This is a genomic window from Micromonospora sp. NPDC049107 (assembly GCF_040648595.1).
Lineage (GTDB): Bacteria > Actinomycetota > Actinomycetes > Mycobacteriales > Micromonosporaceae > Micromonospora.
Genome location: NZ_JBEZEC010000006.1, coordinates 57,672 through 115,342, shown reverse-complemented (window position 1 = coordinate 115,342; position 57,671 = coordinate 57,672). Strand labels below are relative to the sequence as shown.

Genomic DNA, 57,671 nt, shown 5'->3' with positions numbered 1-57,671 from the left:
GATCGGCGCGCTCAACGCAGCCCACGCGGCGAGCCGGAACGCGACCAGCCGCCGCGGATGGCCCCGCAAGGCGGCCGCGATCACCAGCGGCCGGACCACCATCACCAGCAGGTACGCGACCGCGAACGGGAACGCCCGCTCCTCCATCGCCCGGGGCAGCGTGACCGCCATGACCAGGCCGGCGAACATGGTGCCGACCACGACGGCCTGGATGATCGCGATCTCCGGCTCGTAGCGGCTGGTGATCCAGGTGGTGTGCGACCAGACCAGCCAGAGCGCCAGGAACAGCAGCAGGGTACGAACGAGCCCGTTGACGAGCTCCCACCCCGCGTCGCCGTCCAGCTCGACGAAGCGCTGCGAGACCCGCGTGAGCGCCACCACGAAGGCGAGGTCGAAGAAGAGCTCCAGGAACGTGGCGCGGCCAGCGCTGTCCGGAGGACGCAGGAGGTCCGCACCCCGTTTCCCCGACATCGTCCCCCTCCGTCCGCCCTCGTCGCACCAACGAGCGGCCCGCCGAGAGGGATGTGCCGTCGGGGGTACGCGACAGGGTGGTTGACCGTCATTTCCGCGTAACTCGGCACATACCCCCCTTAGGTTCGATGCGCAGGACGCGGCCGAACCGGGGAGAGACGTGGACAGCTATCCGGCGATCGAAGATCACGGACTCATTGGTGACCTGCAGACCGCCGCGCTGGTCACCTGCGACGGCACCGTCGACTGGTTCTGCGCGCCGCGCTTCGACTCGCCGAGCATCTTCGCCGCACTGCTCGACAAGGACAAGGGCGGCTACTTCCGGATCGCGCCGGACGACGTCCGGTACGTCACCAAGCAGCTCTACCTGCCCGGCACCCCCATCCTGATCACCCGCTTCATCAGCGCCGACGGGGTGGCCGAGGTGATGGACTTCATGCCGGTCACCGGCGAGCGGGTCACCGACGCGCACCGCCTGGTCCGGATCGTCACCATGGTCCGCGGCAGCATGCGCTTCCGGGTGGAGTGCCGGCCACGGTTCGACTACGCCCGCCAGGAGCACCAGATCGAGCGCCACCACAACGGCTACGTCTTTCGCAGCCGGTCGGCGACGCTGACGTTCAACCCGGTCGACCCGGTACGGCGGCTGATCTCCGAACACGGCGACGTCCACCTCGAGGGCGGCGACCTCGTCGCGTACGGCACCCTGAACGAGGGCGACACCGGCGGCGTGGTCCTGGAGACGGGCGGCACCGAACCACGGATCTTTCCGCCGGAGGAGATCCAGGGCATGTTCGAGTGGACCCGGGACTACTGGCGTCGCTGGCTGGAACGCTCCAGCTACACCGGCCGCTGGCGGGAGATGGTCGAGCGCTCCGCCATCACGCTGAAGCTCATGACGTACGCGCCGACCGGCGCGATGATCGCCGCGCCCACCGCCGCGCTGCCCGAGCTGGTCGGCGGCAGCCGCAACTGGGACTACCGCTACACCTGGGTACGCGACACGTCGTTCTCGGTGCACGCGCTGCTCGGCCTCGGCTTCACCGAGGAGGTCAGCCGCTACATGGACTGGCTGGACGAGCGCATCCGCACGGCCAGCGAGCACCAGGACCCACTGAAGATCATGTACCGGGTGGACGGCTCCTCCGACCTGCACGAGGAGGTGCTCGACCACCTGGAGGGCTACCGCGGCTCCCGGCCGGTGCGCATCGGCAACGGCGCCGCCGACCAACTCCAGCTCGACATCCACGGCGAGGCGCTCTACGCCATGCACCTCGCCGACGAGCAGGGCATCCGCGTCTCACACCAGGTGTGGAAGAGCACCGTCCGGCTCGTCGACTGGCTCTGTCACAACTGGGACCAGCGCGACGCCGGCATCTGGGAGAGCCGGCACCACCCCCGTAACTACACGTTCGGGCGGGTGATGTCCTGGGTGGCGCTGGACCGGGCCATCCGCCTGGCCAACCGCACCGGCCGCCCCGGCGACCTGACCTGCTGGACCGAACAGCGCAACCGCATCTACAACCAGGTCATGGCCCGCGGGTACCACCCCGAACGCGGCAGTTTCGTGCAGGCGTACGACGAGAACGTGCTCGATGCCGCGCTGCTGGCCATGCCGGCGGTCGGGTTCGTCACGCCGAGCGACCCGCTGTGGCTGTCCACCCTGGACGCGATCGAACGCGAACTCGTCTCCGACAGCCTCGTCCACCGGTACGACCCGGTCCACTCCCCCGACGGACTGCCCGGCCACGAGGGCACCTTCAACATGTGCACCTTCTGGTACGTCGAGGCGCTGGCCCGGTCCGGCCGCCTCGACGACGCCCGACTCACGTTCGAGAAGATGTTCACCTTCAGCAACCACCTCGGCCTCTACGCCGAGGAGATCGCCGCGACCGGTGAGCAGATCGGCAACTACCCACAGGCCTTCAGCCACCTGTCGCTGATCAACACGGCGCTGACCCTCAACAGCCTGCTCGACGCCGAGGCCGACGCCCGTCGCCGCCGCTAGCGCCGCGTCACGGTGGTTGACCGGACGGGTGCTCAGGCGGTCTCCGCGGCGTCCGGCAGCCGGCTGGTCCGGCGGCGGGCCGAGATCGCGGTGGCCACCCGGACGAACGCGGCGACCGCGAGCGAGTGCGAGTTCTGCGACCACGCCACCGAGAAGGCGGCCTCCGGCGCGTCGTCGACGGGCCGCCAGGTGAGCTGCGGCCTGGCGTTGCGCTCGGCGAGCGAGACCGGGAGCAGGGCGAGCATCCGCCCGAGTTCGATCTGACGCAGCATCTGCACCATGTCCCCGAACGGTGGCGGTTGCTCGCCGCGTCGTACGTAGACGTGGGCGCCGGAAACAGTCCGTTGATGCCCGGTCTCGATGTCGGCCATCCGCAGCCGGGGCCGTCCGGCGAGCGGATGCCCGGCCGGTAGCGCCAGCACCTGCGGCTCACACAGCAGCGGCTCGACGTCCAGACCATCGGCATCGAACGGCTCGATGACGATCGCCACGTCGGCCTCGCCCGCACGCAGCAGGGCCGGCTGCTCGCGCCAGCCGGTGAACATGACCTCGATCGGCACGGCGGCGTGCTCCGCCTGGTACGCCGCGAGCACGTCCTCGAGCAGGCCGCCCTCGACGTCGGCCTTCACCGCGACCACCAGCTTGCCGCCGGGCACACCCGCGGCTCGCCGGGAGCGTCGGGTGGCGGCGTCGAGCGCGACGAGCGCTGCCCGCGCGTCGGCGAGAAGCACCGCGCCCACGTCGGTGAGCGCGACGCTTCGGGTGGTGCGGTCGAGCAGACGGACGCCGAGGTCCGCCTCGAGCCCGGAGATCGCGCGCGACAGGGCCGGCGCGGCGATGCCGAGCCGCTCGGCGGCCCGGCTGAAGTTGAGCTCCTCGGCGACGGCCACGAAGTAACGCAGCGGCCGGGACTCCACGGGATTCATACCCTGAGGATAATAATGCCGCCCGAACTGGTCCTTCTCGCCCGCGAGCACCCGCGCGACGATGGGAGCCATGATCGTCATCACGACTCCCACGGGCACGATCGGCGCCGCTGTCGCCGAGTCCCTGCGCGCCGCCGGCGCACCGCTGCGCCTGATCGCCCGCGACCCCTCCCGCCTGCCCGAGCCCCTTCGCGAGCACGCCGACGTGATCGTCGGCTCCCACGCCGACCCCGCCGTGCTCACGACCGCGCTGACCGACGCCACGGCGCTCTTCGTGCTCGTACCACCGAACTTCGGCGCCCCGGACGTCACCGAGCACTACCTCGGCTTCGCGCGCCCCATCGCGGAGGCGGTACGTGCGCACGCCGTACCCCGCGTCGTGGCCGTCTCCTCGCTCGGCCGCGGATTCGACGGCCCGGCCGGACTGCTCTCGGCGGCCTGGGCGATGGACGACACGCTGGAGTCCAGCGGCGCCGCCTACCGTTCGCTACAGGCGGCGTTCTTCATGGAGAACCTGCTGCACCAGGTCGACCTGATCAGCGGCCAGGGGATGTTCGTGCTCACCGCCGACCCCGACGCGCCGCTCGCGGCGGTAGCCACCGCCGACATCGCCCGCACGGCCACCGGCCTGCTCGCCGACACCACCTGGACGGGCCACCAGGACGTACCCGTGCGCGAACCCGTCGACCACACCCCGCGCGAGATGGCGCAGATCATCTCCGAGACCCTCGGCCGGCCGGTCACCTACCAGCAGGCCACCCTCGCCGACTATCGCGCCCGGTACGCGTCGTCCGGAGCGAGCCCGGCCGTCGTCGACGCCATGATCGAGATGGCCGAGGCGCAGACGGCGGGTGTCTACCCACCCGCCCGCGAGGAAGGCGTCGGCACGACGTTCCGCCACTGGTGCGAATCGGTGCTCGCCCCGGCCGTCGGCTGACCGGCACCGGCGGCCCGGTTCCCTTGCTCACGATGATTGATCGTTGGACGAGGGCTGGCGACCAAACTGCGGCAGATCCGGGTGGATACACTTTCGGGCGCTTCGAGACCGTGTCCGTTCGGAACTGGGGACGCGTCCTCCACGATCATGAAACGCGAGCGGAATGACCAGCAACGGGATCGTCCTGCTCTCGGGCCCTCCGTGCTCGGGCAAGACCACGGCCGGGGCGGTCCTGGCCGCCGGGCGGTCCTGGCCGGGTCGCGGTCGGATCCACCTGCAGGTCGACACCCTCTTCGACCTCCTGTTTCCGGGATCCGATCGAAATCGTGACGATCGCCTGCGCGCCTACGACGCCGCGCATCTCCTCGCCCGCATGTTCGTGGATCAGGGAGAGACGGTCGTCCTCGAGTGCACCTACGCTCGGCGTGACCAGCGTGCCAGTCTCCGCAAAGCGTTGGCCGGCTCCTCCGCATCGCTCTGGGTCGTCGAGTTCTTCGTGACGCCCGACGAGGCCGTGAGCCGATTCCGGGACCGTCATCAGGCCACGGATCTCGACGAAGCGCTCGTTCGCGAGCGGGCCGATGCGTTCCCGTACTTCGACGAGGCCCTCCGCCTGGAGTCATCCGCCGAGACCCCCGAGGAACACGCCCAGCGCATCATCACGTGGCTGCAACAGGGTCCTCGGCCGGTGGACCAGGAGGCGTGGACCCGGGCTGGAAGATCCTGGAACTGAGGCCGTACTTCCATCGGACCGGCACCGGTCCGGTCCGAGGTCTGCGTCCTGGGTCTGCTCGTCGGTCTGTTCGGCATCGCCCTGCTCGTGCTCGGAACGCAGGCCCACGACCTGTTCCCCGGCGGTCCCGCCCGGTGTGCGAGAGACGCCGGTGTCAACGAGGCCTGCGCGGCGTCCTTCCGCCGGCTCGACGAGGGGTACGGCTACGTCGAGAACCTCCTGGCGGCCTTCTACCTGGTCCCCGTCGTCATCGGCGCGTTCCTCGGCGCGCCGCTGCTCGCGCGTGAGCTGGAGGACGGCACCTGGCAGCTCGCCTGGACGCAGGCCGTGCCGCGGATGCGCTGGCTGGCGGCCAAACTCGTGGCGCTGGCCGGCGTCACCGTCACGCTCACCGGGATGTTCACGGCTGCTCACCTGGTTCCGTCAGCCGTTCGACGCGTGGGAAGGGCGGTTCCAGTAGGACGCCTTCGACCTGGAAGGGCTTGTTCCGGTGGCGTACGCGCTGTTCGCGTTCGGCGTCGCCACCGCCGCCGGGGCGATCCTGCGCCGCAGCCTGCCCGCGTTCGGCGTCGCGCTCGGGGCGTTCCTCGCCGCCCGGATGACGGTGGCGCTGTTGGCCCGTCCCGCGTACGCCACCCCGCTCACCACCATGACGCCGGTCCCCGTCGGCGGTTCGAAGGCGGGGCAACGGGCCGCGCCCGGGTTCGCCGACTGGGTGGTCGAGCGCGGCTACGGGGACGCCACCGGGCGCAGGCTGAGCTCGACCGAGTACCACGAGCTGGAGGACGCAGCCAACCAGGCCGGCACCAACCTCAACCAGTTCCTGCACGCGCGGGGCATCCAGCAGTTCGGGGTCTACCACCCGGCGGACCGGTTCTGGACGTTCCAGCTCATCGAGGCCGCGCTGTTCGTCGCGGTCGCGGGGGTCCTGATCGGTGTGGTGGTGTGGCGGGTACGGCGTCGCATGATCTAGTGCCTGACCCCTTCACCGGCGACCACCGGTCAGGGGTGCATGTCGGCGCCTTTCAACACCCTGTCCACCGCGTTGCGCGGACCGTAGACCGCCAGCCCGACGAGGTCGAGCTTCTCGGTGGGTACCGCCGCACGGCGGACCGGTTGTCCCGGTCGTGGGCCGTGCCGAACAACTCGGCCGTGAACACCGACATGGGCAGGTCGCGGCTCAGGGCCCGCTGGTGCGCCAACCGCAACACATCCCGGTCGCCCTGAAAGACCAGGACGGGCTGGCGGAACATGGGCAGGTACTGCGCGCCGTCCGCGTCCTCGTACGGCTCGCCGATCACCTCGGGCACCACCGTGCCCACTCCACTGACCAGGAACGCCGTGATGTTCAGGCGCTGCCAGGGAAGCACGTCGTCGCGGAGTAGCACGGCAATCTTGGTGTCGAAGCGCACGGGCGCTGGTTCAGGCTGCATGGCTCGATCATGTGGCCTGGGCATCTCAGGGGTCTTGTACGAAGTTGACGTGACTCCTCGGCACGGGCAAGGACGGCACTTCCCGGCAGCTACGTCGACGCCGCGGCGAGCCCAGCCGTGCGAGCGAAGACCCCCGGGCTGACGCCGAGGATCCGCTTGAAGTGGCGGGCCAGATGCGGCTGATCGTAGAAGCCGCTGCTCGTGGCGACCCGGTCCAGGGGGTGCCCGTCCAGAATCAGGCGTCGCGCCTCGTCGACCCGCCGGGAGGTCAGGTAGCGGTGCGGCGACATGCCGAACTCGCGGCTGAACGCCCGAACCAGGTACGAGGGGTCGAAGTGCAGCAGCCGACCGGCCTCGTACAGCGAGACCCCGTCGGCAATGTGCTGCTCGATCAGGTCGCGAAGCAGGTAGGCCGCCCTGGGATCGGCGTCCGGCATGACGATCCGCTCCCCCAGGCGGGCGCGCACACTGTCGGTGAGCAGAGTCAGCAGCGTCTCGGCCCGCAATTCGTCCCCGGGTTGCAGAAGAGCGCCGTGCAATGCCGAGATGGCGTCGCGCAGCCAGGGATCGGGGAAGCTGGAGATGCCGACCGATCGACCGGCGAGGTCGGCCGACAGGTGACTGCTCGCGTCAAGGTAGATCACCCGTTTCCGAAAACCCTCCGGACTGGCCGAGCGACCGTTGTGCGGAACGTGCGGAGGCAGGAGGGTTACCAGCTCACCGAAGGCGTAGCGCTCGTGCCGGTGCAGGTCGTAGCGCACCGCGCCCTCGTCGACGATGAGGAGCGTCCAGGTGTCGTGAGCGTGCATCGGATAGGCATGATCGGTGAAATGGGCGTGTAGCACCTCGGTGACGCCCGACAGTTTCGGCCGCCACGCCTGCACCTCCGTGGCGGGTTGCACGTCCGGTGACACGAGAGCATCCTTCCCGCCCCGGCCGGGAATCTCCACCTTGAACGTCTCATTCCGCCGGTACGGCGATCAGCTCTGTTGGTAGTTCACCGCGGCGAACCCACAGGGCTGGTGCAGGTGCAGGTAGTAGGCGCCCTCGCCGTACTCGTCCAGGTCCGCGCCGCCGACCAGGCCCAGGTAGTCCATCGGTTGACCGCACCCGGGGCAGTCCGCGTGCTCGGCGTCCTGGATCCAGTCGGGCCGCCCGCCCAGCGTCGAGCCGCCCTGGTCCCACGCGCTCGCCTGGTAGGGGGTCGACCTCGCCGGGCCCAGAACCGGCGCCAGCGCCGGCGGGTCCTCCGGTTGAGCATCACCGAGGTAGCTCGGGCGGGTGTTGCCGGTCCACCAGGTGCTGTCGCCGGCCGAGGTGACCTGGCTGTACAGGGTGGCGTAGCAGGCGCAGAACTGGCAGGTCTCGATCACCAGCCGGCCGGACCAGCCGGTGTGCGCCATCGCGTCCCGGACAGCAGGCTCCGCCGTGTCGAGGTCCGCGGCGATCCACCGTGGCGACGCACACCACGGGCAGGTGGGACCGTCCGCACGTCGCGGTGCGTCGCGCATGACCCACTGGTACGCGGTGGTCCCGCAGAGATCCCGGCGGCCGCCGTCCACGTCGACCGTCCAGCCGCCCTCGAGCGCGTAGCTCAGGACGCTGACGTGCAGCTCGTCCGCGCCGGCCGGCGGTCGCGTCGACCAGCGACGCATGGCGCTCTCGGCGAGCGGGTGCGCGGTGTGCGCGAGGATGACGAGCAGATGGTTGAGCCGGTCCGGCGTGCGCCCGCCGTCGATCCGCTCGATGATCCGGCGTACCACGTCGTCGTCCGCCGCCCGGTACACCCTCGCGGGCCACAGCACGTCGGCATCGAGCAGGGCGCCCAGGTACGGGGTCAGGCTCTGCGGGTCGGCGTCGGCGATCACGCACAGCTTCTCGATGGCGTCGTCGTCCTCGGCGGCAGCGCTCCTGATCAATTCTTCGATCACGAGGGCATGCTAGTCAGGGCGCGCCGGAGCGGGACGCGGCCCGGTGTTGATCGGATCATCCACACCTGTTGAACCTCACCCGCCGCCGACGCCTCGGTGGGAGTGCCGGATGAAGTCCAGGCCCATCCGCCCAGCCGTCGTTGCACGTCCGCCACGCCGGGCCGGCCCGCCGTTCGATCTCGGCGGGCCGGTACGGGGTGCGGCGTCAGGGTCCGAAGTTCTCGGGGCCGGCCGGTTCGACGGATGGGCGCTCCTTCGCGCGGTGTGCCCCGGGTTTGCAACCCGCGAAGGGACCCGAAGGGTTGCGGAGCGCGGTCATGGTGGGGCCGAGGTGGTCCCGGTGCCACTCGGAGGGGCCGGTGAGACTGGCCTTTGGGCCGGTCTTGTCCTGCCAGGCCAGCCACAGCCCGTGAAAGTAGGCGACGGCCTCGGTGTGCTCGTGCCAGCGCGGGCACCACGGCGCCCCGGATGTCACCTCCTCGCCGTACACCGGGATCAGGAGCTTCTCCACCCACAGCGACAGCCGTCGCATCTCCTCCAGGTAGGTTGGGCCGTTGAGGTAGAGAATGAAGAACGGCTCGCTCTTCTTCTCGGACGCAGGCGCTTCCCGCGGCGACTGTACGTCGGGAACGTCATCTCGGAGCGACTCGGACTGCCGAGTTTCGCCTGTCACGGATAGTCCTCACAATTCCTCTGCGACAACGCTGAGCGCGACCATCACGAGCCTTGGGCCGCGGCCTTCACCTTCTCCTTACCCTTGCGGCGGTGGAGGCCCGGGTTGTCTTCCCGCCCTCGATCCCGGCCCTCCGCGCTCTGCGACTCCAGGCCGGCGAAACCGTGATGCTGATTGACCCCCGTTTCCTTCTCCTGCTGCGCCCGCGCTCGCTTGTCGAACACGAGTGCCGCGAAGGCACCTCCGGCGGCGATACTGGCGGGAATAGCCGCCAATCGCATCTCGGCCCGATTGAACACGACCTGGTTCGAGTCCCCCGCACCTGGCTGGTAGGCGCGGTACATCTGAGCAGGGATGCCAGCGGTCGCCCCGTACGCGATGGCCTTCGAAAGACCACTCAACGCCCTGTCCCAGTTTGGCTTCTGACCGTTCTGGTACTTCACGAATTCAGCTTTGGCGTTCCACAGCCCGTGCACCACATCCGGAGCGCTTGTCGCGGCAACAGCGGCGACAACGCCCGCAGGGGCCACCAATGCCCTCGCCAGAGCCTCCCCCGTTAATCCCACGGCGGCCCCGAGCAGGGCGGCCTGTTCCCAGGTCGCCCAATGCCTTCGGCCGGCCGCATCGATCCGCACCACACTTGATTGATCGTGACTGCGGCGGTCTGGGGTTTCCGAAATCTGATACTGATCGGAGGGAGCCAACCCTCTGATGCTCGCATCGGAGTCGGCGTTCTGCAGGGAAGGCTGATAAGACCCGGGCTGCGAAGCCATACCCACCCCCAGGCTCGACCCACCGTCCTGCAGGGAAGGCTGATAAGACCCGGGCTCCGGAGCGGGAACCACACCGACCTTGCCATCACCAGTCGACACGATACTGACCGGCCTTCCCTCAAGGGCGGCGATGAAGCCGGCTTCCAGCCCGCGGTACTCGCTGTGGTTCCGATCGAGATCCAGGCCCGACCGTTCAGCTACCGGCGAAGTTGGCGAGTTTCCCTCTCCCATGAGCCGGTAGTTGTAGTCGATATTCGGGTAGAAGTCATTTACCGTTCGCCCGTCCGTCTGCGAGAACAGCAACTGCTCCCGAGGGACGGGGTCGATCCGGTAGGGCGTGGGCGCGGCGGCGTACTGCGCGTAACCCTGGGAACCGCTGTCCACATACTGCGAACCGCTGTCCACATACTGCGTGTCAACGCTCAGTCGGTCGTACGAGACGACGTCACCCGACCGGTAGCCAGCCAGATTCGGGTCCGATCCAGCCCCCGGCGACTGAGCGTACTGGGCATAATTGTTCGACCCGGCGGCCGTCGGCGAGTTCCGGCCACTGTAAGCGTTGGCGTAGCTGCCGTCCTGGTTGTAGTAGTCCCACTCATTGTAAAGATCCGACATCTGTTCTTCCTCCTACCATCTGTGGAACCGGATACCCGCTCTACGCGGCACACCTGGCCGGGGTTCATGAGGATCTGGGGTTTTTCCGAGGATCGTCAGTCCGACGGCGCCGCGAATGAGCTGGGGAACTGCTTACGGGTGGCCCGCTCGGTGATCGCGGCCACCTCCTGCTTCGCGGCGGCGGAGATGCGGGCGGCGTCGGGCTCCTTGTACCAGGGGCGCAGCCGGATCACCGCCGGGCGGATGCCGGTGGCCAGCAGCAGCGCGGTCCCCTTCGGCAGGGCGCGGATCCTGTCCGGGGGCAGGATGTTCTCCTGCCGGAACGAGGTGGAGCGCGAGGAACCGTCGCGGCTGCGCGAGACACTGAGCGTGCTCACGTCGTGCTGGCCCACCAGCTTGGAGACCTTCTCCACGAAGTCGGCGTCGTCCAGGCCCGCACCGAGCAGCTTGATCGTGGCGGCGCCCCACAACGCGTCCATCCCCGCATCGCCCCAGACCCGCGACCCCTGCCGGTAGCTCTGCAGCAGCGTCACCACGTTGATCCCCCGCGAGCCGAGGTGCGAGTAGAGGTCGGGCAGGTCGGAGATCCGGCAGACGTTGGCCGCCTCGTCGAGCACCGCCGTCATCGGCGGGTCCAACCGCCCGCCCATCCGCTCCGCGGCGACCACGCCGGCCCGCAGCGTGGCGTCCGCGATGCCGGCGATCACCCCGGCCGCCGAGCCGCCGCCGTCCTTGGAGAGCAGGTAGAGCGTGTCCCGACCGAGTACGTGCAGGTCCGGCAGGAACTCCGGCAGATCCGGGTCGTATGACACCCAGGCGAGGATCTCCGGGTCGAGCAGGCAGGCCACGCACTGGCGCGCGGTCTCATAGATGCCGTCCCGGGTCTCCACCGCGCCGCGCACCGTTCCCTGCAACTGCTCGGCCATCGCGCCCATCCCGGCATCGCGGAGCAGGTCGATCGGCGTACGGTCGGCCGGGTCGGCGAGCCAGCCCAACAGGTCGGAGATGGTGGCCCCGCCCCGAGCCGCGGCGAGGAACAGCGCCGTCAGCGTGTTCTGCGCGGCCGCTATCCAGAAGTCCTTCTTGGTCGTGTCGTCGTTGACCGAGGCCACGAAGTGCCCGGCCAGCCGCCGCGCACCCTCGATCGTCACGCAGACGGCGAGCATGTCCCACCACATCTCGCGGGGTGTGTGCGCGATGCCCTGCGGGTCGAAGGTCCAGACCGTGCCGATCCGCTCCCGCTCGGCCCTGGTCACCGAGTACACGTCGGACTTGTTCGAGGTGAGCAGCACCGCGCCCCGGGCCCGGAGCACCCGGGGAATGGCGATTCCGGTCGACTTACCCGCGCGCGGCGCCATCAGGTCCAGCTCCACGTCCTCATAGGAGGAGCGCAGCTCCGGCCCGTTCGGCATCAGGTCGCCCAGGAGGTTGCCCCGCTCGTCCGGCGGCAGCTCCCGCATGCCCGCCAGCGAGGGCCGCAACTCGCGGGCGCGGGCCGCGATCCCCGCGGGGGCGAGCGACGCCAGCTCGTGCGTACCGGCCAGTCCCTTGCCACGGGCCCGCAGCTCCAGGACCTTGCGGACGCCCAGCGCGGCGGACAGGGCGAGCAGCACGAACGACACCACCATGCCGCTGTAGACGGCGAACGGTGAGACCCCCGGCCAGAGCACCTCGATCCGCCCGGAGACCAGCAGGACGTACGAGTCCAGCGTCACCGGTGGCGGGTGCCAACCGTGCAGGGTCACGACAGCGCCGAGGGTGCCGCCGAACCAGGCCACCAGGAAGATCCCCGCGTTGGCGAGCACCATCACGGTGAAGGCCCAGAAGAAAAGGTCGGCGCCGTGCGGACGGCCACCGGGTGAGCGGCTCACGACGACCACCCCTCGGCGTCGGACACCAACTCGGGACGGATGGCCAGGTTGCCCAGTTCGGCCTCGGCCTCGAAGGCCACCATCCGGGCCGCCGCGCGCTCGGCGGCCTGCTCCTGCGCGTACCCGTTCTGCACCCAGCGCAGGTTCGTGTCGTGCAGCCGCCGCTCGGTCTCGGTGATCGTGACCCGGATCGGGATGCCCGGACGTCCACCGACCTTGATCAGAAAACGGCCGCGACCGGGGGGATCCTCGTTCGAGCCGGTGCTCGCCCAGCCGGGCGGGGACGACCACGACGAGACCAGCTCGATCTCCCGGCGGGACATGCCCACCACCCGACCCAGCTCCTGCATCTCGGCCATCGGCAGGCCGGCGCAGGCGACGATCCCGGCCCGCTCCACGAAGCCGCGCGCCTTCGCCCGGTCCGCGTCGGTGCCCAGCGCCTCGGCGTCCTTGAGGGTATGGGTGATCTTCGCGTCGCCGAGGCCCAGCGAGCGGTTGAGCCGGGTCAGGGCATCGATCCGGTCGACGATCCCGGAGGCGGCCCGCAGCGGACGCCACAGCTCGTCGAGGATGGTGAAGAACCAGCGGCGCGGCGCCAACCCCGCGTCGGCCAGGGCGTGCGAGGCGGCCACCGTACCCAGGCCGTCGGACCAGGCCGCGAGCATCGCCGCCGCGGTGAGCTGGGTGTCCGCCTCACCGATCCGGGAGATGTCGATGCACACGGCCGGGGCGTCCGGGTCGATACGGGTGGAGGTCTCCGAGCCGAAGGTGTCCCCCAGCGCCCCGTCGAGGATGCCCAGCAACGACCGGTGCAGCGGGTCCACCGCGTCCCGGTAGCGGGTGTCCTGCCCCCGATCGAGGGTCACCGCACGGACCCGGTCCGGCCCCTCGTCCAGCACCCGCAGCAGGTCGGGCAGGAGGGGTGCGCGGTTGCTCGGCGTACGGTCCCGCAGGTGACGCAGGCAGGCAGAGAGCACTGCCTGCTCGTGGTCGTCCAACGCCCGGCCCCGCACGATGGTCAGCAGCGCCGCCACCATGTTCAGCACCCGGCCGTGTGTCTCGGCGGCGAGCGCCTTGCCCGCCGGACCGCCGATCCGCTCGGCGGCGATGCCCATCGCCCCCGGGTCCAGCACGTTGATGCCGCCGACCCCGCGTCCGATCGGGATGACCTGGCCACCGAGCGCGCGGACCGTGTCCGCGTAGTCCGGCTTGAGGTCGCCGAGCACCAGCGGAACCACGCCGGTGGCGGCCAGCCCGACCGCCATCCGGTTGATCAGCGTGGACTTTCCCAAGCCCGGCATGCCGAGCATGAACAGCGAGGGGTTCGAGATATAGCGGGCCCGGGTGAACCAGGAGAGCGGATCGCCGCAGACCGTGGCGCCGGTGAAGAGGTGCTGTCCGATCGGTACGCCGGACATCGGCGCACCCGAGCCGGCGGAGAACGGCCACAGGCCGCACGCCTGCACGGTGGTCGCCCGCCACATCGTCGGCGAGTCGAGATAGCCGACCCGGCCTCCACCCCGGCCCGCCCAACCGCGCGTCGACTCCGGCACGGCCGGACGTTTCCTGGGCTTCTGATTCCGGGTCACCGGGGCGCCCTCGGCCAGGTCGCCGGTGACTCCGGTCAGAGCGGTCTGCCCACCCGAGTGGCCGGCCGGCCAGCCGGCGCCGAGGTCGACCGCACGCGTAACGGTCCCGGCAGGGCGCGCTCGGATGTCTGTCACATCGCCTCCTGAAGTTCGTGCGGCAGCAGGGTCTGCTCCCAGGGCAGGATCCCGACGGGGAGCGTGCAACTGAACGCGGCGGCCTGCATACGGTGGGCGGGGCGCATCGCGATCCGGCTGGAACCGGTCATGTTGCGGACCACCACCGCCGCGTCGTCGAGCTGGTCCGGGGTGTCGACGGTGATGGTGAGCATCAACGAGAACTCCACCAGCCCTGCCCCGGTCGCCTCCTCGGCGGCGGCCTGCTCGGCGGCGCGCACCTCGGCGCTGGCGCGGGCCTGCACCATGCCGCGCTTGGATGTCGCCATGAACTGCGCCGTACGTCGGTCCGACTCGACGATCCGGGCGGACGTCGCCGGATCGAGCGGTCGGTAGAGCAGGGCGACCCGCTTGCGGCGGGTTCCGTCGGAGGCGTCCAGCATCGTGCGCAGGACGCTGGCCCGCACCGTGCCCCGGGGCGCGAGCGTCAGCAGCCAGGTCCGGGAGACACCCGAGTCGTGGTGGTACGCGTCGACCGACTCCACCGCCGCGACCGGGCCCGCGTCCTCCCACTCCAGACCGGTGTGGCCGTGCTCGGCCCGTACGTTGAGCACCTCGGCGGCGCAGGCCGGGTCGTAGGCGACCCGGACCATCTCGGCGATCTGCTCGGCGCTCAACGGCTCGGCCACACCGCCGCCCGCGCTGATCAGCCCGGTCAGCAGACTCGGCACCCGGACGGCAAGGTCCGCGACCACGTCCTCGGGGTCGCGTCGTGGCCCACCCGACGCGCCGTAGGTGAGCGTGATGTAGGAGTTCATCTCGGACGAGGCTGACGGATAGTCGCCGACCACCTCCTCCATAACGGCCCGAGCGGCGGCCGGCGCGTCCGGGGCGAGGCGGGGCAGGATCTCGTTCGCCAGCCGGGTTCCCGGGTCCGGGGCGGTCTCGACGATGACCGAGGCGCCCCGCAGGGCCGGCTCGTGGGCGAGCCGGGCCAGCCATTCGCCCCAGAGCGCCACCCAGGTGTCGACCTGGTCCGGGTCGACCAGCGAGCCGCCGTCCGGCTCACACCGCAGCACGATCGTGTAGAGGTTGCGTCCCTTGTGGTGCAGCACTCCGAAGGCGCGGTCGTAGCCGTCGCGGCCCTCCAGCGCGCTCACCCGGGTGAGCAGGCCGGGCGGACGGAACCGACCACCGGGGCGCGCCGACAGCGGGCCCGAGACGTAGAGGTGCTCGCCCCGGGACTTGCGCTGTGACCAACCGATCCGCAGGGATATGAGCTGATACACATTGCGCCCGTCCTGGGTGCGGATCGCCAGGGGCGCCAGCAGGACGACGAAGGGGACGCCGACCACCATCGCCGCCCCGAGCGAAATCATCGACGCGAACAGCACCACGACCAGGCCGCCGAAGACGCCGACCGTACCGACCAGCCCGAGCGGGCCGAGTCCGGCCCGACGCGGTCGCCGCCAGTTGCCGTACGTTGGTTCGACCGCGGCTTCCACCGACATCACCGTGAATCCTTTCGTTCCGGTCTACCTGCCTTGATCAGCGGGGACGCCGCCCGGCGGTGGCCCTTGCGACGCTCGGGCGCCGTCACTGGTTGTGTCCGGCGTTGCCGTCGGCGCCGTCCACGGCGCCCGTCACGATGGCCCTGCCGTGCCGGCCGGCGCGGACCGCCGCGTCGGTGGCGGCCCCGGCGACGGTGCCCGCCGCCCGGACCGCGCTGGCCCCGCTGCTCCCGCTACTGCCCGAAGCGCCCTGGTTGCCCCGCTGGCCCTGGTTACCCCGCTGGCCCTGGTCGCCGTTGGACCCGGGGGCTCCACCGGCCCCCTGGCTACCGGAGGGGCCTCGTCCTCCGCCTCCACCCTGGGAGGATCCTGCCCCGCGCGCGCCGGACGGCCCGCTCTCGCCGCCGTAGGACATCGCGGAGCCGGCGACCTTCTTCGCTCCGGACGCGACTCCGCCCACGACGGACGAGGCGACGGCGCCGGACGGATCGCCGGTGCCGAGGGCCGCCGTGGCCGGCACAATGATCTTCAGTAGGGCGGGCATCGCGATCGCGGACAGCAGCAGCACGCCGACGCCCGCGATCCGCATATGGACGAGGCTGGTCCGATTGCCTTCGGCGATCATCGCGGAGCCGGAGAACATGATCAGACCGACGGCCGGCTTGTAGATGAGCCAGGCGATCAGCCAGCCGAGGTGTTTGCGCCACCACCCGGTGCCCCAGTTCGTCATGGAGGCGGCAGCCGCCATCGGCAGCGTGCCGAGCAGCATGGTCACCACGCCCAGGCGGATGTAGAGCATGAGAACGTGCACGATTGCCGAGAGGAGCAACAGGAAGGCGAGAAACAGCAGGAGAAAGGCCTCCATGGTGGTTCCCAGGCCGATACACGGGACACTCTTGACGAGGTTGAGCGCCGCGCTGGAATAGAGGTGGTCGGAGTAGTCGTCGGAGAGTTTCGCGGCATTGGCGGCGACGTACGTGCCGGCGCCCGCGACCAGGATGACCCGCAGGAAGCCCTGGATCGCGACCCGCCCGGCTTCACCACGCCGGTCGAGCGCCATCTTGGCCGCGGCGAAGAGCACCGATCCGATCGCCAGGTAGGTGACGACCCACTGGACCTGATCACTGATCTGGCCCGGGACGCCGGCGTTGTTCTCGCTGAAGCCGGGACCGAGGGTCGGCACCGACTCGCTCAGCTCGCCGAAGATCTTGATCGCGGCGGCCAGGATGATGTTCGCCACGATCCGCATCAGCGTCCCGATCGGGTCGCCGAGAAAGTCGAAGAAGCCCGTGCCGCCGCTGTCGAGCGCGTCTCCGGGAGCGCAGTCCATGTCGCCCAACCCTCACTTCGTCCACATGGTGAAACCGGCGTTCGCCAGGACCGTCTCCGACGGCGTGCGCACCTCGCCGACCCGGGATGGCTGGATCTTCCAGTCGCCGGCATCCCACCGCAGTTCGACGTCGGTCGAGACGTGTTGCCCAGCCGTGGTCTGGACGAGCAATCGCACCAGCGCGGCCTCCGGCGAATACGTCACGACGCGGTAGCCGACATAGCTGCCGTGCCCTCCGCCCGCGCCGGGCGTGGCGAAGCCGAGGCGTCCCGCCAGGACGTCGCGGCCGGTTCCCGCCATCACCTGGTGCTCCACGGTGGCCCGCCAACCCCGCTCGCCGAGTTGGGTCGGCACCACGTGCGCCGCCAACACCGCCCCCATCGGGGTGTGCGCGAAACACCGCAGAACCTGCCCGTCAACCTCTCTCGGGCCGTCGCTCGCGGAGGTCGGTATCCGTTTCCCGCTCTCCAGAACCTGCCAGGTCAGGTCCTCGGGGGGCAGGCTCGACGTCGGTGCCGCCGGTGTCCCGGAGCCGCACGGTGGCCTGGTCGTCTCGCCACCCGTGGCAAGCCCTACCGACTCCCCGTCCCGGCCCGTCAGGCCGATGGCCGCGGCGAGCAGGGCGGAACCCACGATGAACGCGGCCGACAGGATCCACCCCTGTTGCCGCCAGAACGGCGGATCCTCATCGGAGCGTCGTCTGCCGCTACCGAACATGATGCGTCTCTCCCGTGTCAGCCGGTCGACGTCAGAGGAAGAAGTCCGCGAGTGGACCAGCGGCGGAGACCAGGATGCAGCCGCCGAGCACCATGCCGAGCCGCGACATGTGCTCCGAGCTCTCGCCGCGCTTCATCGAGATGGCCATCATGACCCCGGTGATCAGCACCCCGGCGGTACCGGCGGCGGTACCGGCCCAGGCGATCAGACCGAGCAACTTGTCCACGAGATCCTTCAGTTGACCCGGCGCCCCGGGCTTGGGGTCGAAGACGCCCGCGACCGGCCTGGGGAGTTCCGGCACGCGGACGGAGATGGAGGCGGCGAGGACGTAGGGAAGGTCCATCAGGTTCATGGGGTGCGTCTCCTTGAGGCGTAGGCCACCGATGTGACCGCATAGGTGGGACTCAACTCGTATGAAAAGGCAGAAAACGGCTCAGAGTCCAAGGTCGCCGAACCAGGTCACCAGCGGCCCCGCGCTGGCCCCGAGCAGGCAGGCGAACATGACGATGGTGAAGCCGCGGAAGTGTTCGCTCTCCTCACCCGGGGTGCCTCGATTCAGCTGAAGCATCATCAGGATGCCGACGATCATCAGTCCCGCGACGCTGGTGGCCGTGACCGCCCAGGCGAGCAGGTTGAGCAGGGGCTCCAGCCCGCCGCTTCCCAGCGGGTCGTACTGGGGCAGCGGCGCGAGCGAGGGCATCGGTTCCCGCTGCGGCACCGGCATGCCCCGCGGTGCGACGTTCACCTGGATCACCCCTTGCGCCCGGGTAGCTCACGATCGGCACCGACGACACCGGCCAGGCCGAACAACTCTTTCGGCAGCTGTCTGGGTGGGATCCCCAGACGCCAGGCAGGCATCCACGGCACCCGGTGCACCGGGGCGATCGACCGCAGCACCCGGATCCGGCGCGCGAGCGGAAGGGGCAGCCGACCGGGCGCGTCCGCCACCAACACCAGACCGATCAGCCGCATGGCGGCCGGATGCCGGCCCTCGCGCAACGCGTTCAGCGCCCGTCCGGCGGCACCCATCCCCTCGGCGTTGGTCCGTGCCACCAGCATCACCTTCGCCGGCTCCCCGAGCGCGGCGTCCGGCCAGCGGCAGCCGAGGTCGATCCCGCCGAGCATCCGGGTGAGCGTGGTGGTCCCGGCGCCGCCGTGCGCCGCTATCCACCCGATCCCCTGCTCGGAAAGGGCCCACTGCGGGGTCACGACGTCGCCGTAGGCCCCCGCGTGACCGGCCGCTCCCAGCGGCACCCGCCGTGCCACGTCGACCGCTGATGGAACGCCCATCCGAATCACCACCCTCTTCCTGTCCGCACCGCTCTCGACGTCCGATGCCATCGGTCCGGTTGGTATTCGGGCCGCCGCCGTTGAACCAGGCGCTGCTTGGTCCCGTTGGACCGGCGACCCCGGACCGGATGACGGACGCCTCTACGGCGGACCTCAGCCCCCGGTTCAAGGCGGGTTCGACATTTTTCGTGCACGACAACCCCGAGGGAGAGGGACATGAGCGGTTCGAGCGCGAAGGACGGTGGCTCGCAGAAGAGCACGGCCGTCCTGGTCGGCGCGGCGATCGCGACAGCCACGACCTGTCTGATGGGCGGCCCGGTCGTCGTTGTCGTCGTCGCCGGGGCGGTGCTCATCATCGGCGGGCTCGGCGTCCTGCTGTTCCCACTGATCGTGCTGATCATCCTGTTCACCGGCCCCGGCGGCAGCGACAGCGGCGACGCCTGGGACCGGGCCGACGAGTCGCTGGCCGCGTTCCAGGGCGACGGCAAGGGAACGCTGGACCGGACGCAGGTGCCGGTGTCCCTGGCCGACACGATCGAGGACGCGGGTGCCATCTGCACCTCGATCGGCCCGATCGTGATCGCGGCGCAGATCGAGGTCGAATCGCGCTGGGATGGCGCCAAGGTCGGCGCGGACGGTGAGGTGGGCATCTCCCAACTGCCACCCGCCGTCTTCACCCGGTACGGCAAGGACACCGACAAGAACGACAAGACGTCCGCCCTCGACCAGAAGGACTCGATCATGGCGCAGGGCCGGTACCTCTGCGCCCTGGCCGACGAGGCGCAGAGCCTCATCGACAGCAAGCAGGCGATCGGCAGCGCGCTCGACCTGGCCCTTGTCGCGTACGACCAGGGCATGGACGCCGTGCGGGAGGCAGGTGGGATCCCCGCGACGGCCCAGGCCCAGGGTTACCTGGCAAAGGTGCGGGCCCGTTTCGGCCAGTACCAGGGCCTCGGTGGCCCACCGCCGTCCTTCCCGTCCGCCAGCCCGACCTGAGTCACCACGCGATCCGTACGCGCGCTCACAGCCCCGCTGAAGTGGCCCGTCGTTGCTGGCGCGGCAGGTGTGCCGGGCTATTCGGCTCTGCCCGGCCGGAGTCGTGGTCCGGTCCGCCGGCTCGATCGGCCCGCAACGACGGCATGGCCGCGATGTCCGCCAGCGGCGGGCCGGGCCGGGCGGATGGGATCGGGTACTCCCGACGTTCGATCCTGAGCTGCGGGAGGTGCCGGGACACGCCGTCGAGGTTCCCGCTCGACGAGAGTCGCCGTAGGACCGGGCTCTGGTCGAGCAGCTCACCGAGACGGTTGCTCGTACGCCGATAGAGATCGCTGCGGGGGTCGATGCTGCTCAGGTCCGGCAGATTCCGCAGATCGGTCGGGAGCCCGTCAGAGCGGTCCGATCTCGCGTCCAGTTCCTTCAGCCAACGCCTCACCTTCCGGGCGGTACGCACGAGAAGGTTGAGGAATTCGTCGTGCCATTGAACGTGCGCCGCCGACCCGACGGGCGGGGCTGTCGGCACTGTGGACGGAACGCCCGCCGCCACACCCTGCGCCGGGGTCTCCGATGGAAGGCGCCCCATGCGCTCCTTGACGATCCCGATCGCCTCAACCACGTCGTCGGACGGCGGCTGGCCAGCAGCCTCGCGCCTGGCCCAGAGCTTGTGCAGCTCATTGCCGAGGGTCACGAGCGCCAGAGCTTCCACCTCGACCTCGATCGGGTCGCGCGGCCGGTCATGGTGCTGACCGGCTCGCGAGCCACGCGGATCGGGTGCGTTTACCTCGGGCATGGCGGTACCTCCGGAGAGCTTCGGGTTCTGTTGTCCGGAGCTCTACGGCTCACCCCTGGCGCGGGTTCACCTCGTTCAGCGGGGAGAGCCGGCGCCGCGAGTGATCGGAGCGGTGACGACGCCGACGCCGTCGCTGGTCCCGACGGTGATGAACGCCAGCTCGTCGATCGGCAACGCGGTCTCGCCGGTCACCTTCTGCGGGCCGTTCGACGCCAACCAGTCCCGTACCGTGTGGGTGACCCCGTCGCGGGTCACCGCGTAGAGCCGATAGCGCAGGCCCGGTCGCAGGCCCGTGACGGTGATCCGGATCGTGGAGTGGTCGCTGTCGTCGGCGGTGACCAGGACGGAGAGGCTCGCGCCGTAGGCGGGCGCTTCACCCGAGGCGGTCAGCGTCGGCTCGGGGTCGCCCCGCCCGTTGACCACGACGACCCCACCGGCCAGGGCCAGGGCCAGAACCGCGGCGGCCGCACCGCCCCAGATCCGGATGCGACGACGACGTGCGCCGCCGCGATCGTTGGTCGGGCCGCGATCCGGGCGGGCACCCGCCGGCCGATCCCCGCCGGGCCGCGCGCCGGTGGGTCGAGCCGACCCGGCCGGGTCACCGCCCGATCGCGCGGCGGGGTTCGGCGGCGGGTCCGCCGCCACCGGCAGCTCCCAGTCGACGTCCGCCAGACCGGCCAGGCCGCTGGTCGAGGCCCCGACCTCAGTCGCCTCGTTCAGGCAGCGCCAACACCCAGCCAGATGCTCCTCGAACGCGACACGGTCGGCCTCGTCGAGGGCGCCGAGCAGGTAGAGCGCCAGCCTCGACTGCTCGTCGGTGGCATGCTCACCGCCTGGACCCATCCCGCTTCTCCTCAACGCGTCGACACCGCACCAGGTGGTGGCATCCCGGGACCGCTTGCGTGCTGGTCGACAGGCCAGGCTCGGAACGGCCGGGCCGGGATCACGACGACTCCGTCGAGCCGATCGCCGCGTGCAGCGCGCGAACCGCATAGTACGTCCGGGATTTTACCGTACCCTCGGGTATCCCGAGGCGCTCCGCCGCCTCGGCGATGGAAGCCCCCTTGTAGTACATCTCGATCAGCACCTGCCGATGCTCCGGACTGATCTGCTTCAGGGCCACCTGCACGGTGTGGTTGCTCACCACGCGATCCATCACGTCCTCGGCCGAGGAGACCCGGTTGAGGTCCGGCAGGTTGATCTCCTGCGGACGTGACTGCCGCGACCGGATCGCGTCGATGGCCACATGCCGGGCGACCGTGTACAACCACGGGGCGATCCTCTGCGGGTCGGTGGCGAGCATGTCCAGGTTCCGCCAGGTACGCAGAAACGTCTCCTGCACCAGATCCTCGGCCAGTTCCCGCTGGCCGAGGACGAGCCGGGTGAGGAACCGCAACAGCGGGACCCGGTGCTCCTCGAAGATCTGCCGCATCAGGGCTTCGGCGGCGGAAGGGCCACTGGCGGCGGAGTCCCCAGCCCACGGACCGAGCGCTTCGTTGTGCACCGCCGACACAGACCGCCTCCCCTGACGCACGGGTAGGACCCGCACGACCACACCGGCGCCTCGCCCGCTTTCGACCGGACGCTCTCCGGGGAGGATAGCCGTACCCGCCAGTCGGCGTGTTTCGGCTACGAGACGATTGAGAGCGACCGGCCGCCGGTGGGGATCCACAGAGGATTGTCCGTGTCACCGTCCGAAGCGCAACCACCTGATGTTCAGGTACTCCTGGGGCTGCCCGCTGGCGAAGGTGAGGAACACGTCGTGCCGGCCGGTGACCGCCGCCATGTTCCCCGGGATGGTCAACCACCGCTGCCAACCACCGGTGCTGGCCACCGCGATGGTTCCGATCGGCGGACTCGTCTCGCTGTCCAGGCGTACCTGGATCAGCCCGGAGAGCCCCAGGTCGGCGCCAGAGGCGACCCGGACGACGAACTGCGTCATCGGCCGGTCGCCGAACTCGACCCCGTGGTAGGCGACCCAGTCACCGTTGGCGATGGAACAGAGGTTCTCGCCGCCCTCGCCGCAGGGCTCTCGGCGTACACCCTGCTCGCGGTCGAAACCGGACGCGGCGATCTCCTGATCGGCGACGCGGACCTGACCACCGGCGGTCCCGGCCGCGACGGCCACTCCCGCCGCGGCCGTCGGGGCCGGGGCCGGCACCGCCGCGGGCGGGGGCTGCGCGATCGGGTACGACGCCTCGCCGCCGGCGAACGGGGTGAGGGTGACGGTCACCTCCCGGGGCGTCGAATCCTGGATGTACGAGGCGTCCCCGACGATGTCGTCGTACGGGAAGCCGTACACCCGACCGTTCGCGGAGTGGTTGTGCAGGATCCGGGAGTAGTGGTTGGTCACCGAGTGCTGGTAGAAGGCCGCTCGGTCGTCGACGGGTTGGAACGGCCGGTCCAGCACCGACCGGTTGAACCCGGCGGCCAGCGCCGCGGCCACCTTTCCGCTCGCGTCATTGGGCCTGCTGAACGTGCCGTTGCACATGAGCACGTCCATCGTGGTCGGCCGGTCGAAGGCGCCGATCCCACCGTCGAAGTGCATCCTCCCGTCGTCGCCCACCCGACCGGTGAAGGCGCCGAACTCGTTGGAGACACGCAGGTCGGTGCCACGGTACCGATCCCACACCTCGACGATATAGCCGTCGAAGTAGGTGGGCGAGAAGCGACCCGCGACGATGCCGTGACCCGGCGCGATGACGCGAAGCCCGTCTCCGATGATCAGCCGCTCATACCCGGGTTGCCGTGCCACCTCCGCGAAGATCGCGTCCCGGCCGCCGTCGGTGAGCTTCCCGGCGGTGTGTTCTCCCGCGCCGACCAGCCGCGTCGCGATCGGGATGCTGAACATGTCGACCATCGTGGTGTTGCAGTGCATGCCGTTCGGGTTGTAGGTGAACTCCCAGAAATCCCAGAGCACCCCGAAGTTCGGATCGCTCTCGACGGACCCCGCCGGCTCCTGCAACATCGGCTTTCCGCCACCGTCGACCACCTTGAAGCGCAGCCGCCCGTCGATCGAAAAGTAGATCCGTCCACCGTCGAGCATCGGCAGGACGAACGGAGTGGCGCCCTCCTCGGCGAGGGGGACGGCGATGTCCAGGAACCCGTCCGAGCCGTTGTCCGCGAACGAGGCGGGGGTGAACCTCCCCGGGCTCCTGACGTAGCCCATCTGCCTGGTCACGGGGTCGTACCCGGTGATGTACATGTGGATCGAGGAGTTCGCGTAGCGACCGGTACTGTTGACCACGGTCAGCGGCAGTCCACCCTCGGCCCTGGCTCGCGCCAGTAACGGTGTCGCCACCAGCGGCACACCCACCACCGCCGCACCGGCGACCCCCAGTCCGAGCATCTTTCGTCTGGTCAGCAACGGACACACCTCCATCGATCGGCATGCTGGACGGTGGGGCGCAGCGAGGCGCGAACCGTCGAAGACAGCCACGTCCACGGTCCCGACCCCCCTCCGGTTCAATCGCCGGGGAGACAAAATTTGATGGATTCGTGGTCGTGCGGTGAACATATGCGGCAGCTGATCCGTCACGACAGTGATGTCGCCCCGCCGAAAGGGATGGCCCCGTGACAACCGACCCCCGCACCATCCGGCCCTGGTTCGGCCGGACACCGCGCCGAATCGTGGCCGTCGCCGCAGCTGCCCTGGCCGTCGTCTGCGCGGCGATCGCCGCGATCGGCTGGGGCGTCGCCTCGGCCCGCGACCAGCTGATCGGCGGACCGGTCTCCGACGAACAGGCCGCGGTCATCGTGGCCGCAGCCCGTTCCTGCCCGATGCTGAGCCCGGCCCGGCTCGCCGGCCAGCTCATGGCCGAGTCGAAACTGGCCTGGAGCGCGACGGAGACCGCATCCGGAGGCACGGGCATCGCCGGACTCGACAACCAGGACTGGAAACTCTGGAAGCCGTGGCCGGACGCGGAACGCTCCGACGGGGCCGCGAACATCGTCGCACTGGCTCACCAGGTGTGCGACTACAGCGGCAAGCTGCGCCTCGCCAACGTCTCCGGTGACTCGTGGCGGCTGTCGGTCGCCGCCTTCCACAGCGGCCTGGAGTCGGTGACCACGGCCGGCGCGGTGCCGCCGGACGCGGTCGACTACGTCGACCAGGTCAGCGGCTACGCCGCGTACTACGGGAAGCGGACCCATCTCGGCGGGCCCGGTGGCGTCGCGCCGACCGGGCCGGAGGTGGACGCCAAGGGAGTCCCGAACGAGTACGTCGATCTGCTCCTGCGGGCCGGCTCGGTCTGCCCGGCCGTGACTCCCCCGGCGGTCGCGGCGCAGCTGATGGCGCTCTCCAGGTTCGACCCGAACCTGCTCGGGCCCGCCGGCCAGCGGGGAATCGCACAGTTCCTTCCCGAGGTGTGGCAGGCGTACGGGCCAAGCGACGCCTCCGCCTGGGAGCCCGCCGTCGCGATCCCGGCCGTCGGCACCGCCATGTGTGCGATGGCCGGCGAACTGTCCCCCCTTGAGGGCGACCCCTACCTGCTCGCGCTCGCCGCCTACCGCAGCGGCCCGACCGCGGTGCGGCAGAGCGGCGGCGTCCTCGACGGCGACACCAAGGCCTTCCTGAAGTCGGTCAAGTCACTCACCGACTTCTACGCGCTCGACGGGCGGCTGGTGGTCGGCGCCAAGCCGGCCCCGTCCACGCCCGCGCCACCGTCGGTGACCCCTGCCGCGCCGACGCCGGCCGGTCCGGGCACGCCGACCCCGACGGCCGGCGATCCGCCGGCCCCGCCGACGCCTTCCAAGCAGCCCGTCCGTCCCGTCGGCGCAAAGCAGCTCTACCACCCGATGAGCAAGCTCTGCGTCAGCACCGGCGGGACCGTCGGGGGGACCCGGCTGACCTTGAAGACGTGCGACAACGACGACCCGACCCAGTGGTGGGTGGTACTCGCCGACGGAACGTTCCGCGCCTCGGGCCTCTGCATGGACGTGCAGGAGGGCGCCAATAAGGACGGGGCGGCCGTCATGGCCGCCACCTGTAACGGAAGCCCCACCCAGGTGTGGCGGATGAACAGCAAGGGCGGCGTTCTCAACCTGCACATCCTCAAGGCGCTGGATGCGAACGTGAACGTGCCGAACAAGCCGCTGCTCGTCTGGACCTTCGTGGAGAACCGCGAGCAGCAGTGGGCCTGGCGCTGACGAACGGCCCGGGTACGCGGCTCGTCCGCGTACCCGGGCCGCGCCTGCTCCGCTATCCGATCGCGCGGCGCCGGAAGCGGATCGCGAAGACAAGACCGATCGCGGCGACCAGCCCGAGGCCGAGGAGGACGGCGAGCGCGGTCCCACCGCCGCCCCCCGCGTTCTGCTCGCCGGACACCTGCCGCTCCTCGTCGAGCTTCTTGGCCACGGAGGCAGCCGGATTGATCATTCCGGCGCCATATCGGGCGTCCCCGTTCTCCATCGCGTCGGCCGTACTCCGAATGCGTTCCTTCACCTGAACGGCAGTCAGGTCGGGGTAGGCCGCCCGGACGAGCGCCGCTTGACCGGCCACGAACGCCACCGCGAACCGGGTACCCGTGTTGCTCATCACCCCGGTGCCACTGATCCCGAGACTCGCCACCTCGACCCCCGGAGCGACGACCTCCACTGTCCCCTGCTGGTACTCCTCGGCGAGCTGCCCATCGGCGCCGACACCACCGGCCAGGAGCAGCGCACCGGTCGCGGACCGCTCAGAGCCCGATGGGGCGGTGACCGGTTTCGTCGGCGCCCCCGCCACCACGACCACGTCGTGGTTCAACGCCGTGGTGATGGACGCCGCCACCGTGGGGGCTCCGAGGTCGACGTCGGCGCCCAGCGCGACGACCGAGGCGCCGGCGCTGACCGCCACCTCGATGGCGTTCGAGGCGTCCATGGCCCGACTGCTCGCGGAGGGCCCCAGCATCCGGATGGGCAGGATCGTGGCGTCGGGCGCGATGCCGACGGGAGTCTTGTCGGCGCTGGTGGAAGCGCTCGCGGCGATGATGGACGCCATCGCGGTGCCGGTACCGAGGCAGTCGGTATCACCCCGGCCGTTCCCGGCGGTGACGTCCGCGCCGACGGCAACCCGACCATTGAGCTGCGGGAGCTTGCCGTCCACACCGGAATCGACCACGGCAACCATGACACCGTTGCCCCGGCTCATATCCCAGGCGCCGTCGGCCGCCAGCCGCAGCTGGGCCCAGTTGGATCGGCTGCTCGACCCGGCGGTGGCGGTGCACCCGGAAGGCGCGCCGCTGCCGTTCGGTGGCCCGCTCGGCGAAGCGCCCGGGCCGGGTCCGGCCGAGGGCGACGTGGTGACCGGCGGCTTCGGGCCGGTCCGGGACGGCTTCGGGCCGGGCCGGGAGGGCTTCGGGCCGGGCGGGAGCTGGCCATACTGCACGCCCTCACCTGCTGCGTCCCACGGAAGCACCAGGCGCCAGCCGGGGTTGAGCTTGGCCGGATCGGTCAGGCCCGCGCCGTCGGCCTGGACACGCCCCGCGTTCAGGTTGTAGATCTCCGCCGACCGTTCGCCGCTACCGAGGAAGCGCACCGAGATCTCGGTCAGGTTCTCCGGCTGCCCCTGGTGCTCCGCCGCGACCACGTAGAACTTGACATATGCCTGCGGGTCCGGGGTGGGCGCCTGAGCCGCAGCCGCTCCCGCCGCCGCCACGAGCACGCAGCAGGCAGTCGCAACGACCGCCATCAGGCGTGCAAGGGTTGGACGCTTCGCTAGCACTGATGTCCTCCTTCAATCGCCGAGCCCGATCGCCTCGGCTGTCACCGTCTATTGCGGATCAGCGGCCGGTTGGTTCAAATCAATCTGAACCGAAGTTTCATCAACTTCGTGGTGTGGGCAGATCTGGTGTCGGCGGACCGAGGGTACCGAGAGCGCGGCGTGCGGTGGATCGCGGCTGGCCGCCCCGATCCCGGCGGGCACGAAGGCAGAGTGGATGGATGGTGGTGAGCGCATGAACCCGGTGACACCGACGATCGACGCGGGCATCGACGAGCTGCCGGCCACCCGACGGTTTGACCCGCGCAGACACCTGCGGATCGCCGGCCTGTTCGACCTCTGGCTGGAGCCGGGGCCCGAAGGCGGGCTGGTGGTGCCGACCGAGCCCAGCGTGCCGCTCAATGCGCGAGGCATCACCGACCTGGTCCGACGATCCGGTGAGGCCGCGCACGACGTCCGGATCCTGACCAGCGACGGCACCCGCAACAGGGACCTGTTCAGCGAGGTCGCCGGCCTGCTCGGACATGACGTGCTCGTGAGCCCCGACGGCGCCGACGTCCGACACCGGTACCGGCGCCAGGAGAACGCGGAGGGTGGCCCGCTGCACGCGGTACCGCTGGACCGGGTCACCCGCCGCAGCATGGACTGGGTCGTGATCCAACCGCCGGACCTCGCCACCCCGCTGCCCGGCTGGTTCGCAGTCGACCGGGGTGTGGTCCGTCCCCGTACCGGTCTGGTCGGCCTCCCGCTGCCGGCCGGACTCGCCCTCGCCACCCGGGCCGACTTCGTGACCCGTCGCGCCATCGCACACCAGCTCACTGCCACATCGGACGGACTGGTCACCGTCGCCGTCACGGCGCGGGCAGAGGGATTCCTCGTCGGGGATTACGGCGGGACCCAGACGGTGCACGGTGGTGAGCAACTCGCCGCCCTCCTCGGCGACCTTCCGCTGTACGGCAGTGACCTGCGGCTCTGGGTCACCTGGCCGTCAGATCCGCAGGAGCAGCGGGGCCTCGCCGAGCAGGCACGGGACCTCGCCGAGCAGACCGGCGCCACGGTCTGGACACCGGCGCCGGGCGGCAGCGCCGAGCTGGTCGACGGTGGCCGCGACCTCCGCGCGCTCGACCCCGCCGGAAACGCCGGTGAGTGGCACGCGTACCGGCCCGGATCCGCCGCCGGCCCGTTGGCACTGCGTGCGACGCCGGACGGTCTCCTCGTGCCGGCGCTGGCCCGCGTCCGCATCACGGTGTCCCCGCGGCTCGCGCTGCCCGCCTCCACGCCGGCGGATCAGCCGGATTCGGCGCACGATCCGGTCACCGTACCGGCCACGGCCCTTGATCGCCCCGCCCTGATCACCGAGAGTCGTCGGGCCCCGGTGTACGGCCCCGCGTGGCTTCCACCCGGGCAGCAGGTCAACGCCGAAGAGTTCGAGGCGTTCGTCGTCTGCCCCGTGGACCCCGCCCGCGCGGTCGCCGAGGGCGTGCAGAGCGCCGAGCTCTTCCTGACCGCCCTCCTGGACCCGGGTGCCGTGCCGAACGACACCTACCTGCTGCGGGTACGCGTCGCGCCCGGAGGCGCGATCCCCATGACGACGCTCCGCTCGCACATACCCGCGCGTCTGCAGCATCTGCGCGGAGTCAACGACGCCTATCTGCTGCCGGCGGGACGGCTGGACCGGGTGTCCCCGCTCAGCGGATTCCGCACCTACCGGTTCGGCCGGCTCCTTCCAACGACCGACTGCGCAGACGGACCGCTGCGAATCCACTGCTCTTCCCGGTACCGGACGATCGCCGGCCTGCCCAACGATGTCCGCCGCTGGCCCGGTGTCGGCAGCCGGCGGGCGTACGCCCTCGTACCGGCGTCGGGCAGCCGCCTGCCACGCGGCTGGCTGCGTCTGCACCGCAAGGCCCCGCCGGCCCGGCCGGGCCGGCTCCTGCTGGAGGTCCGGGTGCCCCGGGGCCGCACGATCGACGTCACGTCGACGGCCGAGATGCTCGCCCCGCTCACCCGGCTGCGGAGCCAGGCCGAGCGGCTCCGGGCCGCCGGGGTGGAGCTGATCGTGGGCAGCCGCTCGTACGAGCGTGTCCAGGTCCGCCGCGTGTACCGCGCAGAGGAGCACGCCTGGCGGCGCGTGCCGGGGACCGTGACCGGGCCGCTCCCGGCCGTACTCAGCCAGGTTCAGCCTCCGTCCCCCACCCGAACCGACCACCGGCCGCCGGGGATCGGACCGACCACGACCGGCACGTAGCGACCGCCTGTCGCTGCGGCGAGCCCGCGCATGTCGTCCGCCGCGCCTGCCGGCAGGCCAGCGACGAAGATCACGCACGGATCCGGCGGCCCCTCGCCCGGAGGTGGCGGTGACGGCAGGCCGGGCAGCGTCTCGTAGCCGTTCAGGTCCACCGCGCCGAGCGCTTCACCGACCACGGCGACCCGGACGCCCTCGGAGTGGAGTCGTCGGGCGAGTGCGGTGGCCAGCCGCTGGCAAACGTCGAGGGCCCCGACAACCGTGAGGACGTCGGGTACCTGGCCGAGATCGACGTGGAGCCGCCACGGGCCCTGCCTGCCCAGCACCAGCGGCACGGTTGCCGGGGGCGCCGGTTCCGTTTCGCCGAGCCAGGCGTAGGCGGGTGTCTCCCGACGCTTCGCTGCTCCGACCAGTCGGACGTGCACGGGACCTTCCTCGCTGAGCAGATCGGCCCGCAGATAGGGCACCTCGCCTGGGGCCAGAGCCGCCGGCCGCGACCCCACCGCCCGCGGCTCTGCCGGCAGCGGCTCTGCTCGTAGCGGCTCTGCTCGTAGCGGCTCTGCTCGTAGCGGCTCTGCTGCCCGCGACTCTGCTCGTAGCGGCTCTGCTGCCCGCGGCTCTGCCGGCAGCGACTCTGCCGGCAGCGGCTCCAGTGCCTGCGGCTCTGACGGCAAGGCGGTTGGCGTCGGAGTACGTGGCGGCGGCACGGTTCGCGATGGCGGCAGGGGCCACGACGGGCTGGACGGCGGGGACGCACGAGGCGGCGCGGGCGTTTCCTGCGGTAGCGGGGCTGCGGCAGTCGCGCCGTCAACGGTGTCGGTAGCGACCTCGGCGGGGGCCGGGGTGTGGTGTCGCTCCGGCGGCCACGGGCCGGTGTCGTCGAGGGCAGCCGTGCGCAAGCGGTACCCGCCCCGACGCAGCGTCAGCACGGCGAACATGGCGAGCACTATCGCGAGGATGCCGGCACCACCCCTGACCAGGAGGGGCGCGAACCGACCAGCGTCGGGGTTGCCGGAGGCCCGTGGGGCGGCGGCGCTCTCCGTCACCGCCGGGGCCGGCGTCGGGGACCGGGCGACGGCGCTGGACGCCGTAGAACTGGGTTTCACCGCAGTGGTGCTCGGCTTGGGCGCCGCAGCGCTCCCGCCGGGTGGCGAGGACTTCACCCCGATCGTCGGCAGCGCTCCACTGCGCACCCCGGATCCCCTGGCGTCGCGCGGCAGCACGAGAAGCCAGCCGGGTCGCAACTCGACGCCGTCGGTGAAGGTGCCGCCGTCGGGCTGCTTTCTGCCGATGTTGAGCTGCGTGATCTCCCGGAACCGGTTGCCGTTACCAAGGGTACGCAGGGCGATGTCGTACAGGTACTCCCGCTGGCCGTTCACCGGCGGTCCGACCACGTAGTACCTTCCTGTCTCGTCCGGTGCCGCAACCGCCGGTACCGTCGGCGCGGTCAGCACCAGACCGACCATCAGCAGCACCGTCGCCAGCGCTTTCCGCATCAACACCGCTGCCCTCCACGCCCTCGCATCATCGCATCCTTCCGTCCCGGCCCCCTTCTACGCAGCGGCGTCCGGGAGGTTCAACCGCCCAGCGGATTCGGCCGGCCCGGTCCATCATGGACGGAAGTAGGTGGTTCGAGCCCGACCTTGGTCGCCCGGGGGGATGAGCAGACACTGCGCGCCCGGAGTATCAAGCAGTGAGAAGCACAGATGGCGTTTCGCGAACGGTGATCACGGCCCGGTTGCGCGGGATCGCCGCCCCTGGCATCGCGACGCCGTCACCAGTCCTGCCCCGCCTCGATGGATATGTCGCCCGCGGACCGATATCCGTGGAAGCCACCGACTGCGGCGCCCAGCGTCAGACCGAAGAGCCCTCCGATCCACCCGTGCAGCCAGACGATCAACAGGACGATCGGGTAGGTCGGCAGCGCCATGAACACCAGCCACACCACTGGAACGATCATGAAAGCGCCGTTGCCCATTCCGCGGAACGCGAAGCCCAGGACCACAGACCCGATCTTCGTCTTGACCAGCAGTCCGACGATGGCGACGCTGACCGCCACGAGCACCCCCTGGACCAGAGCGTCCGTTGCGTTGGGAAAGCGCTCCAGTAGCCAACCGCCCACCGGGGCGACCAGGATCGCGGCCAGCGGCATGGCGACGATTGTCATGAGCACCGCCACCACCGCCGCGCCGGCGACAGACCAGGCGACGCGCGAGACAGCGACCCCCAGGCCACGTAGAACGCCCCGCTCGTGCTCGATCGCGACGACGACGGGCCCCAGTCCCAGAAAGTACGCGGCGAGCGTGACGCCGACCCAGCCGGCATAGCCCGCGCCGCTGCCGAACACCCAACCGGCCACGCCACCAACCATCGACCCGAGCACGGCGCCGACCATCTCCGTCAGGCCCCAATGACGGTTGATCATCGCTTTCGCTACTCGTCGCATCCGGGTCATCATGAATCCGGATGTCAACTGATACGAACCTGAGCGTTACCGTCCGCGACAACCGGGCCCGAGCCGTGGCACTTTGGTGTTCCGGAACAGTCCTCCCGGACGGCGGGCCGGGTGCCGCCCACCCCGGGCTCCCGGACCATCCATGCCCCGACAGATCCACGGCGTTCGCCGAAGGCCTGCACACTCGGCGTGCTGGACGGCCGGACACGTGCCAGCCTGACGAGGCAGCCGTAACGACGGTCCTGGCCCGCGACACCCGCTCTGCCACAGGCCAGGACCGCGCCCCTAGACGAGGTCGAAGGACTCCCACGGGCCGATCGCCGTGCGATTCGCGATCAGCGCCCCGGCGCCGGCGTCCTCCGCGCAGACGTACCTGCCGTTCGCGGCGCTGCGGAAACTGACGCTGCCGTCCGGGTTCGTCACCTTCGTGAACGTCTCCCAGCCGCCGATCGCGTCGCGGTCGGCCACCAACGCCGCCGCGCCGGCCTGCTCCGCGCAGACGTACCTGCCGGTCCTGCTGGATCGAAGGGCCACCAGTCCGCCACCGGCGTCGACGACGGTGAACGTCTCCGACGCCGAGGTCAGCGAGGCGACCAACGGCGAGCCCCCGACGAAGCGGCCGTTGGCCCGGGACCGGATGCCGACGGCGGCGGGCGCGGTCGGAGTGGAGCCGAGCACCGGTGCGGTCGGCCGGGTGGGGGTCAGCGCGATCGCGCCCTTGAGCATCCGACCACCGTCACCGCTGAGCCGCAGGTAGTAGTCCGCCGAGCACTTCGTGCCGTCCTCGTCCAACGGCAGGAACTTCGAGCCGACCGGGACGAACGCGGCGGTCTCGGCCGTCTTGGCGATCTGGTTGCCCTCGTTGTACTCGTCGAACATCGAGATGTAGATCGCCGGCGCGCCGGCCCTGATCACGTTGTAGAACTGCCGCCACATGAAGTCGCCGTGCGCACGCTGACGCTCCTGCAGGTCACCGGGGAGCACGCAGGGCTGGTAGTCGATGCCGTGCGCCACGCAGTCCTGCACGTCGGGCAGCGTGACGTTCGTGTAGAACCAGTCCGACCCGGCCACGTCGCCGATCCGGCCCACCATCCACGGCGAGATCATGTCGTACGCGTGGTAGACGTCGGAGAAGCCGGACCGCGAGTCGCCGTTGCTGTCGCCGCTGCGCCAGTGCGTCGGCGTACCACCCATGACGTACACGCCCTGCGCCTTGAACCAGTTGATGACGTCCAGGCAGACCGGGGCGCTCCACGGATGGTTGCTGTCGTTGAAGCCGAATCCCCAGATGCCGACGACGGGCTTGCCGTTCTGCCTGGCGTACGCCGGGGAGACCGTGTACGCCTTCATCTTGCTCGTCCAGTCGTCCTTGATCTGCTGCTGCATGTCCGTCCAGCCGCTGACGTCGTACATGATGTAGAACTTGCGGCCGAACTCCTCGGCCGCGTTGCGGACCTTGATCGTGACGGCGTCGCGGATCGGGCCCTCTCCGCCGACCGGGTTGAAGCGCTGCAGCGCGGCGGTGTCCAGCCCGTTCTCCCGCATCCAGCGGAAGTGGGTGTCCACGGTCTGCTGGTCGTAGGACGAGAACAGCGAGGCGGGCTGCCCGTTGCCCAGGTTCTGGTATCCGGTCTTGTACACCCGGTCGTAGTCGCGCACGTCCGGCCACGACTTGAGCGCCTCGTTGACGGGCGAGGGGGTCTTCTGCCAGTCCTGGCCGTAGTGCCACCAGCCCGACAGCGGGCTTCCGTCGCCGGCCCCGGTGAACCACCCCTGGTAGCCGACGGTGATCTTTCCGACCACGTCGCCGGGCGGGCTGACCGCCGCGGCGGCGGGACCGGCCGTCAGGGCGTCGAGCGGGACGCCGGCGACGGTGGCCGCGGTGCCGGCCATCGCGGAGCCGAGCAGGGTACGGCGGGACAGCCTCATGACAGTGGCCACTTTCCTCAGGGGACGTTTCGCCCGGATCGTGGAGCTGAGGGTGATCCGGACGAGATGAGGTTAGTGAGCCGGTTTGCCGACCATCAAGCGGAGCGGAAGAACTTCAAAGAACCTTAAGAGTACGAGGGTTCCGGCTGCGGATCGTCGACGGCCGACCGCCGCGCCGGTCGATGGCCTCAAAACACCACCCGTACGTCCCAGCGCCTGAAACCCTACTTGACACATAGGAAATGTGGGTTAGCGTCGTATCCGTGACCAGCCAACACACCCTGCTTCAGGGCACCGCGATCGCGGTGTCGCAGGGATGCTGCCGTGGCTGGACCGCCGCCTGCGGCTGCTGCCGCTGAGCCCGCGATCCTCTCTGTTTCCACTCGCGCCGCCGGCTCGACGATGACCGGCAGCCGATTCCTCGTACCGATCGACAGTTGCTCACCGCCCTGGGTCCACGCGTACCCGTGGTGGCGCGTAGCTGTCGTCGTCGACCCAGGAGGACAGCCATGACCGTCATCGCCGAACCCGTGACCCCGCTCGACGCGACCATGTTCCGTGCTCTTCTGCGGCGGCACGCCGCCGGGGTCGCGGTGGTCACCGCCGCGGGCGAGCCACCGGTCGGGTTCACCGTCTCCTCGCTCACGTCGGTGTCGCTACGGCCGTCGTTGGTGTCGTTCTGCCTGGCCCGATCGTCGTCGAGCTGGCCGACGATCGCCGACGCGGAGCACGTCGCGGTGCACCTGCTCGGTGAGGACCAGGAGGACGTCGCGCGAACCTTCGCGACGAGCGGCATCGACCGGTTCGCCGCACATCCGGCGTGGCGGTACGGGCCGCACCGGGTGCCGCTGCTGGACGAGCCGGTCGCGTGGCTCCTGTGTCGCGTGACCCAACGGGTACCCGCGGGCGACCACACCATCGTGATCGCCGAGCCGCTGGCCGCCAGCCACCGCGACGGGGCGCCTTTGCTCTACCACATGGGGCGCTACGCCGCCCTGCAACCAGCGACGAAGGAGCTGTAAGTGACCTCACCATCCCTCCTGGACCGTCGGGCTTTGCTGTCCGCGACCCTCGGCGCGGTCACCCTGGGCCTGACCGCCTGCGCCGGTGACGACCCACCCGTTGCCGCGTTGGCCGCGGGCGCCCCGCTGCCGCAGGCCGTGCCGAAGGGCACCAAGCTCGTCGTCGGAGACAAGGAGCACCAGAAGGCGATCGAGTTCTCCGGCGAGGCCGACACGTTCAGCTTCGAGGTGGAGTGGGCGAACATCAGCGGCGGCCCGCAGACCCTGGAGGCGTTCCGCGCGAAGGCGCTGGACATCGGCTCGGTGGCGGACATCCCGCCGATCCACTCGCACTGGACGGGTATCCCCACGAAGATCGTGGCCTCGAAGTTCCGCCAGGACCCGCTCAACCACGCCATCTACCGGCTCGGCATCGCACCGGGCGTCACGGTCGCCACCCTCACCGACCTCGCGGGCAAGAAGATCGCGTACAGCCCGGGCCAGGCGCAGGGGGCACTGGTACTGCGGGTGCTGCACAAGGCCGGCCTTACCAAGAAGGACGTCAGGCTGGTCGAGCTGCCGAGCACGGGCGATGTCTACAACACCGCGCTCGCCAGCCGCCAGGTCGAGGTCGCGCCGATCGGCGGTGTGCAGATCAAGCGGTACGAGTCCAAGTACACCCGGGACGGCGGCACGACGATCGCGCACGGCCTGCGCGACGACCCCGGTCACCTGTACGCGCCCGTCACCGTGCTCGGTGATCCGGCGAAGGCCGCGGCGGTCCGCGAGTACGTGCAGGCGTGGGCGCGGGCCTGGCGGTGGCGCGAGGCCAATCCGGACGAGTGGATCGAGCGTTACTACGTCAAGGACCAGGGCCTGACCGCCGACGACGGCAGGTGGCTGGTCGCGAACAGTGGCGTGGCCGACATCCCGGCGAGCTGGACCGAGGCCATCGCCCGGCACCAGGAGACCATCGACCTGCTGGCGAAGGAGACCGGCAACAAGCGCCTCACGGCCGAGGACCTGTACGACCGACGGTACGAATCGCTGGGCGCGCAGGCACTGACTGCCGGAGGTGCCCAGTGACCGCCTCGACCCTGGCCCGACCCCGGTCGAACGCCGCCGCTCCCGCCGGCCGGGCGCGACGCCGGCTCACGCCGCGCCGCCCCATCCCGTTCGGGGCGGCGCTCGGCCCGACCCTGCTGCTGGCGGTGTGGGCAGCCGGCTCGGCAACCGGCTGGATCGACCCCCGCACCCTGTCGGCGCCCTGGACCGTGGTGACCACGGCAGGTGACCTCATCGCCGACGGGCGGTTGCAGGACAACCTGGCCATCTCCGCTCAACGGGCCGGCCTGGGCCTCGCCATCGGCACGGCCGTCGGCACGGTGCTGGCCGTGCTCGCCGGTCTGAGCCGGTGGGGCGAGGCCCTCCTCGACGGCCCGGTCCAGATCAAGCGGGCCATCCCGGCCCTCGCGCTGATTCCGCTGCTCGTCCTCTGGTTCGGCATCGGCGAGCAGATGAAGGTCATCACCATCACGCTGGGCGTGTTCGTTCCCGTCTACATACATACCCACAACGGGCTGCGCACCATCGACAGTCGGTACGTCGAACTGGGCGAGTCGCTACGGCTGCGGCGTACCGCCTTCATCCGCCGGATCGTGCTGCCCGGCGCCCTGCCCGGCTTCCTGCTCGGCATGCGGTTCGCGGTCGTCGGGGCGTGGCTGTCCCTGGTGGTCGTCGAGCAGATCAACTCCACCAGCGGCATCGGCTACATGATGGAGCTGGCTCGCTCGTACGGCCAGACCGACGTGATCATCGTTGGACTCGTGCTGTACGGACTGCTCGGGCTGCTCTCCGACGGCGCCGTCCGGCTCGCGCAGAGGAGGGCGCTGTCGTGGCGACGCACGCTGGCGGACTGACCGCGTCCCGCGCCGTACGGGTGCACGGCCTGGCGCGGGGGTTCGGGGACCGGGTGATCCTCGACGGGTTCGACCTGGAGATCATCAGCGGCGAGTTCGTCGCGCTGCTGGGGCGCAGCGGCTCGGGCAAGAGCACCATGCTGCGTGCGCTCGCCGGCCTGGACGGCGACGCCACCGGCTCAGGCCTGATCGACGTACCGGAAAAATCATCTGTCATCTTCCAGGATGCCCGACTTCTGCCGTGGCAGCGCGTGCTGGACAACGTCATCCTCGGCCTGCGCGGGCCGGACGCCACCGAACGCGGCCATGCCGCGCTCGCCGAGGTCGGCCTCGCCGGCAGGGAACGGGCCTGGCCCAATGAGCTGTCCGGCGGCGAGCAGCAACGCGTGGCGCTGGCCCGGGCGCTGGTGTCCGAACCGGACCTCCTGCTCGCCGACGAGCCGTTCGGCGCGCTGGACGCGCTGACCCGCCTGCGCATGCACGCCCTCCTGCGCGTGCTGCATGCCCGGCACCGACCCACGGTGCTGCTCGTGACCCACGACGTCGACGAAGCCATCACTCTCGCGGACCGCGTGCTGCTGCTGGACAGCGGGCGGATCGCCGTCGACCTCGCCATCGACCTGCCCGCCCCGAGGTCGTACCGACAGCCGCAGTTCCTCGCGTACCGCGAGACCCTGCTGCGGGCGCTCGGCGTCGACCAGACAGAAGGATGACCATGCTGCACCTCAACGCGTTCCTGATGGGCGTCGGCCACCACGAGGCCGCCTGGCGCCTGCCCGACAGCGACCCGTTCGCGCAGACCGACGTCGAACACTTCACGCGCCTGGCCCGCATCGCCGAGCGTGGCAAGCTCGACTCCCTGTTCCTCGCCGACAGTCCGGTGCTGTGGAACAGCATCGGTCGACGGCCGGGCGGCACTCTGGAGCCCACCGTGCTGCTCACCGCCCTGGCCGGAGCGACGAGCCACATCGGGCTCATCGCGACGGCGTCGACGACGTACAACGAGCCGTTCAACCTGGCCCGCCGCTTCGCCTCGCTGGATCACGTCAGTGGCGGCCGGGCCGGCTGGAACATCGTCACCACCGCTGGCGAGAAGGCCGCCCGGAACTTCAACCTCGACGACCTGCCGGCGCACCGGGACCGGTACGAGCGGGCAGCCGAGTTCATCGAGGTGTCCCAGAAGCTCTGGGACAGCTGGGACGACGCCGCGCCGCTCGGCGACAAGGACGCCGGGCGGTGGGGCGACGACGAGCTGCTCTATCCGCCGGAGCACTCGGGGCGGTACTTCAAGGTGGCCGGCCCACTCAACGTCCCGCGCTCACCCCAGGGCTATCCACTGCTGGTGCAGGCCGGGTCGTCCGAGGACGGCAAGGACCTGGCCGCCCGCTACGCGGAGGCCGTCTTCACCGCCCAGCAGACGCTCGGCGAGGCGCAGGCGTTCTACCGCGACCTCAAGCGGCGTGCCGCGCAGGCCGGCCGCGACCCGGACACCATCAAGATCCTGCCGGGCATCGTGCCGGCCATCGGGGCCACCGAGGCCGAGGCCCACGCGCTGGAGGAGGAGTTGGACCGGTTGATCAAACCGGAGTACGCCCGGCAACAGCTCGCCACGACGTTGCGGGTCGCCCCGGAGAACCTCGACCTGGACCGGGAACTCCCCGCCGACCTGCCGAGCGAGGACGAGATCGAGGGCGCCAAGAGCCGGTACACGCTGATCGTCACCCTGGCCCGGCGCGAACGCCTGACCGTCCGCCAACTCATCGGCCGGCTCGGCGGCGGGCGCGGGCACCGCACCTTCGCCGGCACGCCGGAGCAGGTCGCCGACGCCATCGAGCAGTGGTACCGCGGCGGCGCGGCCGACGGCTTCAACATCATGCCTCCCGTGCTGCCGTCCGGTTTGGAGACGTTCGTCGATCACGTCGTGCCGATCCTGCAACGCCGCGAGCTGTTCCGCACCGAGTACACCGGGACCACCCTGCGCGAGCACTACGGGCTGACCCGACCGACGAACCAGTTCACGCGGCAGCTCACCACCGCGTCCCGCTGACCCACCGCCAAGGAGAAGCCATGGTCGACCAACGACCCTTCGGACGCACCGGCGTCCGCATCAGCTCCCTGACCCTGGGCGCGATGAACTTCGGACAACGGGGCAACCCGGACCACGAGGACGGCATCCGGATCATCCACCGGGCTCTCGACGAGGGCATCAACGCCATCGACACCGCGGACATCTACTCCAACGGCGAGTCCGAGGAGATCGTCGGAAAGGCCCTCGCGGGCGGGCGGCGCGACGACGTCTTCCTGGCCACCAAGTTCCACGGCCAGGTCGGTGACAACCCGCAACACCGCGGCAACTCACGCCGCTGGATCGTCCGATCGGTGGAGAACAGCCTGCGCCGGCTGGGCACCGACTGGATCGACCTCTACCAGGCCCACCGGCCGGAGCCGGAGACCGACTTCGACGAAACCCTCGGCGCGCTCACCGACCTGGTACGCCAGGGCAAGATCCGCTACCTCGGCACGTCCACGTTCGAGCCGTCGGCGATCGTCGAGGGGCAGTGGATCGCAGAGCGGCGCGGCCGGGAGCGGGTGGTCAGCGAGCAGCCGCCGTACTCGATTCTGGCCCGCGGCGTCGAGCGCGAGGTGCTACCGGTGGCCCAGCGGTACGGGTTGGCGGTCATTCCCTGGAGCCCGCTGGCGGGCGGCTGGCTGTCCGGCCGCTACCACTCCGGCCTTATGGCGCCGATCTCCGGACGCGCCGAACGGCTTCCGGCCCGGTTCGACCCGACCCTGCCCGCCAACGCCGCCAAGCTGACCGCCGTCGACGAACTGCCCACGCTCGCCGACGAGGCCGGGCTCTCCCTCATCCACCTCGCGATCGCCTTCGTCCTCGAACACCCCGCGGTCACGTCGGCGATCATCGGACCGCGCACCCTGGCGCACCTGGAGTCACAGCTCGGCGCCGCCAAGGTGACGCTGTCCGAGGACGTGCTGGACCGCATCGACGCCATCGTCCCGCCCGGCACCACCCTGAACCCCGCCGATGCCGGCTACCAGCCGCCGTCTGTCACCGATCCGGCCAACCGCCGACGCGGCCGGACGACGCCTCACGCCGCCGGACCGGCCCGATGAGCAGCCGAGGCACGCCGCACCCATCCCACCCGAGGAGCCACCGCATCATGACCCTGTCCAGCCCCCGCGGCTGGCGCCGCGCGGTGGCGACGACCGCCGCCGCCGTCCTGGTCGCCGCCCTGCCCGCCGGTCCGGCCGCCGCCACCACGACCGACACCGCTCTGGCGTGGTACGACGCCACCGCTGCCGCCATCGCTACCGGCACCCGGCCGCAGGTCACCAACAACCGCGCGTGGGCGATCAGCTGGCTCGCTGCCGCCCGCGCCACCGGCACCGCGCCCACCGGAAACCCCCGCCACTACCGGGACGCCGCGCTCGCGTCCGCCGTCCACACCGTGCTGAGCGTCCTGATTCCCGAGAATGCTGCCGCGCTCGACACGGCACTGCGGACCACACTGGACCGGATCCCCGACGGGCGGGCCAAGGACCGGGGCACGTCCACCGGCCGTGCCGAGGCACGCTCGCTGCTGGCCCAGCGCATGGACGACGGGCTCGACCCCGCCTCCGTCAACCCGGCGTATCCGAACCCCGAACCGGGCCCTGGTCACTGGCAGCCCACCCCACCGAGCTTCTCCCCCGCCCAGCAGGCCGGAACCCGCTTCGCCCGGCCGTTCCTGGTCGACCGCGCGGACCGGTACCGGCCCGGTCCACCGCCCGTCCTGAACTCGGAGCGCTACCGGGCGGACCTCACCGAAGTCCGGGCGTACGGGGCGCTGGACAGCGCCGTACGCACACCGCAGCAGACCGACACGGCGACCTTCTGGCTCGGCTCGTCGCTGACCCTCTACACCGGGATCCTGCGCGCCGCGCTCGCGCAGTCCACCGGGCCGGTCGCCGGGCGGGCGAGCCTCGTGGCCATCTTCCACGTCGCGCTCGTCGACACCCAGATCGCGACCTCCGACGCCAAGTACGCCTACCTCAGCTGGCGGCCCGTCACCGCCATCCGCGCCGACGCGGGCGGCGACCCCGCCTGGACGCCGCTGCACACCACGCCGGCGCATCCGGACTACCCGAGCGGACACAACACCTACTCCGGGGCCGCCGAGCAGGTGCTCACCGCCCTGCTGGGGCCGCAGGCCCGGGAGCCGTACACCATCACCAGCCCGAGCCTTCCCGGCGCCACCCGGACCTACCGCGACTGGCGGCGACCCACCAGCGAGAACGTCGACGCCCGGGTGTGGTCGGGCATCCACACCCGGACCGCGGACGAGGCCGGCGTACGGCTCGGCCGCGACGTCGCCGCGCACACGCTGCGCAACGCGCCACGGCTGTTCCGCTGACCGAACCCACCGGGGCGGGGCGGCTGTCGCCGTTCCGCCCCCGAAGCGGGGAGACCCTCTGATGAGCCTCGAGTTCCTCTGGTACATCCCGAACCAGGTCCAGCCCGGCCACCGCGGCGACGACGTGACCGACAACCACAACAGCCTGGAGACCCTCACCCACCACGCCAGGGCCCTTGAGGAGCACGGGTGGGGCGGGGCGCTCATCGGGACCGGCTGGGGCCGGCCCGACACCTTCACGGTGGCCACCGCGCTCGCCGCCCGGACGACCACGTTCCAGCCGCTGATCGCGATCCGGCCCGGCTACTGGCGGCCCGCCAACTTCGCCTCCGCCGCCGCGACCCTCGACCACCTCAGCCAGGGCCGCACGCTCCTCAACATCGTCTCAGGCAAGGACGATCTGGCCGCATACGGCGACGGCGAGAGCGACCCGGCCCACCGCTACGCCCGTACCCGAGAATTCCTGCAGATCGTGCGCAAGCTGTGGACCCAGGAGAGCGTCACCTACCAGGGTGAGCACTTCACCGTCACCGACGCCACCCTGGCGCTGCGACCGGTCGTCCGGGGCGAACGCCACCACCCCCGGCTCTACTTCGGTGGCGCCTCCCCCGCCGCCGAAGAGGTGGCCGCCACCGAAGCCGACGTCCAGCTCTTCTGGGGCGAGCCACTCGACGGCGTGGCCGATCGGATCGAGCGACTCAAGCAGCTCAGCGAGAAGCTGGGACGTGAACACGCGCCGCTGGAATTCGGGCTACGGGTCACCACACTGGTGCGAGACACCACCGAGCAGGCCTGGGCCGATGCCGAAGCCAAGGTTGCCGCCATGGCCAAGGGCGTCGGTGTCGCCCGCGACCACAGGTGGCGGACCGCCGTCGGCCAGCGCCGCCTGCTCGACCTCGCCACACGCGGCGAGGTCCTCGACGACAACCTCTACACCACCCCCGGCAGGTTCGGTGGCGGCGGAGCGGGCACCACCTGGCTGGTCGGCTCCGCCGAGGACGTGGCGAACTCGCTGCGCAAGTACCAGCGGCTCGGCGTCACCCACTTCGTGCTCTCCGACACGCCCTACCTTCGCGAAATCACGCGCCAGGGCGACGAACTGCTGCCACTGCTGCGCACCTGAGCTGCGGGACGCTTCGACGACGGCGGTGTCGCCGCGGCCGAGGAGGAGCCCGGTGGAGGATGTCGTCCGATGCCAGGGCGCGGACCAGGGCATCACCAGCGCTCGGGCCGCGGTCGAACGCGCGAGCTTGGCCAACTGGCGCTGGGAGTTGCCGGCGGGACCGGCAACTCCCAGGCGTCACGGATTCAGTGAAGCGGTCCCTCAGCCGATAGGCCCTGCGGGTTCGCGCCAGTTGCTGTAGTAATTCTCGACCCATTGCCGGACCAGAAACCACTCCGTATATTTCCGGGCCTTGGTGCCGCTCCGGTACGTGGTCACCCAAAGCTCCCGAGCTTGGTGCTGATACGTCGTCTCGGTTCTGGTACGCGTCTGGGTTATCGCCCTGGGCATCACCGTCTTGCCACGAAGCAGACAGCTACCGATTCTGGTAGCGATGGCACCGCTCGGGCATCGATACACTGTCCGCCGTTGGGTGTACACCCTTGCCTGGGCGACGATGCGTTCCGCCCGGTAGATCTCCACACTCTTGATGTTCGGCCCAAGGAACGGGATGTATCCGAACACCATCTCAGCCCGATCTTCCCAGTCGTACGGTGCCTGGTACGGGCGGGTCGGGGCTATGTACTGCGTCGTCTGCTTCGAATACTCGAAGACTTCCTCGGTGCCTCCCAGGTCGGTCTTGTTGACCGGGTCCCCGCTGCAGTAGTCGTAGGCGTTGGCACTCCCACCGGAAACCGGATCGACCTGGAGGAACCGGCCCGTGGCCGGGTTATAGAGGCGCGCGCCCATGAGGACGAGTCCGGCCAGGGCGTCCGCGGAACGCTGCTGTGCACCCAGCCACCCGTACCGACCCGGCGTGGCGGAGTTGTCCCGCGGCAGCCCGTACTCAGTGTGCTCGGTGTATGACTGGACGCCCGCGGCGTTGACGGTGTTGTCGCTGGTGGCGACGACATCGCCATGAAGGTTGGTCAACTGGAGCGTGGACGAGCCGTTACTGGTCTGGATGGCGGCCAACCCGGCGAGCCCGAGGATGTTGCGGGTCCAACTGCCGTCGGCCTCGGTGATCCAGGCAGGGCTGTCGTCGCTGCCAGAGTAGTGGTTGGTCACCGTACCCGACCCGGGGCCGCCATTGGTGGTCATCGTCTTGATCCGGCCCGCTGGGTCCAGCGTGAAACTGGCCGTCCGATCACCCTGACTGAGTGAGGCGACCAGGTTGTTCGCGTAATAGGTGCTGGTCAGGTCGGCGCTGCCCGCCGCGTGAGCGGCTGGCACCCTGGTGGTCCGTCCAAAGTCGTCGTACTCGTATCCGGGGTTTGTCAGGCGATCGGCTTGGTCGTAGTCGTACGTCTGAATGCGTGGGTCCGTCGCGGTGCTGCACGTGCCGCCGCTTCCCGCCGGGTAGGTGGCCATGCGGGTGCGGTTGCTGTTCACGGTGAAGGCGTAGGTTCGGGTGGTGCACAGGCCAGCGAAGGTGTCACTGACCTTGGTCAGCCGGCCGGCGGCATCGTACTGGAATTTCTGTTCGCTGCCGCCGGGGCCCTGCTGCGTGGTCGTGCGGGCGAACCCGTCCGGCACGGCGCTGAAATTCAGCCATGACACGTTGTCCTTGACATAGCTGAGCGCAACCGGCCTGCCGGTGCTGTCGTACCGGTGGCCTGCGGTCAAGCCGTTGGGATACTGCTCAACGGCGAGTCGCCCGCCCGCGTCGTAGGCGCCGACAAAATCGCCAACTCCGTCGTTGTGGCTTCTCACCAGCAGTCCACGGCGCTCCGTCCGACCTGCGGCGTCCGTTCCGTCGTAGGTAAAGGTCGTGGTCGCCTTGCCGTCGTTGGACGTGGCGATCTGGCCATCAATGGTGAATGTCGCGCTGGCCACGTTGCCGGTGGAGTCGGTGGTCGAAACCGCGCGACCGAAGGAATCGTGTGTGATGACGACACTGTCGGAGCCGGATCGGTTACCCGTTGAGAGTCCGGTGCTCACGTCGTACGTGTACACGTTCTCCGGCACGGTCACGCCTCCGGAAGCGGATGGCGTGACGACGACCGCCGACTTGACCAGCCTCGCGGCGTTGTCGTAAGTGAACGTGGTGGTGCGGGTCGTCGACCCCACGTTCTCGGTAGCCGTGGTACTGCCACCGTAATAGTCATAAGCCATCGTCCGCACGGGGAGTGGCTTTCCGGTGTCGGGCTGGCCTGCCGGCGCCGATCGGCAGAGCAGCCCGGCCCAGTGTGGCTTGTTGCCACACGCGGCGACGGTCGGGTGCGCTCCGACGGTGTAGTAGCTGATCACCGTCGTGGCCGCGTCCGCACCCGAGGACCGGGGCAAGCGTTCCTCCACGACCCTGCCGTGGATGTCGTAGCGGGTTCGTTTGACGATGTCGACCTGGCCGGCACCAAGGACAACCTTGGTCGTGGTCGGCCTGAACAATGTCCACCCCGACGGGTCGCCCGACATGACGGGGTCGTATTCCAGCTTGCTGATGGCGACGTCTTGGGCGCTCGGCGAAGCGGTACCGTCGAGAACGGCTGGCCCCGACGACGCGGTGGTCGGTAGGCGGTAGTCCTCGTGCGACAGGGGCCTGCCTTCGTCGTAGCTGTTGGTAAGCCGCAGCCGCGCGGACACCGTTGCGCCGGACACCAGGGCGACGAGATGGGCCGGGCCCTCCTGGCTGACCAGGTTCCCGTTGTCGGCGTACACGGTGACGTTGGCGAGCAGGTCAGCTCGCTCGGCGGAGGAGGGGCGTCCAGCGGTGTAGGGGTCTGTGTCAGGTGTCGGTGCCAGCGCCGCTGCGCGGGCAGCGGCGCTGAGCGACCAGGTCACGTTGCCCTTGCCGTCCCAGCGTGCGGTGTCTATCTGCCAGGCGCCCGCGCCGAAGCTTGCCGTGTTGACCGTGCGTCCGTTCGCGTCGTAGTAGCTGAGCTGGCTGTACGACCAGTCCGCGGCGACGGGCCGGTACGCCCCGTCCGTTCCCCTCGGCGGTACGTGCGAAGGTCGGAAAAGGGCGCCAGCGGCTCGGGGCAGATCAACCGTCTGAGCCCACTTGGCCGTCTCCGTCGCCGAAAGCTCCACCGGCCCACCGGCGCCCCCGATGGGAACGTCGTAGGCGACCGCCCAGGTGGGGTCCACCGCACCCGCTTCCCGTTGTACGTCGGCGATGCGGCCCGTGTTGTCATACCGCATGCGCCACGGTGCGAGACCCGGTGGAGTGACCTCGCTGACCCTGCCGTCCGGCGTGTAGGCGTACCCGGTACTGAGACCGGTCCGGGGATCGGTGACTCGCCGCAGGTGGCCGGTCGAGTCGTACTTGTAGGTGGCCAGGACGGTGGTTTTCATGGCCGAGCCGGTGGGGTCGTAGGCGGTGAAGCTGACCTGCTTGGCTTGACCGGCGATGTCTCCCCAGCCGGAGTCCACGCCACTGGCGGTGGTGCTGGTCGCGTAGCTGATGCTCAACGCCCGGCAACCCGGTTTCAACGTGGTGGAACAGACGACACCGGGCTCGATCTGGGCGACGACCCTCGTTAGCCTGCCGTCGGCGTCACGGGAGTAGTTGCCGAGAGTTGTTCCGCCGGGCAACACGATCTTGGTTACGACCCAACTGCCCTGCTGGGTGAAAACGGTCTTCACCCCGTTGGCGCCAACGTGCGTGTACTGCGTGTCGGAGTCCTTCACCAGCCAGCTGTCGCTCGCCTCGCCGACGCCGACCAGCTTGCTCGACCGCGGGCTGGCGAGGTACGTGAGAGTCTCCCCGGACGGGCCGTCGAGTACAACGTTGCCGCTGGACTGTTCGGTCAGCTGGAAGTCGACGACCTCCGACTCCGCGCCGGAGAACGACGCCGTCCAGCCCGGACCGAACACCTTCTTCTCCCGGCTCCGCCCGTCGAAGGCGTCATCCTGGTACGGCTTCAGCGACACGTGGGTACGCTCGACCGTCATCCCAAAGACCTCGGCGTCGGTGTCCGCGACGGTGTAATCGCCGGTGGTCATGGCCACTTTGCCCGGGCCCAGGCTGCCGACAGAGTTCGAGATGCCGAAGCCCGACGTTTCCAGCGTGACCGAGACGCCGGCGGTGGTGCATGCCTCGGCGCCACCGCCGCTGAAGCACGCTCGCACCTCGACCCAGGTGTAGAGGCCGCCGAGTGTCTTCGCGACGTTCCAGGTCAGGCCGGGGAAGTTCCTGCTGGTGTCGCTACGGACGTTGGGCCAACCGGTCAACGGGCTGGTCGAGCCCGGCACGTTGACGTCCTTCGACGGAATAGGCACATAGTCGTAGTACGGGTTGACGCGGTACTCGTACCGTACAGCGGTACGGGTGGGTGGCGCCGAAGCCGCCAGGCTGACGGCCTGCTGGGTGCGGTCCTCATGCAACGGCGAGGTCATCGCGCCGATTCCGTAACCGAACGAGTAGGACACCGGCGGCGAGGTGTTACCGGCCGCATCCCGTGAGCGTACGTACAGCGTGTGCCAGCCGTCGGGCACGAGGACGTCGATTCCGATCCCCTTCTCCGTCGGATCGGGTCTCAGTGGTATCTCGCCCACGGTCGGCGTGCCGGGGTCGTCCAGCCCCCACTTGTATTCCCTGACATCGCTGGCGACGGACTTCACAGAGCACGGGACTGCCTCGTCCACGGAGCGTAACCGCCGGTTCCAGCTGTCCCTGGACAGTTCGGGGCAGGTGACCACCGGCGGATCCGGCACGACCGCGTCCACGGTGAGCAGGCTCCACGCCGACCAGTCGGAGTATTCGAGGCCGTCAAAAGCACGAGCACGCCACCGCGATCGCGTACCGTCGAACAGCACCCCGCCGGGCACGATCACCTTGGCGTCCGAGCCGCTCTGCACTCCGTCGACGGCACCGGACCAGAGCTGGCCGGTGCCCTGACCCGCGGCCGGGTCACGTTCGACCTGGAACTCGGCCCGCAGCGGACCGCCCTCGGCGTCCTTCACCGCCGCATACAGGGTGGGAGTCGTCGTCGATGTGAAGGTCCTGCCGTCCCCCGCGCTGATCGGCGCGGCCCGTACCGCGCCGGTAATCGGGGTCGACCCATACGTCACCACCAACTTCGGCGGCTGCGCGCCGGCACCTTGCGCCTCGGTGGACTGGAACGCGCGGGCGTACGACCTCTCAAGGTAGACCGGCCATTCTTCGGTCAGCCGCAACATGACGCCGTGGTTTGGTGCTCCCGCGGCCCACGCGTTGGCGATGTCGGTGATCGGCCAGATCCAGGATCCCGCTGGCGACTGCCCTGCCGAGCAGGGCCCCGGCTCCTGCGCCTGCTGCTCCCCCGCCGTGGTGGTGGCGGGCAGGGTTGACCAGTTGTAACTCCAGTCCCCCGTGATGCGCTGCGCCTTGATGGTCAGGCCCTCGACGCAGCCGCCGCCTCCTGAGCCGGCCGCATTCAACTGCAGCTTGGCATCCGTAATCGTCTTGCCGACCAACCCGCTCGTCTCAAAGTCAACCAACACGCGCGAATACGATCGCCCGGACTGACCGCCGCTGGTCATGTCGTGCTGGCCGACGACGACCGCGTCGCCGTCGGAGTTGTAACCGCCGCCCGTTCCGGGACCGGGAGAGAAGACGGTGACGTCGTCGTTCACGGCGAGTGTGGTGGTGGGATCGACGGTGACGGGGTACGTGGTGCTCGGATTCGCGAGGAAGGCCGCATCGGGCTTGAGCTCGAGGAACTGCTGGCCGCCCCGACTTATCACGTCGGCTTTTACGTTTGCCCGACGTTGAGGGCCTTTCGCCCACCCCTGCCGCTCGCCACTCGACCTTGGCGAGTCGAACATGAATGGCGGGTGGGCACGCGCGACCTGTTTACCCTTCGCATCGGTCAACGTCAGCCCTCCGGCTGGCGTCCTGGCCATGGTGAGCCCGTTCGTCCGCACCCGCAGCGCGAACGTGACCGGCGCCGACGGGCGCTGCCGGATCACCACGTCATGACGGAAGCCAGCTGGCAGTGCGGTAACGACAAGATCCGCTCCCGGTCCCGCCGCATCGACGTAGACCGATCTAGCACCCTCGATTCGCGGCACTGGCAGCGCCGTCGGCCAGTACAGGGCCAGTGACTGCCCACGACCGTAAGTCATCTTCGCCAGCGCAGCGCTACCACCACCAGCGGAAATTTCGACGCCGCCGACTGCCGCCGCCGGCTTGAACACGTCCCCGTCCCGCCTGAGGACGGTGTCGATCGGGATCCAGCCGTCACCGCGGCGGACCCGGGCCGGGCCGCTCGTGGTTTCGGTCGTCACCGTGGAGTCGGGGTTGGCATAGGTGATGCTGTACTCGGTCGTCTCATCTCCGATAATCACCCGACTGCCTTGCAGACGGGCAGTGAGCGCGGCGGAGACCCGGTCCGGGCGCTGCGTCACCGCCGTTGCCTTCGTCGGGCTGGCTACCTTCTCTCGGGGCGCGGCGTGGACAGCCCCACTCGACGCTCCTGTCAGTACCAATAGGCTCGCCACGGCCGCAGCCGCCCATGTCAACCGATTCCTCATGATGCTTCACTCCCGCGCATTCGTCCGGCCGAATGTTCGACAGCGTCGATCCGGTCAACCGCGACCGCAAGACCTTCTGACCGTCCCGAACAGACCGCTTGTGTCCGGCCAGGTCAGAGGCGCGTCCCGGACTGTCCCGTACGGCCGGACCGTTGCGTCAGCATCGTTGGATCGCGTCAGCCAAGATCACATCTATGCGGCTGTGCCGGTAAACGGCGCGTGAGTCGCCTGACAGCGCGTGAGTCGCCTGACAGAAGGGCGGCGTCGCAGCCCTGGGCGGGAACAGCTACGTGACGCGGTAGGCGGTGTAGCGCACCCGGTCGGCCTCGCGGATCGCCGATGCCACGAAGACGGACTGCTCCAGGACGGCCAGCGCGGGCACGGACGTCTCCAGTCGTACGCCCAGGCGGAAGTAGTACTCGGACACCTCGACGGCGTCGCCGCGCAGCAACGCCTCGAGGACCTCCGCGCGGCCGCTGCGGACGCCGAACGTCCGCAGGTAGACGTGACCGCCGTCGGCGGTACGCGCCGAGTAGCGCGTGTCGATCTCGATCGCGCCGTCGGGGCGAACGACCTGCCAGTCGGCGCCGCCGGGCAGGATGTCGGCCTCGAAGAGGCCGGTGACCCGGCCGCCGACAACAGGCACCACGCGACGGTGACCGGCACGGGTCATCCCGTGGTCCTCCAGCGCGCCGAGGCGCACCTCCACCTCGAACGCGGACTCCAGCCCGGGAACCGGCGGGGCGGTCACGGCGTCCCGACCGGCGGCTCGGCGCGTACTCATGGAGTGTCCTTGACGTGCGCGAGGGCGTCGCGGAGGCGTTCCAGCGCGGGCACCGCGGCGGCGAGGGCCGCGCGGTCCGCCGCCGGCAGGGTCGCCGCGGCGCGGGCGACCAGGTCTCCGCTCGCGAGGTCGAAGCGGTCGAACAGGTCGCGGGCCTTCGCGGTGGCGAGGACGTCGACGTGGCGGTGGTTGCCGGGACGGGGGCGACGCTCGACGAGACCGTTGCCCTCCATCGCGGTGAGCAGGTTGCTGACCGTGGATCGGCTCAGGCGCAGTCGCTCCGCCAGTTCACCGGGGCCGGCCACGGTGCCTCGGGGCAGGGCCCGCACGATCTCGATCTGCGCGTCCGGGATCTCCGGCAGGTGCTCGGCGGCCCGGGCTGCGGCCAGCAGCGTGCGGCGCAGCGGCGAGATCACCGACGCCAGTCGCGCCGCGTCCAGTTCGGTCGGCTCCGGGCCGGTCACGACAGGACGCCCGGGACGGCCGTCGGCGTCAGGGAGGCTCGTTCGTTGAGGTCGGCGGGGAGGAAACCGGCCGCCTTCTTGTAGCCGGTGGCGATGGCGGTGAGCTCCTCCGGTCCGATGACGTCGTGGATGTGCGTGAACCCGTCCGGCGCGCGCTCGTGGGCGAGCACCATCACCTGTTCCGGGCCCTGCCGCCGGTTGCTCAGCACCAGCGCGGTGGTCGCGGGCCGCCGGTCCGCCTCGTAGGCGTCGAGCGCCGCCCGGACCGTCGGCGCGGTGGCGAGGTGCAAGGCGAGGGTACGTGCGTCCAGGATCGCCTGCGACGCCCCGTTGGAACCGTTCGGATACATGGGGTGGGCCGCGTCGCCGAGCAGCGTGGTGTTGCCGTGGGTCCACGTGTCGATCGGATCGCGGTCCACCATGGGGTATTCGAGGATCTCGTCGGCGGCCGCCAGCAGTTCCGGCACGTTGAGCCACGCGAAACGCCAGTCCGCGAAGAGCGAGACGACCGGCGCGGGGTCGACCGTCCGGTTCCAGTCCGCGTTGGGCCCGGCGAAACCGGGCCCGCGCCGCTCGGCGACGACGTTGATAAGGCCGGCGCCGATCGGGTACGCCACGAACTTCTGCTCCGCGTCCCCGGCCATGATCATGGTTCGCCCGTCCAGGAATCCGGGTGCCCGTGCCGTCCCCCGCCACAGGGTCAGCCCGTTCCACAGTGGCGCCCCCTCGCCGGGCCGATGGTGGCGGCGCAGCGCGGAGTGGATGCCGTCCGCTCCGACGATCAGGTCACCAGCGACGCCCACCTCCCCCGCCGCCGTCTCGAAGTGCGCGACGCCGTCGCGGACGCCGACGAGCCGGTGCCCGGTGCGCACCGCGTCGGCGCCCAGCCGTTCCCGTACCACGGCGAGCAGTTCCATCTGGAACCGGCCGCGGTGCACGGAAAGCTGCGGCCAGCGATATCCGGCGTCCAGTCCGCGTGGCTCGCTCCAGATCTGCTGACCGTAGCGGTTGTAGTAGGCAAGCGTGCCGGGTGCGGCGCCCAGCCTTTCCATGCGTTCCCCGAGACCCAATTCGGCCAGCTCGCGGACGGCGTGCGGGAGCAGATTGATTCCGACGCCGAGTGGGCGCAGCGCGGCGGCGCGCTCGTAGACGGTGATCTCACGGAAGCCGGCCCGGTGCAGGCTGAGCGCGGTGGCGAGGCCTCCGATGCCAGCTCCCACGATCACGATTGCCACGTCGTCGCCCTCTCCGCCCCACGCCACCAACCGCACAGTTTGGTGACAAAATCGTCGGCCGTCAAGACGTGTTCACATCGCCATCGGACCACTCGCACCGCTCTGCGATTCGGCCTTTAAGAATTCTTGACAATCAATCGCTGCTGCATGACGCTGATCGACGCGGTCGGATGCTTCCGGCACTCCGTCGACCCCACTTGTCAGGCTGCACAAGCGCTGCGCACGGAAGGGCCCGTCCATGAAGAAGGTCACCGCCCTCGCTGTTCTCGCCGGCGTCGTGATCGCCCTGACCGGCTGCACGGATTCCGATGCCACCGATCCGTCCCCCGGGGCGAGCGGCGACCTGCGGAAGGTCCGCGTGGCGGCGCTGCCGATCAGCGAGACCGCCGCGCTGTGGGGCGGCATCAAGGCGGGCATCTTCCGGGAGCAGGGCCTCGACGTGGAGGTGGTGCCGGCACAGGGCGGCGCCCAGGCCATCCCGGCCCTGATCAACGGCGACATCGACTTCGCCATCGGCCAGCCGTTCGGCCCGTTCCGCGCCGATCTGCAGAACCTCGGCGTGGTGATCATCGGGAACTACGCGTCGTCCTACGCCGACGGCGACGACATCAACGCCGTGGTGGCGTCCGCGAAGTCCGGTATCACCCGGCCGGCCCAGCTCGCCGGACGCAAGGTGTCGGTGAACAGCCTGGGCGCCGCCGGCGATGTCACGATCATGGCAGCGGTCGAGAAGGACGGCGGCGATCCCACCAAGGTCAAGTTCGTCGAGGTGGCTTTCCCGGACGCACCGGCCCAGCTCGCCGCCGGCACCATCGACGCCGCCTGGGTGACCGAACCGTTCATCACCCAGATGCGCAAGCGCGGTGACGTCCTCGTGGTCGCTCCGTACCAGGCCACCGTTCCCGGGCTCACCACCCTGACCACGATCACGTCGAACAAACTGAAGGACTCCGACGCCGAGCTGATCGCGGACTTCTCGGCGGCGATGAAAAAGACGCTCACCTGGGCCAAGGATCCGGCGAACGAGAAGGACCTCCGCCAGGCCATCAAGGACAACCTCGAACTGCCGGAGCCGGTGGCGGACTCGGTACGGCTCCCGGCATTCGGGTGGGAGCTCGACCGGGCCGGCCTGGAGCAGCTGGCGACGCTGGCCCAGAAGTACCGCGTCCTCGACCGGCGACCCGACTTCGACCGCCTCATTCAGCAGCAGTAGCCGACCGATGCGCAAGATCCTGCTGGGCGCCGTGGGTCTGCTGGGGTTCCTCGTCGTCTGGCAACTGATCCCGACACTGGGACTGGCCGACCCGCACGACCTGCCGTACGCGACGGACGTGTTCGGGTGGCTGTTCCAGGAGGTCCGAGACCTGGCGTTCTGGCGGCGGCTCCGGCTCACCATGACGTCCTGGGCAATCGGCCTGACGGTGGCGACGCTCGCCGCCGTCGCGCTGGGGACCGTGGTCGGGATGGTGCCGTTCCTGCGTCGCGCCACGCACACGACAGTCGAGTTCCTGCGGCCGGTGCCGTCGGTCGCGCTGATCCCCCTCGCCGTGCTGATGTTCGGCCTGCAGATGCGCGCCGCACTCGTCATCATCGTCTACGCGGCGTTCTGGCAGGTGTTCGTGCAGGTGATCTACGGCGTCGCCGACGTCGACACGGTCGCCCGGGACACCGCGCGGAGCTTCGGCCTCACCCGCTACGAGCGGCTGCGGTATCTCGTCCTTCCGACCGCTCTGCCGTACCTGATGACCGGCCTGCGCCTCGCCGCGACGGTCGCGCTCATCCTGGCCGTCACCGCGGAGATGGTGATCGGTAACCCCGGCCTCGGACGCATGATCGAGCTGTCGCGCTCCGCCGGGGACGCCGTCGGCCTCTACGGCCTCGTCGTGGTCACCGGGCTTCTCGGCGTGGTGGTGAACGTCGTGTTCCGCTTCGCCGAACGCCGCTCGTTGGCCTGGCACCAGTCGGTGCTCGCGGACGAGGCAACCCGATGACCGCCCTCGGGGCGGGCAGGGCCGCCCGGCGCGGCCTCGGCGTCCGGGTCGCCGAGGACGTCCTGTACGCGGTCGGGCTTCCCGTCCTGGCCGTGGGGCTCTGGGCCGTCTGGTCCACCCGGTCGGCCAACCGGTTCCTCGTCGGCCCCCGCCCGCTCCTCGACGCGTTCCGGCAGACCTGGATCGGCCCGGCGTTCGTCGACGACGTGCTGCCCAGCGTGTACCGGCTGCTGGCCGGCCTGCTCGCGTCGATCGTGCTCGGCGTCGCCGGGGGTGTCCTCATCGGCCGGTTCCGCCCGCTACGCGAGATCCTCGAACCGCTGCTGGAGTTCTTCCGCGCGATTCCGCCACCGGTGCTGATTCCGGTCGCGATGCTACTGCTCGGTATCACCGACACCATGAAGGTCGTCGTCATCTCCTCCGGCGCGATCTGGCCGATCCTGCTGAACACGATCGAGGGCGTCCGGGCGACCGACAGCGTGCTGCTGGAGACCGCCGACTCGTACCGGATCTCCCGGTGGGAACGGGTGTGGCTGCTGATCCTCCCGGCGGCGAGTCCGCGCATCATGACCGGCGTACGGCAGGCGCTCTCGGTGGCCCTGATCCTCATGGTCATCTCGGAGATGTTCGCGTCCTCGGCCGGCCTCGGCTACCGGATCGCCTACTTCCAGCGGAACTACCTCATCGCCGAGATGTGGAGCGGCATCCTCCTGCTCGGCCTCATCGGCGTCCTCCTCGCCGTGGCCTTCGGCGTCGTCGAACGCCGCGTCCTGCGCTGGTACCACGGAATGAGGGAGGTCACCCGTGCCTGACGCGAGTCCGCTGCTGCGGGTCGAGCACCTGCGCAAGGTCTACGCCTCCGGCCGGGGCGAGGTCGAGGCGATCGGGGATCTCAGTTTCACCATGATGCCCGGCGAACTGCTGTGCGTCGTCGGCCCGTCGGGCTGCGGAAAGACCACCCTCCTGAAATGCCTCGCCGGACTGCTCCGGCCCACCAGCGGCCTCGTCACGATGGAGGGATCTCCGGTGACGGGCCCGAGCCCGGCGATGGCAGTGGTGTTCCAGGAGTACGGCCGCAGCCTCTATCCCTGGCTCACGGTCCGGGGCAATGTGGAGCTTCCCCTTCGACACCAGAAGCTCTCCCGCGCCGAACGCGACCGGAGGGTCGCCGACGCCCTTGACGCGGTCGGACTGCCGCAGTCGGCACGCAGCCATCCGTGGCAGCTCTCCGGCGGGATGCAGCAACGGGTGGCCATCGCGCGCGCCATCGCGTACCGGCCCGAAGTGCTGATCATGGATGAGCCGTTCGCGGCGGTGGACGCACAGACCCGCGCGGACCTGGAGGACCTCGTACGCGACCTGCACCTGAACCGCCGCATCTCCACTGTCTTCGTGACGCACGACATCGACGAGTCCGTGTATCTGGGCCAGCGCGTGCTCGTCCTGTCCCACTCGCCGACCCGGGTGCAGGAAGACCTCGTGATCGACCTCCCGCCAGAGCGCGATCAGCTCACCACCCGGGCGCTGCCCCGCTTCACCGAGCTGCGGACCCACGTCTACGCGCAGATCCAGCGGGCGAAGCGTGCGCCGGCCTCGGCACCGTGACGCGCCCCGCCGACCCCGGCAACGCCTATTCCCGCCGGCCGGCGACCGGGCCGCCCGGGCCAGTGCGGGTTTTGGCGCGGTACAGGCGGGCACCGGGCCGATCCCTCGCGATGGCCAGACTCCACGCCCAGATGCAGGAGCCATAGCCGACGACGATGAGGATGGCAGGCTCAGCTGGTGCACGAGCTGTTGGTCCTGACCACCGCGTCCGCCGCCGCGTTCATCCTGGCCGTGCTGTCCGCGGTGGCCGGTTTCGGCGGTGGGGTGCTGCTGTTACCGGTGTTCACCGCCCTGTTCGGGCTGCGCGTGGCCGTGCCGATGCTGACCCTCACCCAACTGTCCAGCAACGCCTCCCGGGTCTGGCTCAACCGCCACCACCTGCGCTGGCCCTTGATCGGCTGGTTCGCCGTCGGCACCGTCCCCTTGTCCATCGCCGGCGGGCTGCTGCTGGCCCACGCCCCCCTCGGCCCCCTCAAGCGCCTGCTCGGCGTGTTCCTCATCGGCGTGGTCATCTGGCGGGGCCTCACCCCACACCCCCGCAAACCCCGCGACCGGACATTCGCCGCCGTGGGCGCGGCCTCCGGCCTGGGATCCGCCCTCCTCGGCTCAGTCGGCCCGCTGACCGCCCCGTTCTTTCTCGCCTACGGCCTCACCCGCGCCACTTACATCGGCACCGAAGCCGCCAGCGCACTCACCATGCACCTCTCCAAAATCGCCGCCTATGGCGCCAGCGACCTGCTCACCCGCACCGTGCTGCTCTACGGTGCCGCCCTCATCCCCGCCACCCTCGCCGGCGCCTGGGTCGGCAAGAAGGTCGTCGGCCGCATCAGCGATCGGCTGTTCGTCCTATTGGTAGAAATCGGGCTACTCGCCGCCGGCGCACTGTTCCTCGCCGGCCTGTGACTCCCGGCCGGTGCAGCTGGTCCGGGTTGTGCCACCGTCGGGCAACCTGACCGTGGCCCAGCAGCAGGTGTGGCTCGGTCCCACCCTCGCCGGCACCCCGGTCACAATCTGGGTCGACACCGACCGGCTGCACGTCCTGACCGCCGACGGCGCCCGCATCAAGTCCAGCCCATCAAGGCTGTCCCAACGCGATCTCGCCCGGCTCCTGGCCGAGGGCGGTGCACCGGCCGGACCGCCTCCGTTGCCGCAGCCCGAACCACGGACCACCGCCGTCGAGGTCGACCGGATCGTCAACGCCTGCGGCGGCATCAGCATCGCCGGCCGGCAGATCAGCGTCGGCATGCCACTCGCCGGTCAACGGGTCCGGATCCGCCTCGACGGCATACTCCTGCACGTCATCGACGAGGCCGGGCAGCTGCGCCGCACCTTGCGCTGTCCACTACCGCCCACCGCGCTCGGCCGCATCCGCGACGCCCGCCCAGCGTCCGCAGTCCCGCCGCCAGCGGCCATCCCTGAGGTGGAACGGGTCGTGTCCAGCAACGGCAGCATCCAGGTCGCGGGGCAACGCATCTAGGTCGGCAAGGTCCACGCCCGCAAGTTGGTATCCGTCGCCCTCGACGGGCACACCATCACCGTCTACGACGCCAACACTCCGGTCGCGGCCGTCCCCCGCCGCAGCACCACCAACCTGAACCGCACCAAGGCGCACCACCACATCACCCGACTGGCTGAGACATGAGCCTGAGGTTAGGCGGAGAACCACCCCACGGCCGAGGCGCGGCGGTAATCCGGCCGGCTCGCCCACGCCTGGCTCCACGCTCGCTCCTGCGTCGAGTCGAGACGTCCGTGCCGGGCGGCGTCAGCGTTTTCGCCCAGCAAGCGGTGCAGCGCCGACGCCGCCTCGACGTCCATTGCGCTGATCTCGTGCAGGACATACCGCCGGGGACGACGGTCGAGTGGATAGACCCCCGCGAACCAGAACTCCCGCCCATCCCACCGGGCCAGCCCGTCGATCGCTCCGTCGTAGAAGTCGTCGCACCACAGAATCTCGACGCCGGACAGCTCGACCAAACCGGCCAACACCGACTCCTCGTGCATCAGTAGGTCTCCGTCAGGTTCCTCAGGCACACGCAAAACCTAGCCTTTCTGCCTCCCGGCGCTGACCAGCCTTACCGTCGACAGCAGGCACCAGACCTATTCGATCAAGGCCCTGCGTGAAGGGTCCTGCGACGCCGCTTCGTCAACCATCGTGGGAGACCAGGCAAAACGCAGCAGCGCGTCCTCCGTCGGCTGATGTGCGGCACGCGTCCGCCAGGTGATCTGCGGCATTCACTCTACTCAACGGGGTTTTGGCGATTTCTTAAACCAGAATGCAGCAGCCCGGCCGCAATCACCACAAAGGAAACGCCGGGGATTATAAAGATTGTTGCACCAACAGGCGTGCGATGAATTCTATCCAAGCCGAGCGTCAAGAATAGGATGCCTGGAGCGAGCGCGGACATGCCCGCAGCAAAGAAGACTCTAGGAACCTTCCTGGCAAAACCCGACGTCCGGGAAGCAAAGAACATTGCCACAAAGGACGTCGCCGTGAGCACCGCCGCGAGTATCGATGCCGATAGAGTTAGGGCGGCTGGCGTTCGGCGAAAGAGACCCACAGCCGCGCCAGCAAGGTAAATCGCAGGCGCTGCAATAATGCCGCCTA

The 57,671-nt window shown here is 70.0% G+C and carries 50 protein-coding genes and 1 pseudogene (2 of these 51 cut by a window edge); 22 read left to right on the top strand and 29 right to left on the bottom strand.

Annotated features, from left to right (window positions below):
- Positions 1–471, bottom strand: the 5' end (the start) of a protein-coding gene (locus tag AB0B55_RS16385; protein ID WP_357172080.1) for a low temperature requirement protein A. 765 nt of this gene lie to the left of the window's left edge; only the first 471 of its 1,236 coding nucleotides appear in the window; the start codon lies at positions 469–471; the stop codon falls past the left edge of the window.
- A 160-nt stretch (positions 472–631) separates the two neighbouring features.
- Between AB0B55_RS16385 and AB0B55_RS16380 the strand changes: the two genes are divergently transcribed.
- Positions 632–2,479 (top strand): glycoside hydrolase family 15 protein, encoded by a 1,848-nt coding sequence (locus tag AB0B55_RS16380; RefSeq protein ID WP_357172079.1) that lies wholly within the window; start codon positions 632–634, stop codon positions 2,477–2,479.
- Positions 2,480–2,511: 32 nt separating this feature from the next.
- Here AB0B55_RS16380 and AB0B55_RS16375 read toward each other — a convergent pair whose 3' ends face one another.
- Positions 2,512–3,486 carry a LysR substrate-binding domain-containing protein gene (locus AB0B55_RS16375; protein ID WP_357172078.1) on the bottom strand — a complete coding sequence of 325 codons (975 nt, stop codon included), beginning with the start codon at positions 3,484–3,486 and terminating at the stop codon, positions 2,512–2,514.
- Between AB0B55_RS16375 and AB0B55_RS16370 the strand changes: the two genes are divergently transcribed.
- The 3 genes from AB0B55_RS16370 to AB0B55_RS16360 all read left to right on the top strand — a co-directional run bounded on the left by AB0B55_RS16370 (position 3,476) and on the right by AB0B55_RS16360 (position 6,048).
- Positions 3,476–4,342 carry an NAD(P)H-binding protein gene (locus AB0B55_RS16370; RefSeq protein WP_357121038.1) on the top strand — a complete coding sequence of 289 codons (867 nt, stop codon included), beginning with the start codon at positions 3,476–3,478 and terminating at the stop codon, positions 4,340–4,342. The genes AB0B55_RS16375 and AB0B55_RS16370 overlap by 11 nt on opposite strands.
- A gap of 163 nt (positions 4,343–4,505) precedes the next feature.
- Positions 4,506–5,075: an AAA family ATPase gene (locus tag AB0B55_RS16365; protein ID WP_357172077.1), complete on the top strand. Its 570-nt coding sequence runs from the start codon at positions 4,506–4,508 to the stop codon at positions 5,073–5,075.
- Between the two features lie 490 nt (positions 5,076–5,565).
- Positions 5,566–6,048, top strand: coding sequence for a hypothetical protein (locus AB0B55_RS16360; RefSeq protein ID WP_357172076.1), 483 nt, complete (start codon positions 5,566–5,568; stop codon positions 6,046–6,048).
- 29 nt (positions 6,049–6,077) lie between these two features.
- On the opposite strand, the pseudogene AB0B55_RS16355 reads toward AB0B55_RS16360, so the two are convergent.
- The 13 genes and pseudogenes from AB0B55_RS16355 to AB0B55_RS16295 all read right to left on the bottom strand — a co-directional run bounded on the left by AB0B55_RS16355 (position 6,078) and on the right by AB0B55_RS16295 (position 18,922).
- A pseudogene (locus AB0B55_RS16355) lies at positions 6,078–6,508 on the bottom strand (DUF2000 domain-containing protein).
- A gap of 89 nt (positions 6,509–6,597) precedes the next feature.
- Positions 6,598–7,422 carry an AraC family transcriptional regulator gene (locus AB0B55_RS16350; protein ID WP_357172075.1) on the bottom strand — a complete coding sequence of 275 codons (825 nt, stop codon included), beginning with the start codon at positions 7,420–7,422 and terminating at the stop codon, positions 6,598–6,600.
- Positions 7,423–7,488: 66 nt separating this feature from the next.
- Entirely contained in the window at positions 7,489–8,439 is a 951-nt protein-coding gene (locus AB0B55_RS16345) for a hypothetical protein (RefSeq protein WP_357121023.1), read from the bottom strand.
- Positions 8,440–8,644: 205 nt separating this feature from the next.
- A complete protein-coding gene (locus AB0B55_RS16340) occupies positions 8,645–9,112 on the bottom strand; it encodes a DUF4913 domain-containing protein (protein WP_357172074.1) in 468 nt (155 codons plus the stop codon).
- 44 nt (positions 9,113–9,156) lie between these two features.
- Positions 9,157–10,500, bottom strand: a complete 1,344-nt coding sequence (locus AB0B55_RS16335) for a hypothetical protein (RefSeq protein ID WP_357172073.1) — start codon at positions 10,498–10,500, stop codon at positions 9,157–9,159.
- A gap of 95 nt (positions 10,501–10,595) precedes the next feature.
- Entirely contained in the window at positions 10,596–12,371 is a 1,776-nt protein-coding gene (locus tag AB0B55_RS16330) for a TraM recognition domain-containing protein (RefSeq protein ID WP_357172072.1), read from the bottom strand.
- On the bottom strand, positions 12,368–14,095 hold the full coding sequence (locus AB0B55_RS16325; RefSeq protein WP_357172071.1) for an ATP/GTP-binding protein: 1,728 nt from the start codon (positions 14,093–14,095) through the stop codon (positions 12,368–12,370). Before AB0B55_RS16325 ends, AB0B55_RS16330 begins: the two co-directional genes overlap by 4 nt.
- Complete coding sequence (locus AB0B55_RS16320; RefSeq protein ID WP_357121009.1) at positions 14,092–15,585, bottom strand: SCO6880 family protein; 1,494 nt, start codon at positions 15,583–15,585, stop codon at positions 14,092–14,094. The genes AB0B55_RS16325 and AB0B55_RS16320 overlap by 4 nt, the downstream gene beginning before the upstream one ends.
- Positions 15,586–15,670: 85 nt before the next feature.
- On the bottom strand, positions 15,671–16,915 hold the full coding sequence (locus AB0B55_RS16315) for a hypothetical protein (protein WP_357121006.1): 1,245 nt from the start codon (positions 16,913–16,915) through the stop codon (positions 15,671–15,673).
- Positions 16,916–16,927: 12 nt separating this feature from the next.
- Positions 16,928–17,632 carry a hypothetical protein gene (locus AB0B55_RS16310; RefSeq protein ID WP_357121003.1) on the bottom strand — a complete coding sequence of 235 codons (705 nt, stop codon included), beginning with the start codon at positions 17,630–17,632 and terminating at the stop codon, positions 16,928–16,930.
- A gap of 31 nt (positions 17,633–17,663) precedes the next feature.
- Entirely contained in the window at positions 17,664–17,984 is a 321-nt protein-coding gene (locus tag AB0B55_RS16305; RefSeq protein WP_357121000.1) for a hypothetical protein, read from the bottom strand.
- A gap of 81 nt (positions 17,985–18,065) precedes the next feature.
- On the bottom strand, positions 18,066–18,377 hold the full coding sequence (locus tag AB0B55_RS16300; protein ID WP_357120997.1) for a hypothetical protein: 312 nt from the start codon (positions 18,375–18,377) through the stop codon (positions 18,066–18,068).
- A gap of 5 nt (positions 18,378–18,382) precedes the next feature.
- The gene (locus AB0B55_RS16295) at positions 18,383–18,922 is read right to left on the bottom strand and encodes a DUF6668 family protein (protein ID WP_357172070.1); all 540 of its coding nucleotides are present in this window, start codon (positions 18,920–18,922) and stop codon (positions 18,383–18,385) included.
- Between the two features lie 216 nt (positions 18,923–19,138).
- Between AB0B55_RS16295 and AB0B55_RS16290 the strand changes: the two genes are divergently transcribed.
- The gene (locus AB0B55_RS16290) at positions 19,139–19,918 is read left to right on the top strand and encodes a lytic transglycosylase domain-containing protein (RefSeq protein ID WP_357120991.1); all 780 of its coding nucleotides are present in this window, start codon (positions 19,139–19,141) and stop codon (positions 19,916–19,918) included.
- Positions 19,919–19,943: 25 nt separating this feature from the next.
- Here AB0B55_RS16290 and AB0B55_RS16285 read toward each other — a convergent pair whose 3' ends face one another.
- The 4 genes from AB0B55_RS16285 to AB0B55_RS16270 all read right to left on the bottom strand — a co-directional run bounded on the left by AB0B55_RS16285 (position 19,944) and on the right by AB0B55_RS16270 (position 24,075).
- On the bottom strand, positions 19,944–20,708 hold the full coding sequence (locus tag AB0B55_RS16285; RefSeq protein WP_357120988.1) for a hypothetical protein: 765 nt from the start codon (positions 20,706–20,708) through the stop codon (positions 19,944–19,946).
- Between the two features lie 75 nt (positions 20,709–20,783).
- Complete coding sequence (locus AB0B55_RS16280; protein ID WP_357120985.1) at positions 20,784–21,551, bottom strand: zf-HC2 domain-containing protein; 768 nt, start codon at positions 21,549–21,551, stop codon at positions 20,784–20,786.
- 100 nt (positions 21,552–21,651) lie between these two features.
- A complete protein-coding gene (locus tag AB0B55_RS16275) occupies positions 21,652–22,212 on the bottom strand; it encodes a sigma-70 family RNA polymerase sigma factor (RefSeq protein ID WP_357122151.1) in 561 nt (186 codons plus the stop codon).
- Positions 22,213–22,395: 183 nt separating this feature from the next.
- The gene (locus tag AB0B55_RS16270; RefSeq protein ID WP_357172069.1) at positions 22,396–24,075 is read right to left on the bottom strand and encodes a beta-1,3-glucanase family protein; all 1,680 of its coding nucleotides are present in this window, start codon (positions 24,073–24,075) and stop codon (positions 22,396–22,398) included.
- 206 nt (positions 24,076–24,281) lie between these two features.
- Here AB0B55_RS16270 and AB0B55_RS16265 point away from each other — a divergent pair, with 206 nt between their 5' ends.
- Positions 24,282–25,856, top strand: coding sequence for a ricin-type beta-trefoil lectin domain protein (locus AB0B55_RS16265; RefSeq protein ID WP_357172068.1), 1,575 nt, complete (start codon positions 24,282–24,284; stop codon positions 25,854–25,856).
- A gap of 52 nt (positions 25,857–25,908) precedes the next feature.
- Here the strand turns inward: AB0B55_RS16265 and AB0B55_RS16260 are convergent, their stop codons facing one another.
- Positions 25,909–27,378, bottom strand: a complete 1,470-nt coding sequence (locus AB0B55_RS16260; protein WP_357172067.1) for a S8 family serine peptidase — start codon at positions 27,376–27,378, stop codon at positions 25,909–25,911.
- A gap of 265 nt (positions 27,379–27,643) precedes the next feature.
- Between AB0B55_RS16260 and AB0B55_RS16255 the strand changes: the two genes are divergently transcribed.
- Entirely contained in the window at positions 27,644–29,656 is a 2,013-nt protein-coding gene (locus AB0B55_RS16255; RefSeq protein ID WP_357172066.1) for a hypothetical protein, read from the top strand.
- On the opposite strand, the gene AB0B55_RS16250 is transcribed toward AB0B55_RS16255, so the two are convergent.
- The 3 genes from AB0B55_RS16250 to AB0B55_RS16240 all read right to left on the bottom strand — a co-directional run bounded on the left by AB0B55_RS16250 (position 29,587) and on the right by AB0B55_RS16240 (position 34,037).
- Complete coding sequence (locus AB0B55_RS16250) at positions 29,587–31,155, bottom strand: hypothetical protein (protein WP_357172065.1); 1,569 nt, start codon at positions 31,153–31,155, stop codon at positions 29,587–29,589. The two genes, AB0B55_RS16255 and AB0B55_RS16250, sit on opposite strands and share 70 nt — an antisense overlap.
- A 272-nt stretch (positions 31,156–31,427) precedes the next feature.
- Positions 31,428–32,099: a hypothetical protein gene (locus tag AB0B55_RS16245; RefSeq protein WP_357172064.1), complete on the bottom strand. Its 672-nt coding sequence runs from the start codon at positions 32,097–32,099 to the stop codon at positions 31,428–31,430.
- A 294-nt stretch (positions 32,100–32,393) separates the two neighbouring features.
- A complete protein-coding gene (locus tag AB0B55_RS16240) occupies positions 32,394–34,037 on the bottom strand; it encodes a lectin (RefSeq protein WP_357172063.1) in 1,644 nt (547 codons plus the stop codon).
- A 509-nt stretch (positions 34,038–34,546) separates the two neighbouring features.
- Here AB0B55_RS16240 and AB0B55_RS16235 point away from each other — a divergent pair.
- The 8 genes from AB0B55_RS16235 to AB0B55_RS16200 all read left to right on the top strand — a co-directional run bounded on the left by AB0B55_RS16235 (position 34,547) and on the right by AB0B55_RS16200 (position 42,492).
- Positions 34,547–35,059: a flavin reductase family protein gene (locus AB0B55_RS16235; protein ID WP_357172062.1), complete on the top strand. Its 513-nt coding sequence runs from the start codon at positions 34,547–34,549 to the stop codon at positions 35,057–35,059.
- The gene (locus AB0B55_RS16230; RefSeq protein WP_357172061.1) at positions 35,060–36,124 is read left to right on the top strand and encodes an ABC transporter substrate-binding protein; all 1,065 of its coding nucleotides are present in this window, start codon (positions 35,060–35,062) and stop codon (positions 36,122–36,124) included.
- A complete protein-coding gene (locus AB0B55_RS16225; protein WP_357172060.1) occupies positions 36,121–36,957 on the top strand; it encodes an ABC transporter permease in 837 nt (278 codons plus the stop codon). Before AB0B55_RS16230 ends, AB0B55_RS16225 begins: the two co-directional genes overlap by 4 nt.
- Positions 36,933–37,670: an ABC transporter ATP-binding protein gene (locus AB0B55_RS16220; RefSeq protein ID WP_357172059.1), complete on the top strand. Its 738-nt coding sequence runs from the start codon at positions 36,933–36,935 to the stop codon at positions 37,668–37,670. The genes AB0B55_RS16225 and AB0B55_RS16220 overlap by 25 nt, the downstream gene beginning before the upstream one ends.
- Positions 37,667–39,004, top strand: coding sequence for an LLM class flavin-dependent oxidoreductase (locus AB0B55_RS16215; RefSeq protein ID WP_357172058.1), 1,338 nt, complete (start codon positions 37,667–37,669; stop codon positions 39,002–39,004). The genes AB0B55_RS16220 and AB0B55_RS16215 overlap by 4 nt, the downstream gene beginning before the upstream one ends.
- A gap of 20 nt (positions 39,005–39,024) precedes the next feature.
- Entirely contained in the window at positions 39,025–40,089 is a 1,065-nt protein-coding gene (locus AB0B55_RS16210; protein WP_357172057.1) for an aldo/keto reductase, read from the top strand.
- A 47-nt stretch (positions 40,090–40,136) separates the two neighbouring features.
- Positions 40,137–41,369: a vanadium-dependent haloperoxidase gene (locus AB0B55_RS16205; protein ID WP_357172056.1), complete on the top strand. Its 1,233-nt coding sequence runs from the start codon at positions 40,137–40,139 to the stop codon at positions 41,367–41,369.
- Positions 41,370–41,430: 61 nt separating this feature from the next.
- A complete protein-coding gene (locus AB0B55_RS16200; RefSeq protein ID WP_357172055.1) occupies positions 41,431–42,492 on the top strand; it encodes an LLM class flavin-dependent oxidoreductase in 1,062 nt (353 codons plus the stop codon).
- Positions 42,493–42,693: 201 nt separating this feature from the next.
- Here AB0B55_RS16200 and AB0B55_RS16195 read toward each other — a convergent pair whose 3' ends face one another.
- The 4 genes from AB0B55_RS16195 to AB0B55_RS16180 form a co-directional block, all read right to left on the bottom strand.
- Positions 42,694–48,861, bottom strand: coding sequence for an RHS repeat-associated core domain-containing protein (locus tag AB0B55_RS16195; protein WP_357172054.1), 6,168 nt, complete (start codon positions 48,859–48,861; stop codon positions 42,694–42,696).
- Positions 48,862–49,273: 412 nt separating this feature from the next.
- Positions 49,274–49,771, bottom strand: a complete 498-nt coding sequence (locus AB0B55_RS16190; protein WP_357172053.1) for a DUF3237 domain-containing protein — start codon at positions 49,769–49,771, stop codon at positions 49,274–49,276.
- The gene (locus tag AB0B55_RS16185; protein WP_357120946.1) at positions 49,768–50,235 is read right to left on the bottom strand and encodes a MarR family transcriptional regulator; all 468 of its coding nucleotides are present in this window, start codon (positions 50,233–50,235) and stop codon (positions 49,768–49,770) included. The genes AB0B55_RS16190 and AB0B55_RS16185 overlap by 4 nt, the downstream gene beginning before the upstream one ends.
- On the bottom strand, positions 50,232–51,470 hold the full coding sequence (locus AB0B55_RS16180; protein WP_357172052.1) for a flavin-dependent oxidoreductase: 1,239 nt from the start codon (positions 51,468–51,470) through the stop codon (positions 50,232–50,234). Before AB0B55_RS16180 ends, AB0B55_RS16185 begins: the two co-directional genes overlap by 4 nt.
- Before the next feature lie 238 nt (positions 51,471–51,708).
- On the opposite strand from AB0B55_RS16180, the gene AB0B55_RS16175 reads away from it, so the two are divergent.
- The 7 genes from AB0B55_RS16175 (at position 51,709) to AB0B55_RS16145 (ending at position 56,708) form a co-directional block, all read left to right on the top strand.
- On the top strand, positions 51,709–52,683 hold the full coding sequence (locus AB0B55_RS16175) for an ABC transporter substrate-binding protein (RefSeq protein ID WP_357172051.1): 975 nt from the start codon (positions 51,709–51,711) through the stop codon (positions 52,681–52,683).
- A 7-nt stretch (positions 52,684–52,690) separates the two neighbouring features.
- Positions 52,691–53,461, top strand: coding sequence for an ABC transporter permease (locus AB0B55_RS16170; protein ID WP_357120936.1), 771 nt, complete (start codon positions 52,691–52,693; stop codon positions 53,459–53,461).
- Positions 53,458–54,273, top strand: coding sequence for an ABC transporter permease (locus AB0B55_RS16165; RefSeq protein WP_357120933.1), 816 nt, complete (start codon positions 53,458–53,460; stop codon positions 54,271–54,273). The genes AB0B55_RS16170 and AB0B55_RS16165 overlap by 4 nt, the downstream gene beginning before the upstream one ends.
- On the top strand, positions 54,266–55,066 hold the full coding sequence (locus tag AB0B55_RS16160) for an ABC transporter ATP-binding protein (protein WP_357120930.1): 801 nt from the start codon (positions 54,266–54,268) through the stop codon (positions 55,064–55,066). Before AB0B55_RS16165 ends, AB0B55_RS16160 begins: the two co-directional genes overlap by 8 nt.
- 177 nt (positions 55,067–55,243) lie before the next feature.
- On the top strand, positions 55,244–55,969 hold the full coding sequence (locus AB0B55_RS16155) for a sulfite exporter TauE/SafE family protein (protein WP_357120927.1): 726 nt from the start codon (positions 55,244–55,246) through the stop codon (positions 55,967–55,969).
- A 10-nt stretch (positions 55,970–55,979) separates the two neighbouring features.
- Positions 55,980–56,543, top strand: a complete 564-nt coding sequence (locus AB0B55_RS16150) for a hypothetical protein (RefSeq protein ID WP_357120924.1) — start codon at positions 55,980–55,982, stop codon at positions 56,541–56,543.
- A gap of 24 nt (positions 56,544–56,567) precedes the next feature.
- Complete coding sequence (locus AB0B55_RS16145; RefSeq protein WP_357120921.1) at positions 56,568–56,708, top strand: hypothetical protein; 141 nt, start codon at positions 56,568–56,570, stop codon at positions 56,706–56,708.
- 8 nt (positions 56,709–56,716) lie between these two features.
- Here AB0B55_RS16145 and AB0B55_RS16140 read toward each other — a convergent pair whose 3' ends face one another.
- Entirely contained in the window at positions 56,717–57,097 is a 381-nt protein-coding gene (locus AB0B55_RS16140) for a hypothetical protein (protein WP_357120918.1), read from the bottom strand.
- A gap of 206 nt (positions 57,098–57,303) precedes the next feature.
- Positions 57,304–57,671, bottom strand: the 3' portion of a protein-coding gene (locus AB0B55_RS16135) for a hypothetical protein (RefSeq protein ID WP_357120915.1). Its footprint extends 85 nt past the window's final position; 368 of the gene's 453 nt are visible here — the last part of the coding sequence; its start codon lies off the right edge, out of view — the gene reads right to left on this strand; its stop codon occupies positions 57,304–57,306.

Bases quoted from the DNA above. Each gene is read 5' to 3' on its own strand.
- AB0B55_RS16240 (WP_357172063.1), bottom strand. From the start codon at position 34,037: ATGAGGCTGTCCCGCCGTACCCTGCTCGGCTCCGCGATGGCCGGCACC.
- AB0B55_RS16175 (WP_357172051.1), top strand. From the start codon at position 51,709: ATGAAGAAGGTCACCGCCCTCGCTGTTCTCGCCGGCGTCGTGATCGCC.
- AB0B55_RS16320 (WP_357121009.1), bottom strand. From the start codon at position 15,585: ATGTCGGTGGAAGCCGCGGTCGAACCAACGTACGGCAACTGGCGGCGA.
- AB0B55_RS16215 (WP_357172058.1), top strand. From the start codon at position 37,667: ATGACCATGCTGCACCTCAACGCGTTCCTGATGGGCGTCGGCCACCAC.
- AB0B55_RS16190 (WP_357172053.1), bottom strand. From the start codon at position 49,771: ATGAGTACGCGCCGAGCCGCCGGTCGGGACGCCGTGACCGCCCCGCCG.
- AB0B55_RS16305 (WP_357121000.1), bottom strand. From the start codon at position 17,984: ATGAACCTGATGGACCTTCCCTACGTCCTCGCCGCCTCCATCTCCGTC.
- AB0B55_RS16255 (WP_357172066.1), top strand. From the start codon at position 27,644: ATGAACCCGGTGACACCGACGATCGACGCGGGCATCGACGAGCTGCCG.
- AB0B55_RS16165 (WP_357120933.1), top strand. From the start codon at position 53,458: ATGACCGCCCTCGGGGCGGGCAGGGCCGCCCGGCGCGGCCTCGGCGTC.
- AB0B55_RS16170 (WP_357120936.1), top strand. From the start codon at position 52,691: ATGCGCAAGATCCTGCTGGGCGCCGTGGGTCTGCTGGGGTTCCTCGTC.
- AB0B55_RS16210 (WP_357172057.1), top strand. From the start codon at position 39,025: ATGGTCGACCAACGACCCTTCGGACGCACCGGCGTCCGCATCAGCTCC.
- AB0B55_RS16200 (WP_357172055.1), top strand. From the start codon at position 41,431: ATGAGCCTCGAGTTCCTCTGGTACATCCCGAACCAGGTCCAGCCCGGC.
- AB0B55_RS16310 (WP_357121003.1), bottom strand. From the start codon at position 17,632: ATGTTCGGTAGCGGCAGACGACGCTCCGATGAGGATCCGCCGTTCTGG.
- AB0B55_RS16290 (WP_357120991.1), top strand. From the start codon at position 19,139: ATGAGCGGTTCGAGCGCGAAGGACGGTGGCTCGCAGAAGAGCACGGCC.
- AB0B55_RS16375 (WP_357172078.1), bottom strand. From the start codon at position 3,486: ATGACGATCATGGCTCCCATCGTCGCGCGGGTGCTCGCGGGCGAGAAG.
- AB0B55_RS16295 (WP_357172070.1), bottom strand. From the start codon at position 18,922: ATGGGCGTTCCATCAGCGGTCGACGTGGCACGGCGGGTGCCGCTGGGA.
- AB0B55_RS16365 (WP_357172077.1), top strand. From the start codon at position 4,506: ATGACCAGCAACGGGATCGTCCTGCTCTCGGGCCCTCCGTGCTCGGGC.
- AB0B55_RS16205 (WP_357172056.1), top strand. From the start codon at position 40,137: ATGACCCTGTCCAGCCCCCGCGGCTGGCGCCGCGCGGTGGCGACGACC.
- AB0B55_RS16370 (WP_357121038.1), top strand. From the start codon at position 3,476: ATGATCGTCATCACGACTCCCACGGGCACGATCGGCGCCGCTGTCGCC.
- AB0B55_RS16280 (WP_357120985.1), bottom strand. From the start codon at position 21,551: ATGGGTCCAGGCGGTGAGCATGCCACCGACGAGCAGTCGAGGCTGGCG.
- AB0B55_RS16285 (WP_357120988.1), bottom strand. From the start codon at position 20,708: ATGCCCGAGGTAAACGCACCCGATCCGCGTGGCTCGCGAGCCGGTCAG.
- AB0B55_RS16335 (WP_357172073.1), bottom strand. From the start codon at position 10,500: ATGTCGGATCTTTACAATGAGTGGGACTACTACAACCAGGACGGCAGC.
- AB0B55_RS16245 (WP_357172064.1), bottom strand. From the start codon at position 32,099: ATGCGACGAGTAGCGAAAGCGATGATCAACCGTCATTGGGGCCTGACG.
- AB0B55_RS16235 (WP_357172062.1), top strand. From the start codon at position 34,547: ATGACCGTCATCGCCGAACCCGTGACCCCGCTCGACGCGACCATGTTC.
- AB0B55_RS16315 (WP_357121006.1), bottom strand. From the start codon at position 16,915: ATGGACTGCGCTCCCGGAGACGCGCTCGACAGCGGCGGCACGGGCTTC.
- AB0B55_RS16260 (WP_357172067.1), bottom strand. From the start codon at position 27,378: ATGGCGGTCGTTGCGACTGCCTGCTGCGTGCTCGTGGCGGCGGCGGGA.